Annotated in this window: 51 protein-coding genes and 1 riboswitch (2 of these 52 only partly in view); of the genes, 21 read left to right on the top strand and 30 right to left on the bottom strand. The window is 68.2% G+C overall.

The genetic code is table 11. The features are described from left to right. Nucleotides 1-576, bottom strand: the 5' portion of a protein-coding gene (gene tgt / locus PI246_RS01305) for a tRNA guanosine(34) transglycosylase Tgt (RefSeq protein ID WP_320549481.1). It extends 552 nt beyond the left edge of the window; 576 of the gene's 1,128 nt are visible here — the first part of the coding sequence; it begins with the start codon at nt 574-576; its stop codon lies beyond the left edge, outside the window. 410 nt (nt 577-986) lie between these two features. On the opposite strand from tgt, the gene fliK reads away from it, so the two are divergent. Then, on the top strand, nt 987-2,144 hold the full coding sequence (gene fliK, locus PI246_RS01300) for a flagellar hook-length control protein FliK (protein WP_320549480.1): 1,158 nt from the start codon (nt 987-989) through the stop codon (nt 2,142-2,144). Continuing rightward, nucleotides 2,141-2,404, top strand: a complete 264-nt coding sequence (locus PI246_RS01295) for a flagellar biosynthesis protein (RefSeq protein WP_320549479.1) — start codon at nt 2,141-2,143, stop codon at nt 2,402-2,404. The genes fliK and PI246_RS01295 overlap by 4 nt, the downstream gene beginning before the upstream one ends. A gap of 109 nt (nt 2,405-2,513) precedes the next feature. On the opposite strand, the gene murD is transcribed toward PI246_RS01295, so the two are convergent. From murD to PI246_RS01280, 3 genes are read right to left on the bottom strand one after another with little or no spacing between them, the layout of a single operon-like run. Beyond that, complete coding sequence (gene murD, locus PI246_RS01290; RefSeq protein WP_320549478.1) at nt 2,514-3,866, bottom strand: UDP-N-acetylmuramoyl-L-alanine--D-glutamate ligase; 1,353 nt, start codon at nt 3,864-3,866, stop codon at nt 2,514-2,516. Next, nucleotides 3,853-5,202, bottom strand: coding sequence for a UDP-N-acetyl-alpha-D-muramoyl-L-alanyl-L-glutamate epimerase (gene murL / locus PI246_RS01285; RefSeq protein ID WP_320549477.1), 1,350 nt, complete (start codon nt 5,200-5,202; stop codon nt 3,853-3,855). Before murL ends, murD begins: the two co-directional genes overlap by 14 nt. Continuing rightward, nucleotides 5,199-7,760 (bottom strand): bifunctional aspartate kinase/diaminopimelate decarboxylase, encoded by a 2,562-nt coding sequence (locus tag PI246_RS01280; protein ID WP_407069774.1) that lies wholly within the window; start codon nt 7,758-7,760, stop codon nt 5,199-5,201. The genes murL and PI246_RS01280 overlap by 4 nt, the downstream gene beginning before the upstream one ends. Nucleotides 7,761-7,974: 214 nt before the next feature. Between PI246_RS01280 and PI246_RS01275 the strand changes: the two genes are divergently transcribed. The 5 genes from PI246_RS01275 to PI246_RS01255 all read left to right on the top strand — a co-directional run bounded on the left by PI246_RS01275 (nt 7,975) and on the right by PI246_RS01255 (nt 14,324). Next, nucleotides 7,975-9,288: an APC family permease gene (locus PI246_RS01275; RefSeq protein WP_320549475.1), complete on the top strand. Its 1,314-nt coding sequence runs from the start codon at nt 7,975-7,977 to the stop codon at nt 9,286-9,288. 47 nt (nt 9,289-9,335) lie between these two features. Continuing rightward, nucleotides 9,336-9,887, top strand: coding sequence for a (2Fe-2S)-binding protein (locus PI246_RS01270; protein WP_320549474.1), 552 nt, complete (start codon nt 9,336-9,338; stop codon nt 9,885-9,887). Next, a complete protein-coding gene (locus PI246_RS01265; protein WP_320549473.1) occupies nt 9,884-12,160 on the top strand; it encodes a xanthine dehydrogenase family protein molybdopterin-binding subunit in 2,277 nt (758 codons plus the stop codon). Before PI246_RS01270 ends, PI246_RS01265 begins: the two co-directional genes overlap by 4 nt. 35 nt (nt 12,161-12,195) lie before the next feature. Continuing rightward, nucleotides 12,196-12,960, top strand: coding sequence for a class I SAM-dependent methyltransferase (locus tag PI246_RS01260; RefSeq protein ID WP_320549472.1), 765 nt, complete (start codon nt 12,196-12,198; stop codon nt 12,958-12,960). Between the two features lie 80 nt (nt 12,961-13,040). Continuing rightward, a complete protein-coding gene (locus PI246_RS01255) occupies nt 13,041-14,324 on the top strand; it encodes a polyhydroxyalkanoate depolymerase (protein WP_320549471.1) in 1,284 nt (427 codons plus the stop codon). A 38-nt stretch (nt 14,325-14,362) separates the two neighbouring features. Here PI246_RS01255 and PI246_RS01250 read toward each other — a convergent pair whose 3' ends face one another. Further along, the gene (locus PI246_RS01250) at nt 14,363-15,466 is read right to left on the bottom strand and encodes an SLC13 family permease (RefSeq protein ID WP_320549470.1); all 1,104 of its coding nucleotides are present in this window, start codon (nt 15,464-15,466) and stop codon (nt 14,363-14,365) included. Nucleotides 15,467-15,525: 59 nt separating this feature from the next. Beyond that, nucleotides 15,526-16,293, bottom strand: coding sequence for a DUF4097 family beta strand repeat-containing protein (locus PI246_RS01245; protein WP_320549469.1), 768 nt, complete (start codon nt 16,291-16,293; stop codon nt 15,526-15,528). A gap of 170 nt (nt 16,294-16,463) precedes the next feature. Here PI246_RS01245 and PI246_RS01240 point away from each other — a divergent pair, with 170 nt between their 5' ends. Next, nucleotides 16,464-16,958 carry a hypothetical protein gene (locus tag PI246_RS01240; RefSeq protein ID WP_320549468.1) on the top strand — a complete coding sequence of 165 codons (495 nt, stop codon included), beginning with the start codon at nt 16,464-16,466 and terminating at the stop codon, nt 16,956-16,958. A 56-nt stretch (nt 16,959-17,014) separates the two neighbouring features. Here the strand turns inward: PI246_RS01240 and mazG are convergent, their stop codons facing one another. Genes mazG through gspN form a run of 5 tightly spaced genes read right to left on the bottom strand, consistent with a single transcriptional unit; the run spans nt 17,015 to nt 20,739 of the window. Then, nucleotides 17,015-17,812, bottom strand: a complete 798-nt coding sequence (mazG, locus tag PI246_RS01235; RefSeq protein ID WP_320549467.1) for a nucleoside triphosphate pyrophosphohydrolase — start codon at nt 17,810-17,812, stop codon at nt 17,015-17,017. Next, a complete protein-coding gene (cysQ, locus tag PI246_RS01230) occupies nt 17,809-18,630 on the bottom strand; it encodes a 3'(2'),5'-bisphosphate nucleotidase CysQ (protein WP_320549466.1) in 822 nt (273 codons plus the stop codon). Before cysQ ends, mazG begins: the two co-directional genes overlap by 4 nt. Next, complete coding sequence (gene nudE / locus PI246_RS01225; RefSeq protein WP_320549465.1) at nt 18,627-19,184, bottom strand: ADP compounds hydrolase NudE; 558 nt, start codon at nt 19,182-19,184, stop codon at nt 18,627-18,629. Before nudE ends, cysQ begins: the two co-directional genes overlap by 4 nt. Continuing rightward, nucleotides 19,181-19,969 carry an inositol monophosphatase family protein gene (locus PI246_RS01220; RefSeq protein ID WP_320549464.1) on the bottom strand — a complete coding sequence of 263 codons (789 nt, stop codon included), beginning with the start codon at nt 19,967-19,969 and terminating at the stop codon, nt 19,181-19,183. The genes nudE and PI246_RS01220 overlap by 4 nt, the downstream gene beginning before the upstream one ends. After that, the gene (gspN, locus tag PI246_RS01215; RefSeq protein ID WP_320549463.1) at nt 19,966-20,739 is read right to left on the bottom strand and encodes a type II secretion system protein N; all 774 of its coding nucleotides are present in this window, start codon (nt 20,737-20,739) and stop codon (nt 19,966-19,968) included. Before gspN ends, PI246_RS01220 begins: the two co-directional genes overlap by 4 nt. 47 nt (nt 20,740-20,786) lie before the next feature. On the opposite strand from gspN, the gene PI246_RS01210 reads away from it, so the two are divergent. Next, nucleotides 20,787-22,157 (top strand): adenosylmethionine--8-amino-7-oxononanoate transaminase, encoded by a 1,371-nt coding sequence (locus PI246_RS01210; protein ID WP_320549462.1) that lies wholly within the window; start codon nt 20,787-20,789, stop codon nt 22,155-22,157. Between the two features lie 22 nt (nt 22,158-22,179). Then, on the top strand, nt 22,180-22,914 hold the full coding sequence (locus PI246_RS01205; RefSeq protein ID WP_320549461.1) for a 16S rRNA (uracil(1498)-N(3))-methyltransferase: 735 nt from the start codon (nt 22,180-22,182) through the stop codon (nt 22,912-22,914). An 84-nt stretch (nt 22,915-22,998) separates the two neighbouring features. Here the strand turns inward: PI246_RS01205 and PI246_RS01200 are convergent, their stop codons facing one another. The 12 genes from PI246_RS01200 to glyA form a co-directional block, all read right to left on the bottom strand. Continuing rightward, on the bottom strand, nt 22,999-23,964 hold the full coding sequence (locus PI246_RS01200; RefSeq protein ID WP_320549460.1) for a potassium channel beta subunit family protein: 966 nt from the start codon (nt 23,962-23,964) through the stop codon (nt 22,999-23,001). Between the two features lie 10 nt (nt 23,965-23,974). Next, complete coding sequence (locus tag PI246_RS01195; RefSeq protein ID WP_320549459.1) at nt 23,975-24,472, bottom strand: phosphatidylglycerophosphatase A family protein; 498 nt, start codon at nt 24,470-24,472, stop codon at nt 23,975-23,977. Continuing rightward, complete coding sequence (thiL, locus tag PI246_RS01190) at nt 24,469-25,422, bottom strand: thiamine-phosphate kinase (protein ID WP_320549458.1); 954 nt, start codon at nt 25,420-25,422, stop codon at nt 24,469-24,471. Before thiL ends, PI246_RS01195 begins: the two co-directional genes overlap by 4 nt. A 37-nt stretch (nt 25,423-25,459) precedes the next feature. Continuing rightward, nucleotides 25,460-25,909: a transcription antitermination factor NusB gene (gene nusB / locus PI246_RS01185; protein WP_320549457.1), complete on the bottom strand. Its 450-nt coding sequence runs from the start codon at nt 25,907-25,909 to the stop codon at nt 25,460-25,462. Then, entirely contained in the window at nt 25,906-26,373 is a 468-nt protein-coding gene (gene ribH, locus PI246_RS01180; RefSeq protein ID WP_320549456.1) for a 6,7-dimethyl-8-ribityllumazine synthase, read from the bottom strand. Before ribH ends, nusB begins: the two co-directional genes overlap by 4 nt. 44 nt (nt 26,374-26,417) lie before the next feature. Beyond that, nucleotides 26,418-27,335 (bottom strand): muramoyltetrapeptide carboxypeptidase, encoded by a 918-nt coding sequence (ldcA, locus tag PI246_RS01175; RefSeq protein WP_320549455.1) that lies wholly within the window; start codon nt 27,333-27,335, stop codon nt 26,418-26,420. Between the two features lie 76 nt (nt 27,336-27,411). After that, nucleotides 27,412-28,494: a 3,4-dihydroxy-2-butanone-4-phosphate synthase gene (ribB, locus tag PI246_RS01170; protein ID WP_320549454.1), complete on the bottom strand. Its 1,083-nt coding sequence runs from the start codon at nt 28,492-28,494 to the stop codon at nt 27,412-27,414. 16 nt (nt 28,495-28,510) lie between these two features. Next, entirely contained in the window at nt 28,511-29,152 is a 642-nt protein-coding gene (locus PI246_RS01165; protein WP_320549453.1) for a riboflavin synthase, read from the bottom strand. 121 nt (nt 29,153-29,273) lie between these two features. Then, nucleotides 29,274-29,424: riboswitch (FMN riboswitch) on the bottom strand. Between the two features lie 116 nt (nt 29,425-29,540). Further along, nucleotides 29,541-30,530, bottom strand: coding sequence for a Gfo/Idh/MocA family protein (locus PI246_RS01160; RefSeq protein ID WP_320549452.1), 990 nt, complete (start codon nt 30,528-30,530; stop codon nt 29,541-29,543). Beyond that, nucleotides 30,527-31,600: a bifunctional diaminohydroxyphosphoribosylaminopyrimidine deaminase/5-amino-6-(5-phosphoribosylamino)uracil reductase RibD gene (gene ribD / locus PI246_RS01155; protein WP_320550225.1), complete on the bottom strand. Its 1,074-nt coding sequence runs from the start codon at nt 31,598-31,600 to the stop codon at nt 30,527-30,529. The genes PI246_RS01160 and ribD overlap by 4 nt, the downstream gene beginning before the upstream one ends. Before the next feature lie 55 nt (nt 31,601-31,655). Next, nucleotides 31,656-32,174 carry a transcriptional regulator NrdR gene (gene nrdR / locus PI246_RS01150; RefSeq protein WP_320549451.1) on the bottom strand — a complete coding sequence of 173 codons (519 nt, stop codon included), beginning with the start codon at nt 32,172-32,174 and terminating at the stop codon, nt 31,656-31,658. Between the two features lie 3 nt (nt 32,175-32,177). Then, the gene (gene glyA, locus PI246_RS01145) at nt 32,178-33,434 is read right to left on the bottom strand and encodes a serine hydroxymethyltransferase (RefSeq protein ID WP_320549450.1); all 1,257 of its coding nucleotides are present in this window, start codon (nt 33,432-33,434) and stop codon (nt 32,178-32,180) included. Between the two features lie 235 nt (nt 33,435-33,669). On the opposite strand from glyA, the gene PI246_RS01140 reads away from it, so the two are divergent. The 4 genes from PI246_RS01140 (at nt 33,670) to PI246_RS01125 (ending at nt 37,925) form a co-directional block, all read left to right on the top strand. Continuing rightward, complete coding sequence (locus PI246_RS01140; protein ID WP_320549449.1) at nt 33,670-34,740, top strand: hypothetical protein; 1,071 nt, start codon at nt 33,670-33,672, stop codon at nt 34,738-34,740. A 100-nt stretch (nt 34,741-34,840) separates the two neighbouring features. Beyond that, nucleotides 34,841-36,499: an energy-dependent translational throttle protein EttA gene (gene ettA / locus PI246_RS01135; RefSeq protein ID WP_320549448.1), complete on the top strand. Its 1,659-nt coding sequence runs from the start codon at nt 34,841-34,843 to the stop codon at nt 36,497-36,499. 106 nt (nt 36,500-36,605) lie between these two features. After that, a complete protein-coding gene (gene pyrF, locus PI246_RS01130) occupies nt 36,606-37,433 on the top strand; it encodes an orotidine-5'-phosphate decarboxylase (protein ID WP_320549447.1) in 828 nt (275 codons plus the stop codon). Between the two features lie 108 nt (nt 37,434-37,541). Continuing rightward, a complete protein-coding gene (locus PI246_RS01125) occupies nt 37,542-37,925 on the top strand; it encodes a DNA-binding protein (RefSeq protein WP_320549446.1) in 384 nt (127 codons plus the stop codon). Nucleotides 37,926-38,092: 167 nt separating this feature from the next. On the opposite strand, the gene def is transcribed toward PI246_RS01125, so the two are convergent. Next, complete coding sequence (gene def / locus PI246_RS01120; protein ID WP_320549445.1) at nt 38,093-38,629, bottom strand: peptide deformylase; 537 nt, start codon at nt 38,627-38,629, stop codon at nt 38,093-38,095. Between the two features lie 168 nt (nt 38,630-38,797). Here def and PI246_RS01115 point away from each other — a divergent pair, with 168 nt between their 5' ends. Next, on the top strand, nt 38,798-40,873 hold the full coding sequence (locus PI246_RS01115) for a carbon starvation CstA family protein (RefSeq protein WP_320549444.1): 2,076 nt from the start codon (nt 38,798-38,800) through the stop codon (nt 40,871-40,873). Nucleotides 40,874-40,883: 10 nt separating this feature from the next. After that, nucleotides 40,884-41,069: a YbdD/YjiX family protein gene (locus PI246_RS01110; protein ID WP_320549443.1), complete on the top strand. Its 186-nt coding sequence runs from the start codon at nt 40,884-40,886 to the stop codon at nt 41,067-41,069. Between the two features lie 78 nt (nt 41,070-41,147). Here the strand turns inward: PI246_RS01110 and PI246_RS01105 are convergent, their stop codons facing one another. Further along, nucleotides 41,148-42,416: a multidrug effflux MFS transporter gene (locus PI246_RS01105; protein ID WP_320549442.1), complete on the bottom strand. Its 1,269-nt coding sequence runs from the start codon at nt 42,414-42,416 to the stop codon at nt 41,148-41,150. Nucleotides 42,417-42,531: 115 nt separating this feature from the next. Here PI246_RS01105 and crcB point away from each other — a divergent pair, with 115 nt between their 5' ends. From crcB to PI246_RS01085, 4 genes are all read left to right on the top strand, one after another. Then, nucleotides 42,532-42,918 (top strand): fluoride efflux transporter CrcB, encoded by a 387-nt coding sequence (crcB, locus tag PI246_RS01100; RefSeq protein WP_320549441.1) that lies wholly within the window; start codon nt 42,532-42,534, stop codon nt 42,916-42,918. A gap of 6 nt (nt 42,919-42,924) precedes the next feature. After that, a complete protein-coding gene (gene cfa, locus PI246_RS01095; protein ID WP_320549440.1) occupies nt 42,925-44,046 on the top strand; it encodes a cyclopropane fatty acyl phospholipid synthase in 1,122 nt (373 codons plus the stop codon). Between the two features lie 35 nt (nt 44,047-44,081). Beyond that, nucleotides 44,082-45,515: an MFS transporter gene (locus PI246_RS01090; RefSeq protein WP_320549439.1), complete on the top strand. Its 1,434-nt coding sequence runs from the start codon at nt 44,082-44,084 to the stop codon at nt 45,513-45,515. A 104-nt stretch (nt 45,516-45,619) separates the two neighbouring features. Further along, nucleotides 45,620-45,829, top strand: a complete 210-nt coding sequence (locus PI246_RS01085; protein WP_320549438.1) for a hypothetical protein — start codon at nt 45,620-45,622, stop codon at nt 45,827-45,829. Here PI246_RS01085 and PI246_RS01080 read toward each other — a convergent pair. From PI246_RS01080 to PI246_RS01060, 5 genes are all read right to left on the bottom strand, one after another. Next, a complete protein-coding gene (locus PI246_RS01080) occupies nt 45,804-46,223 on the bottom strand; it encodes a hypothetical protein (protein ID WP_320549437.1) in 420 nt (139 codons plus the stop codon). The two genes, PI246_RS01085 and PI246_RS01080, sit on opposite strands and share 26 nt — an antisense overlap. A 255-nt stretch (nt 46,224-46,478) precedes the next feature. Further along, a complete protein-coding gene (locus tag PI246_RS01075; protein WP_320549436.1) occupies nt 46,479-48,917 on the bottom strand; it encodes a GH92 family glycosyl hydrolase in 2,439 nt (812 codons plus the stop codon). Between the two features lie 23 nt (nt 48,918-48,940). Further along, nucleotides 48,941-50,374, bottom strand: a complete 1,434-nt coding sequence (locus PI246_RS01070; protein WP_407069760.1) for a glycoside hydrolase family 125 protein — start codon at nt 50,372-50,374, stop codon at nt 48,941-48,943. Then, nucleotides 50,371-52,995, bottom strand: a complete 2,625-nt coding sequence (locus PI246_RS01065; protein WP_320549435.1) for a beta-mannosidase — start codon at nt 52,993-52,995, stop codon at nt 50,371-50,373. Before PI246_RS01065 ends, PI246_RS01070 begins: the two co-directional genes overlap by 4 nt. Beyond that, on the bottom strand, nt 52,995-55,640 hold the full coding sequence (locus PI246_RS01060) for a TonB-dependent receptor (RefSeq protein WP_320549434.1): 2,646 nt from the start codon (nt 55,638-55,640) through the stop codon (nt 52,995-52,997). Before PI246_RS01060 ends, PI246_RS01065 begins: the two co-directional genes overlap by 1 nt. Nucleotides 55,641-56,508: 868 nt before the next feature. On the opposite strand from PI246_RS01060, the gene PI246_RS01055 reads away from it, so the two are divergent. Continuing rightward, nucleotides 56,509-56,752, top strand: the 5' portion of a protein-coding gene (locus tag PI246_RS01055; RefSeq protein ID WP_320549433.1) for a DUF3300 domain-containing protein. Its footprint extends 1,559 nt past the window's final position; 244 of the gene's 1,803 nt are visible here — the first part of the coding sequence; the start codon lies at nt 56,509-56,511; the stop codon falls past the right edge of the window.

Below are 56,752 nucleotides of genomic sequence, written 5' to 3'. Positions count from 1 at the left end.
CGTGCTGCCCTGGACGATGCCGAACAGGGCGTTCGGGTTCTTCAGGTCGTCGAACGACCGGCGCGAGCGCTCGGCCCAGCGCAGGCTGAGCTCCATGGAATCGGAGGCCACCTTTTCGGTGGCCGGGTACGGCGTGCACTCGTCGAAGATCATCGCGACGTCCGAGTCGAGCACTTTCTGGATGCGCATCGATTCCTCCGGCGAGAGGAACACTTTCGAGCCGTCCACGGGCGACGCGAACGTCACGCCTTCTTCGGTGATCTTGCGCTTGTGCGCCAGCGAAAACACCTGGAACCCACCCGAATCGGTGAGGATCGGCTTGTCCCACCCGATGAATCGGTGCAGCCCACCGAACTCCCCGACGATGTCCAGTCCCGGCCGCAGGAACAAGTGGAAGGTGTTGCCGAGGATGATTTCCGCGCCGATGTCGAGCACGTCGCGGGGCGTCATGGCTTTCACTGAGCCATAGGTCCCCACGGGCATGAACGCGGGGGTTTCCACGGTGCCACGGCCGAAACGGAGACGGCCGCGCCGTGCCGCGCCGTCGGTGGCGAGGAGATCGAAGGGGAGGGTCATGGGGAAGATTGTAGCAGTGCGGGAGGTGGCGGTTGGGAAGCGGGGGCGTGGTTCGGCGGGAGGCTGAGGGGGTGGGTGGATGGGCGGTTGGGCGCTTTGGGGGCTTGATGGTTTGGGTGCTTGGGAGGTGCTTGAGAGATGGGGGGCGGGAAGTGGGGGCGTGGTCCGGCAGGCGCGCGAGGGAACCGAATGCGTGACGGACGCGCGCCCCCGCGTGACGTGTCCAGTACCCTCAGGCGCACGCCGGGGTGGCGCCCCCACTTCCCGCCCCCCATCTCCTGACCCCCACCTCCCAAGCGCCCACCCACACGTCCCATCCCCCTAAAGTTCCCGCGTCCCCCGCCGATTCTCCTAACCACAGGAGCGGCCCCATGGGGGTGCCGCCCAGGCCCCCCCGGAGGACCTGCGCCTTGAACATCCTGCCGACGAGTTTCGCTGCCCAGCTTTGGGCCGGCGCGGCTGCGGGCACCACGGCCGCCGTCGACGCATGGCGGGTGGGCACGTTGCTGTCGGCGCGGGTGATGGGCCAGACCGACGTGGGCAAGGTGTTGCTCGATATCGGCGGCATGACGGTCGAAGCCGATCCGGCGGGCACCTCGTTGCCGCAACAGTTCCAGGTGCGCGTGCTGACGCAAGGGCCGCAACCGCAGCTGGAGGTGATCGCCGCGCCGCCGGAAGAGCGGTTCGCGATGCAGGGACTACGCGAGCGACTTCCCCAGCAGAACGGCTACGCGTCGTTGCTGGGCACGCTCGCGACGCTGGCGCGCCGCCCGTTGGCGCGTGCCCTGCCCGCCCCTTTACGCGCAGCGCTGGCCACGCTCGAAAGCGCCATCGTCAAACCCGAAACACTCGCCTCGCCCGAAGGCATGAAGGAAGCGATCGCCAAGAGTGGCGCGTTCCTGGAGGCCAACCTCGCCCAGCCCGAGGAACCGATGCCAGCGGATGACGACTTTAAGGCGGCCTTGCTCGTCCTGCGCCGGGCGCTGGCGGATGTGCCGACGTCGCGACCGGGTACCGTTCCCGGCCGCCCGGCGACCGACACCCCACCCCCGCTCGCCCAGCGCGCGCTCGTCGCGCAACCGCGCGCCGCCGAACTGCCCCTCACCGAGAACGACATCGAGTCGCTGGTGAGCCAGTTGCGCACGGACGTACGCGCGGCGATTTCCCGGGTGGAGATCGGCCAGCTCGAATCCCAGCCACAGGCGGGGCTATGGATGCTCGAGATTCCCCTGGCCGGTGTGCGCGGGGGCTACGACGTGCTCCAGTTGCGCATCGAAGAAGGCAAGCCGTCCGCCGGTGAGGTGGATGGCGCCTGGACCGTCGGTTTCGCCATCGATCCGCCGACGCTGGGACCGGTGCAGGGCGAAATCCAGCTGCGTATGCCCCGCGTCACCGTGCGCCTGTGGGCGCAGCACGTGGAGACGGTGTCGCACCTGGAGGCGTCGTTCGTGTCGCTGCGTCGCCAATTGGAAAAAAGCGGGCTTCAACTCGACCAGTTCTCGTGCCTGCATGGCATACCCGTGCCCACGGGCGCGTACAGCGCGGTGCTGCTCGAGGCCCGCGCATGACGACGTCGCTTCCTTCGCCGCGCCGCAGCGTGCGGCTGCGACTGGCCACGCCTACCAGCAACGGCAGCACGCAGCGGATCGACGCCGACGGCGTGCGTTCGATGCTCGAACGCGCCCAGGCCATGGGCCTGGCGCCGCACCTGGATCCCCAGATCGCCACCCTGCTCGCTGCCGTACGGTTGCGCGAGGACGTGCCGCCGGAACTGTATGCCGCGCTGGCCGCGGTCGTGGGGACATTGCTGGCGGCGGCAAACGATTGACGTCGTGTGAACGTTGCTCGGCGATGCGATCGGCTCCCCACCGTCGGTCGACGGTTTGACGAACGTCAAATGCCGAAGGGTGTGAGCCGAAGGTATCGGCGATTCGGCATCAGGCGATGCCGAGACCCTGGATCGATGCCACGCCCGGCTCGAAGCCCGCGAGCGCCGCGAACCGCTGGCCGCGCTCGGCGTAATCCTTGAACTGGTCGAAGCTCGGCGCACCGGGCGACAGCACGACCACGCCATCGCCACCGAGCGCGTGGCGCGCGGCGGCCACGGCGGCCGCGAGGTCGAGCGCGCGATGCACGCCCGCCACCCCCGCGGCCTCCAGCGCATCGGCGACGCGTGGTCCGTTGGCACCCTGGCAGACGATGGCCAACGGCGCCTGGCGCCCCATCGCGTCGACGAAGGACATCCAGTCGAGGCCACGATCGTGGCCGCCGACAATCAGGGCAACGCGCCGCTCCCCCAAGCTCTCCAACGCGGCGAGGCTCGCCAGGGGCGTGGTGCTGATGGAGTCATTCACCCAGTGCAAGCCCTCGTGCTGGCCCAGCGGTTGGAGGCGATGCGGCAACGGTACGAAGGTGGACACGGCGGGTGCCGCCGCGCGCGCGTCCAGGCCCATCTGTTCGAGGGCGGCCAGCGCCGCGCAGGCATTCAGCGCGTTGTGCAGGCCAGGGGCCGCCACGGCCGACGCGGGCACCACGTCCTGCGTGCCGCGGCGAATCCATCCCTCGGCGACGTGCCATCCCGCCGTATCGCCGAAGGTGATGAGTCCCGGATGGGCCACCGCACGCGCGAGCAGCGCGGGCTGCGTCGCGTTCACCAGCACGCGCGCCGACGCGGCGAGCAGCTTGAGCTTGTCGTCGACGTAGCGTTCGCGCGACCCATGCCAGTCGAGGTGTTCTTCGTAAAGACTGGTCACGACGCCCAGATCGACGCCCAGGGCGTCACCGGTCTGGAAGCTCGACAGTTCGATCACCCAGAGCGCGGCCGACGCGCCGTCGAGTTCGAGCAAAGGAAGGCCGATGTTGCCCGCCAGGGCCGTGCGCACGCCCAGCGAGCGCGCCAGGTGCGCCAGCAACGCCGACGTGGTGCTCTTGCCCTTGGTACCGGTCACGGCGATGGTGCGTTCGCCCGGATGCGTGCCGAACCACAGCGCGGTGCCCGAGGTAAAGCGCGTGCCGCGCGCCTGCGCGCCCAGCAGTTCGGGCTTGTACGCGGAAATGCCCGGCGACTTGATCACGACGTCGTAGCCGGACAGCAGCGCCTCGTCGGGCGTCTGGGTGCGCACGCGAACCGAGGTGAACGCATCCCCGGCCACGCGCGCCTCGGCGGGGGCGCAGAGCAGGTCCACCGCCTGGCCGGGCAGGTGTCGCGCCAGCGCGTTCAGCGCCGCGCGCCCCTCGCGACCGAAACCCCAGACGGCGACACGCCGCCCCTCCAGATCAGCCCAGCGCATCCAGCGCTCCCCGCAGGCGTTCGGGCACCAGGTGCGACGCGCCCGGCATCAGCCACGGCGCCAACGCGAGGTCCGCGCGATCGATCTGCGGAAGGATCTCAGTGCGGAAACGCGCCACCAGGGCGTCTTCGCGCCACTCCGGCCGCTCGGCGAGCGCGGCCAGCGCGGCGCGCGCTTCGTCGCCCTCGCCCACGCACTCGAACGGCTTGTGGTCCTTGTATTCGAGCAACGCGTCGAACGCCCCGGCGAGCGCGTCGTCGTCGAGCAGGTTGCGCCCGAAGATCGACAACAGGCGCGGCTTGGCCATGAAGGGGGCCAGCGCGAGGAACACGAAGTGGCACTTCGGGCACTGCCCGCACCAGCGGTCCGCGGGCTTGGGGCCGAGGATCTTGAAGTTGCGGTTACAGCTGGAGAATACGTCGAAGTAATGCCCGCCCAGGCGGGCGAAGGCGCTGGTCACCGCCAGCTCCGACCACGGCCGCAGCAAGGAGCAGTAATCGAGATCGGCCGCCACGTGCGAATGCAGGTAGTCGTGGAAGGTCTTCTCGAAACCGAAGCCCTTGCTCCACTGGTGGTTCACTTCCTGGCCGTCGTACTCGAGCGTGGCGACCGAGGCCGAGCGCTCGTTGGCAAACACGATCGAGTCATAGCCGTAGAGGATGGCCGCCAGGGTGAGGATCGCCGAATTGATCGCGGTGACCGGGATGTGGCCGTTCCACGCGCCCAGGCGGTTGAGTTCGAACAGGCCGGGCGCGAGTTCGCGGCCGATGTTCAGCGTCGGCAACCCCGTGCGCGCGGCGCAGGCGGCGATAAGCGGCGAATTGCCGACCCACACCGCGGTGGCGTCGGCACCGATGGATTTGACCGCCTCGACGGCGACGACGGAGTCCTTGCCGCCGCCGATCGGCAGCAGCGATCGCTTCGGCAGCCCCACGGCCGGCGCCTTGCCGCCGCCCTTGGCCGCGAACGGAAAGCGGATGCGGCCGCGCAGGTCGAGCCGGTTGCGATAGGCGAACTCGGCCAGGCCGTGCAGGTAGAGCGCATCGGCCAGCGAGGCGCTGTCTTCGTCGAGCGGTTCGCCCTCCACGACGAGGGTGCCGGGGATGCCCGCCTTGTAATAGCTGACGCCGGCGACCAGGTGCAGCAGGCGCAGGGCAGCCGCAAAGGCCGTCTCGCGCCCCGCAGGCACGGCGGGCGCACCGGGAAAGCTCACCCGCTCGACCAGCTCCGGGCCGTCGTCGAACGCATAGGCCAGCTCGGCGACGCCATCGACGTAGGCATGACGCACGAAACGGAAGCGCTGGCTCGCGCGGGGATCGGTGTACACGGAAGTCACGGGATCAGCACCTCGTCGGCCTCGTCGCGCAGGTTGTATCGGGATGCCATCACCGCGCCGTACGCGCCACCCTGCGCGATGAGGATGACATCGTCCTCGCGCGATTCAGGCAGGCGCCGGTCGGAACCGAGCGTATCGCCGGACTCGCAGATGGGGCCGACGACCTGGTACATCGTCGTCGCCGGCTCGCCGTGCCGCGTGAGGTTGGCGATCTCGTGCCACGCGTCGTACAGCGCGGGCCGGATCAGGCTGTTCATGCCGGTGTCGATGCCGAGGTAGCGCACGTTGGCGCCCTTCTCTTTCTCCTGGGTGACCCGGGCCAGCAACACGCCCGCATCGGCGACGAGGAACCGCCCCGGCTCCATCCATAGCTGGAATTGCGGATACGCCTGGCGCACCGCGGTCAACACGCGGTCCAGCGCGGCCATGTCCAGCGGCGACTCGCCCGGATGCGAGGGCACGCCCAGGCCACCGCCGATGTTGAGCACCGACAGCGTGCCGATGCGTTCGGCCAGCGCGGCCAGCTGCGAATACACCTCGCCCCAGTGCGCGGCATCAAGAATCCCCGAGCCCAGGTGCGCGTGCAGGCCGATCACGCGCGCGCCGGCATCGCCCGCCAGGCGCAGGAACCGATCGATGTGTTCGATCGGCACGCCGAACTTGCTGCCGACGCCGCCGGTCTTCACCTTGTCGTGGTGGCCGAGCCCGCGACCGAGGTCGACGCGCAGCACGATGTCGCGGCCGGCGAAGAGGTCGCCCCAGTGTTCCATCGGATGCAGCGCATCGATGGTGACGGTGGCGCGGGTGGACAACGCCGCGGCGAAGTCACGGCGCGACGCGAAGTTGGGCGTGAACAGCAGCGGCACGTCGTCCGGCACGGCCGCGGACACCGCGGCCAGTTCGCCTGGCGAGACGCATTCGAACGCGAAGCCTTCCTCGGCCAGCACCTTGAGGATGCCCGGATGCGTATTGGCCTTGACCGCGTAATGCACGCGGTCGACGGCACGCAGGCCTTTGACCTGGCGCGCCTGCGCGCGCACGGTCGGCAAGTGATAGACGTAGCGCGGCGTGCGCTGCCTTGCCAGTTCGATGAGACGCGGGCGCTCGGCCTGCCACCACGCGGCCGACGGCAGGGCCGGGTCGCCGCTGCCGTAGAGCGACTGCCAGCTCGGACCAAAGACCAGGCTGTCGTCGGTGCGCAGCGCACCGGCGCCGATGAGCAACTCGTGCAGGCGCGGCAGCATCTGGTCGACGACGTCCTCGTCCACCACGAAGGTGAGGTTGAGGTTGTTCGACGACTGCGAAATCAGGTGCACGCGCATCTGGCCGAACTCCGCGAGCACGCCTGACAGCTTGTGCAGCATCGAACGCATGCCACGGCCGACCAGCGTGATCGCCGCGCAGGGCGCGATCACCTTGACCCGGCACACCCGCGCCAGGTCGGCGGCGAGCGCGGCGATGGCATCCGAATCGAGCAGGTTTTCGGTCGGATCGAGCGACACGGTGACGTTGGTCTCCGCCGAGCCGATGAGGTCGACCGAAAGGCCATGGCGCTTGAACGCATCGAACACGTCGGCGAGGAAACCCACCTGCTGCCACATGCCGACCGATTCCATCGAGACCAGCGTGATGCCCTTGCGCGCGCTGATCGCCTTGATGCTCGGCGCATGCTCGCGCACCTCGGGACCGATCACGGTGCCTTCGAGTTCGGGACGGTTGGTGTCCTTCACCAGCAGGGGCACGCGGGGCTCGCGCAACGGCGACAGGCAGCGTGGATGCAGCACCTTGGCCCCGGTGGAGGCGATTTCCTGGGCCTCTTCGTAATCCAGCCGCCGGAGCAGTCGCGCGCCGCTTACCTGGCGCGGATTCGCACTGAACATGCCCGCGACGTCGGTCCATATCTCCACCCGCGCGGCGCCCAGCAGGGCGCCGAAGTAGGCCGCCGAGGTGTCGGAGCCGCCACGGCCGAGCAACACCGTGCGGCCGGTCTCGTCGCAGGCGATGAAGCCCTGCGTGATGAAAACGTCGCCACGCGTCGCCAGCGACGCGGCAAGCGCGGCGTCGTGATGCGGCTCGACCATCGCCGAGAGCAGGCGGGTACGCTCGTTCTGGTTGGGTAGGGCCACCGAATGCAGGCACTCGCGCGCATCGACCCAGGTGGTGGGCAGGCCGTTGGCGCTGAGGAAGGCCGCACCGAGCGCGCTCGACATCAGTTCGCCGTGCGCCTGCACGGCGGCCTGCCAGGCCAGTTCGCCGAGATCCCCCGCACCGTTGCCGGCCAGACCGGCGAGGTCGGCCAGGCGCGCACCGAGCGTCCGGGGCATGGCCAGCGACATCTCGGCGAGCAGGGCGTGGTGGCGATCGGCCAGTGCGGAGGCCGCGTCCGAGCGGCGTTTGGGTTCGGAGTGAGTGCAAAGCTGTTTCAGGCCATCGGTGACGCCGGACAGGGCCGATACCACGATCAGCACGCGGGCGCCTTCGGCGCGGCGGCTGGCGGCCAGTTCAAGGATGTTGCGCCAGCGTGCGGCGGTGGCCACGGAGGTGCCGCCGAACTTCATGACGATCCAGGGCGCGTTGGCGGGCAACGGCGCGTTTGCGTTCTCGCTCACGGGACTCTTTGGGTGGTGGGGAAAGTAGTCGCCGGGATGGGCCGGCAAATCGGTCGAAGTGTTGCGCTGCAACGGGAAAAAGGCAAACACGAGCCCGTCCCCTTCCCATCTCCCCCCGCCCACGCCATCCTCCACCCTTGCCCCGCCAACAGACCCGCACCGCATGGACCATCCCGGCTACGCCCGCCGCCTTACCCTCCTGGACGCCGCGCTCATCGTCGTGGGCGGCATCATCGGCGGCGGCATCTTCCTCAACCCGGGCATCGTGGCCCAGCGCACCGAGTCGGGCCTGGTGCTGCTCGGCCTGTGGGTGGCCGCCGGCCTGCTGACCCTGGTGGGATGCCTGTGTTACGCCGAACTGGGCGCCCGCCGGCCCGAGGCCGGGGGTAGTTACGTCTACCTGCGCGAAGCCTTCGGACGGCTGGCCGGGTTCCTGTTCGGCTGGACCATGTTGCTGGTGATCTACAGCGGCAGCAGCGCCGCGGTGGCGACGATCTTCGGCAGCTACGCCACCTCGGTCTTCGGGCTGTCGCCCCGCCTGGTCAAGCCGCTGGCGGTGGGAGCGATGTGTTTCGTGACGGGCATCAACCTGTTCGGCATCCGGCTGGGCGCGCAGGTGCAGAACGTTTTCGCCATCCTCAAGCTCGCGGCCATCACCGTGCTCGTGGTCACCGGCCTCGCGTTCGCCGGCGCGGGCACCACGCAGGCCTTGGCACCCTCGACGATTCCGCCCTCGGGCAATCTCGCCGGCGCCCTGCTTCCGGTGCTGTTCGCGTTTTCCGGATTCAGCTACCTCAACAACCTCGCCGGCGAAGTGCGCGACCCGCAACGCACGCTGCCCCGCGCGCTCGTGGTCGGCATGCTCGTGGTGATCGGCGCCTATGTGCTCACCAACTACGCTTACCTTGCCGTGCTCGGCCACGCGGGCCTCGCCGCGAGCCAGGCGCCGGCGGCGGATGTCATGAGCCGCGTGTTCGGCGATGCGGGCGCGAAGATCATCGCCATCGGCATCGCGATCTCCACCCTGGGCTTCTGCAACATCACGCTGGTGGCCGGCGCGCGCGTGCTGCAGGTGATGGGCGAGGATGGCCTGTTCTTCTCCAGCGTGGCGCGCCTGCATCCGCGCTATCGCACGCCGAACGTGGCACTGGTGATGCTGGCGGGCTGGGCCATGGTGCTCGTACTGGCGGCCAATTATGGTCAGTTGCTCGATTTCGCCGCCTTCGGCGACTGGGCCGCCTACGCGGTGACGATCGCGACCTTGTTCTGGTATCGCCGCAAGGCCGGCGACCGCCCGAGCTTCGTCACGCCTGCGTACCCACTCCTGCCGCTCGTCTTCCTCGCCACCGTGATCGCGGTGGTGGTGGCCTATGCGTGGTCCAAGCCGATGAGCGCGGCGGTGGTCTGCCTCGTGGTGCTCGCCGGGCTGCCCGTGTATGCCGTGTGGCGGCGCCTGTTCAGTAAAGTCGCTCGCTGAACCCGGGCACGGATGCCACAATGCCCGGGTTCAGCCGAGGAAAACAGATGGCACAGCAAGGCCCGACGTCGCCCGTACCCGTTCCCGCCGCCCAGGATCCCAACCAGCCGGCGCCCAAGCCCGTACGCGAAGGCATCGACCTCATCGTCAACGAGGAGCGCTTCCGGCACACGGGCGACCCGGCGATGCCGCTGCTGTGGTACCTGCGCGACGTGCTCCGCCTGACCGGCGCCAAATACGGCTGCGACCAGGGCGAATGCGGTTTCTGCACGGTGATCGTCGACGGCAAGGCCGTGCCGTCGTGCCAGATGAAGATGGCGAAGATGTCCGGCAAGCGGGTCACCACCGTCGAAGGGCTTGCCGGCAAGGACGGCACGCTGCATCCGGTGCAGCAGGCGTGGATCGACGAAGACGCCATCCTGTGCGGTTTCTGCCAGCCGGGCCAGATCATGGCCGCGGTCGACCTGCTTTCGCGCCAGAAGAACCCGTCCGACGCCGACATCGACAAGATCGGCAACCTCTGCCGCTGCGGCAGCTACGGCCGCATCCGCAAGGCGATCAAGCGAGCCGCCGCGACCCTGAAGGATCCCAAGGCATGAGCGGCGAGGTCCGTCTGTCGCGCCGCCGTTTCCTGAAGTACGCCGCGACCACCGCCGGCGCCCTGGTGATCGGCATCGGCACCGTCCAGGCCGCCGAGCAGCCCGTGCCGCTCGCGCTGCTGGGCGACACCTGGAAGCAACTCGGCCCCTACCTGCGCGTAGCCGCCGACGGGCGCATCTTCATCGGCGTGCGCGACCCCGATAACGGCGAAGGTACCGCCACCTCGCTCGCGCGGATCATCGCCGACGAGATGGACGCCGACTGGCAGCGCGTGGTCGTCGAATCGCTTGGCCTGGGCGTCGACGACGACAACGGCCAGCCGACGTTTACCTACGGTCGCCAGCGCAGCGGCGACGCCACGAGCATTCCGGCCGCCTGGGCCGACCTGCGCCAGGCCGGCGCCCTGGCCCGCTGGCTGATGCTGCAGGCCGCCGCGCGCCGACTCGGCGTGCCGGCCGACCAGCTCCGCGTCGCGTCAGGCATGGTGACGGCCTCCGATGGCCGTCGCGTGTCCTACGCCGACCTCGCCGCCACCGCCGCTGGCATCGACGCCCCCGCGACGGCGCCGCCCCTGAAGCAGCCGGACGCCTACCGCCTCATCGGCCAGCCCGCGGGCGACGTGGACGCACGCGCCGTCGTGACCGGCACGCTGGCCTATACCTTCGACGAGACCATCGGCGAGCCGCTCGTGGTGGTGCTGGCGCGTTGCCCCTATCCCGGCGGCAGCCTCGACCAGGCCGACCGCCAGGCCGCCTCGGCGATCAAGGGCGTGCGCGCCGTGATCGACATCGCGCCCGACGCGGGCCAGGTACCGGGCATGGCCGCGCAGGCGCCGGCGGTGGCCGTGCTCGCCGAGGACACCTGGTCGGCGCTGGCCGGCCGCGCCGCGCTCAAGGCCACCTGGAAGCCCGGCGCGACCGCCGAGCCGTCGGCCGCCACGCTGGAGCAGCAGGCGCTCGATCTGTTCGGCAACGACGACGCGACGCCGTCCACGGTGCGCAACGACGGTGACGTGACCACGGCACGCAAGAAGGCCGCACGCACGCTCGATGCCACCTACGTTCAGCCCTGGATGGCTCACGCCACGGCCGAGACGCCCGCCTGCATCGTCCGGCTCGATCCGGACACCAGCGTCACCGTGATCGCCGCCACCCAGTCACCCCGCGACGTCTACGCGGTGGTGCAGCGGATGACCGGCATGAAGCCCGGCCAGATCGATATCCGCGTGCCACGCGGCGGCGGTGCCTTCGGACGGCGCCTGGCCTCGGATTACGTCGCCGAAGCGCTCGCCGTGGCGCTGGCGAAAAAGCCCGACGATATCCGCAACCGGCCTGTCAAACTCCTCTGGACGCGCGCCGACGACCTCGCGCACGACTACTATCGGCCGCTGGCGGTGCATCGCATCAGCGCCTCGCTCGACCGCAAGAAAAACCTCGTGGGCTGGCACCAGCGCATGGCCAGCCCCTCCGCACTGGTGGGCCATCAGGTGCCCGACGATCGCCTGTGGCAGTCCGAGCTGGTCGCCGACGCGCTGCCGGCCGGTGTCGTGCCGAACTACCGCAGCGACTGGTATCCCCTCGCGTCGCAGCTGCCACGCGGCGACTGGCGCGGCTCGCCGAACGTCACTCCGACATTTGCCAGCGAAAGCTTCATCGACGAACTCGCCCACGCGCTCAACGCGAACCCGCTCGACTTCCGCCTCCACCTGCTGGGCGAGCCTCGCCAGCTGGCTTACGGCGGTCGCGGTGGTCCCATCGACACCGCACGGCTGGCCAACGTGCTGAAACTGGCGGCCGACAAGCTCGACTGGAGCCGTTGGCTGCGCAGCGAAAACGGCCTGGGCATCGCCTGCGCCTATGTGTTCGGTGCGTACGTGGCCCACGCGGTCGAGGTTGCGCCCACGCAGGACGGCATCGACATCGTGCGCGCCGTCTGCGTGGCCGACGTCGGTCGGGTGGTGAATCCGCTCGGCCTGGAGGCGCAGCTGCAGGGCGCCACGATGGATGCCTTGTCCACCGCCCTCAATCTCGCCATCACGGTCAGGGACGGCAAGGTGCAGCAGACCGGGCTGCGCGACTATCCCCTGTCGCCGGCCCAGGCGATGCCGAACGAGGTGGAGACCGTCATCGTGTCGTCCACGGCGGCGCCGACCGGCGCCAGCGTCATGGGCGTCCCGTCAGCGGCGCCCGCCCTGGCCAACGCCGTGTTCCGGGCCACCGCGGTTCGCATTCGCCGGCTTCCGCTGCTGCGCGAGCTGGCGCGCCTGCGCTGACACCACCACGCCGCTCCCTTCCCCCGAGGTTTCGCATGACACACGCATCGCTTTCCTCGGGGACGCCCGCCCCGCGCACCGACGCCGATCTCATTGGCAGCAACCGGCGCTTTTACGACGCCCTGTGGTCGGAGGCGAAGCTGTTCGCGCCGCAGCGCTTCAACACCTGGCCACTGGTGGCCGAACTGGTGGGGCGCAGCACGCGCCGGCTGGAGATCGCGCCCGGCCTGCGTCCGCGCCTGCCGCTGACCGACACCCAGTTCGCCGACCTCAGCCGCCCCGCGCTCGCCGAACTGGCCCGGCACGGCGCCCGCGTCGCCAACGCCATGATCGGTGCGCTGCCCTTCCGCGACGGCAGCTTCGACTTCGTCTGCGCCTTCGACATCCTCGAACATGTGGTGGACGATGACGGCGCCCTCGCCGAACTGGCCCGCGTCGCCGAACCCGGCGCCAGCCTGCTGATCTCCGTGCCGCTTCACCCGGCGGCGTGGACGGCGTTCGACGACTTCGTGGGCCATTACCGGCGCTACGAGCCCGAGGCAATCCGCGCCCTGCTCGCCCGCCACGACTTCCACATCGAGCGCAGCGCGGTCTATGGCATGCAGCCGAAATCCTCGAAGCTGCTCGATCTGGGGCAGTGGTTCCTCACCCACCAACGCGCCCGCGCCATGTGGTGGTACAACCGCGTCTTCATGCCGCTGGGCGTGCGCTTCCAGAAGCCGCTGCGCCTCGAACCCGGCTTCTCGCCCGCCCCGGGCGTCGATGAAATCCTGCTGGTCTGCCGCAAGGGTGATCTTTAAATCGAGCTAAAACAGGGGCTTTACACATGACGCGGCGCAACTGGTTATGATGCGCCCACTTTCCCGCCCCCGGAACCTGCATGCTCTACCTCATGCACGAATGGCAACGCTCGATGCTCAGCCCGCTCACCTATTGGGCGGAGGCGAGCGCGAAGATGTTCGGCGACGCCGCCAGCCCCTTCGCCCGCATGCCGGGAGCCGACCGCGCCGCGGCGGGTTATGAGTTGATGTTCCGCCTGGGCAAGGCCTACGAGAAGCCCGAGTTCGGCATCCACAGCGTGCATGCGCACGGCCACGACGTGGCTATCGTCGAGCAGGTGGCCATGAGCAAGCCCTTCTGCACGCTCAAGCGCTTCAAGCGCTTCTCCGACGACCAGGCCACGGTCGACACGATGAAGCACGATCCGGCCGTGCTCGTGGTGGCGCCGCTCTCGGGACATCACTCCACGTTGTTGCGCGACACCGTGCGTACGCTGCTGCGCGACCACAAGGTCTACATCACCGACTGGGTCGACGCACGCATGATCCCGGCGAGCGAGGGCTCGTTCTCGCTCGCCGACTACGTGTCGTACATCGAGGAATTCATCCGCCACGTGGGCGTGCATCGCGCCCACGTGGTGTCGGTCTGCCAGCCCACGGTGCCGGTGCTCGCCGCCGTGTCGCTCATGGCGGCCCGGGGCGAGGCCACGCCGGCCACGCTTACCCTGATGGGTGGCCCCATCGACACGCGCAAAAGCCCGACCAGCGTCGACAACCTCGCCACCACGCGACCGCTGTCGTGGTTTCGCAGCCAACTCATCCACAAGGTGCCCTATCAGTATCCGGGCGCGGGCCGCGAGGTGTATCCGGGCTTCCTGCAGCACGCCGGCTTTATCGCGATGAACCCCAGCCGCCACCTGATGTCGCACTGGGACTTCTACGAAAACCTGCGCAAGGGCGACCTCGACGACGCCGAGGCGCATCGCAAGTTCTATGACGAATACAACGCCGTGCTCGACATGCCGGCGGAGTATTACCTCGACACCATCGAGACGGTGTTCCAGGAACACCGCCTGCCCAAGGGCACGTGGGACGTGCACGGCGAGCGGGTCAAACCGGCGGCGATCAAGCACACGGCCCTGCTCACCATCGAAGGCGAGCTCGACGACATCTCCGGGCTCGGCCAGACGGAGGCCGCGCACGGCCTGTGCAAGGGCATCCCGAAAAAGCGCAAGAAGCACATCACCGTGGCCGGCGCCGGCCATTACGGCATCTTCAGCGGCCGCCGCTGGCGCGAGGTGGTGTACCCCGACGTACGTGACTTCATCAAGGCGCACGACAAGGGCAACAGCAACACCGGCGAAAAGGGCACGCGCCGGGCCTGAGCGATCGGGGCCGCCTCCGCCGCGCGCAACGCGCGCTCCTACAGCAGGAGGAGGCCGAGCAGGCCCACCACCACGAAGAAGGGCAGCGACCATGCGTGGAAGCTGATCCAGGCCCTCTTGTCGCCCAGCAGACGCAGCGCGATCAGGTTCGCGAGCGAACCGAGCACGAAGCCGAAACCACCCGCGTTGACGGCCCAGGCCAGCGTGCGCCAGTCGTGGGAATACGCCGCCAGGAGGATCGCCGCCGGCACGTTGCTGACGACCTGCGAGGCGAAAGCGCCCGTCACATAGAGATGGGCCGGATGCGACAGGCCCAGCGAGCCGACGAACCCACGCACGGCATCGAGCGATGCCAGGGAGCGCAGGTCGATGAACATCAGCACGAAGGTCAGCAGCAGGCCCCAGTCGATCGCGCCCACGATACGGCGGCGGAACACGAGGAACACCCCCAGCACGGCCACCAGGCCCCACGCCGCATGGCCCATGTCGGCCAGCACCAGAAACGGTACGTAAAGCGCGGCAGCCACGATCAGCAAAGCATGATCGGCACCTCGTGAACCGCGCTCGTGCACCTGGAGCGTGTCGGCGGGAAACGCCAGTGCCGTCACGATCAGCAGCAAGGCCAGGGCCAGGCCCGCCAACGGCAGCATCGCCTCGACGAAGCCACCGAAGCCGATGCCCCATTGCTGCCACAGGAAGAGGTTCTGCGGGTTGCCGATCGGCGTCAGCATCGAGCCGGCGTTGACGGCGAGCGCTTCGAACACCACCAGTCGCGTGGCCGGCATGCGCGCGATGCGGCACACGCTCAGCGTCAGGGGCACCATGACGAACAGCGAGACATCGTTGGTGAGCAGCATCGACAGCACGGCTGTCGCGGCGACAAGCACCAGCGCCGCCATGCGGCGGGTCGCCGTGCGGTCGATGAGCCAGTGCCCCGCCACGTCCAGCGCGCCGCTGGCTTCGACCGCCTTGGTCAGCAGCAGCAGGCCGCAAAGGGCGGCGATCGTCGGCCAGTCGACGAGCGACGGCCACGCCGGGACGCGCGACGGCACGGCGATCGCGAAAGCGACCGCCACGAGCAGCAACACGATAAACAGCACGTCGCGCCGGAGGGCGCGAAGCGATTCAGGCAACCAGGTCATCCAGGGATCGTTCCGTTCGGGGCGAACGGATCATATCCGGCCGACCGGCCCGCGTGGCATCATCGATCGTCGTCGCGCGGTACGTCGACCTTGCCACCGACGCCATGGTAATTGACGTCGCCGCTGCCGCGGGAATGCACGGTCAGGTTGCCGCGGACGTTGTCGACCTCCACGTCGCCCGATCCGACCGAACGCACCTCCACGTCACCCTGGATGTCGTTGAGCTTCGCATCACCGGAGCCCACCGAACCGATGCCGACGCTGGCCGCCTCACGAACGGTGAGGTCGCCCGAACCCAGCGACTTCACGCTGAGCTTGCCGACGCGCGCGATCTTCATGTCGCCCGATCCGCCGGTGACCGCCACATCGCCACGGATGTCGCTGGCGTCGAGGTTGCCGGAGCCGACCGACGCCTCGAGCGAAGCGACGCCATGCACCTTCGCGTCGCCGGAGCCGACCTCGACGGTCACCGGCAGGTTGGCCGGCAGGCTGACGTCGACGCGGAAGTCGGTGTAGCTGTGCCCGAACGACCACGTGTGGTTGTCCGGGCTCAGCTCCACCGTGAGCGTGTCGCCCTGCCTGGACTGCGCGATGGTGAGGGCGTCGAGCAAAGCCTGGCTGGAAGCGCAGGCCCGGCCGTGCGCGGTGCCCTTGCCGCCGGATGCACCCTCCACGTTGATGTCGAAGGCGTTCGTCTTCAACAGCACATGGCGTACCCCGGTCAGGTCGAGATCGAGCTGGCGGTCGGCACGGAACGCGCACTGGGCATCGTCGGCCATGGCCGCGACGGGAGCGAGCAGCAACAGGACAAGCAGGGTACGGCGCATGGGTTTTCCTCCTGGGCGATGGGATCGACGAGGGATGGATGCGCGCCGGACGCAAAAGGTTGCACGACCCGATTTCACGCGAAACTGATCGGACGGCAACATCGCGGTCAACCGGCACCCGGGCGGCACGTTTTTTCCCGTGCAAGACCCACCGAATCCGGAGAACCTCCATGCAGCGCAAGACCCTCATCGCCAGCGTCGCCTCCCTCCTCCTCGCCGGCTCGGCCGCCTTCGCGTTCGCGCAGGATGCCGCTCCGACGCCGCCGGCGCCCGCCGCCGCCCCGCACGCGCCGCAGGGCCCCCGTCCCGCCGGCGGTCCGGCCGACCATGGCCACTGGGGCCACCACGGTCGCGGCCAGATGATGGGCCGCAACGGCGTCATCGGCGACCTGCGCAGTCTCGAACGCCTCTACGTGATGTCGGGCCGCCAGAAGGAACTGCCGGCGCTCTACAACGAGGTGTTGGCCAAGTCGCAGAACCCGATGGTGCGCGACTACGCGTATCGCCACCTCGCCCGCGCGCAGATGCAGCCGCAGAACACGGACGCGGCGATCGCCACGATGCGCAAGAGCCTCGACGAGAGCCTCGCCCAGGACCAGAAGCGCCACGCCGAGATGGAAGCCTTCAAGGCGCGCATGTCGTCACAGGGGCCGGCGGCGAAGTAATCGGTGGTGCCCGCCCTGTGCGCGAACGGATACCCGGTCGCGCGCAGGGCGCGCTACTACGGCGGGGTCTCGTCGCGTTTGACGCGGGCCCAGAGGTGCTCCTGTTCGTCCAGCGGATACGACGACAGCGTGCGGCCTTCCTGCGCCGCCAGCGATTCCATCGCACGGAAGCGCCGCTCGAACTTCGCATTCGCACCGCGCAAGGCGTGGGAGACATCCACTCCCGCATGACGCGCGAGGTTGGTGGCGACGAAGAGCACGTCGCCGATCTCGTCGGCCAGGCGCGCCGGGTCGGCGCCATGCTCGAACTCGTGTCGCACTTCGTCGATTTCTTCGGCCAGCTTGGTGAGCACGGGTCGGTAGTCGGGCCAGTCGAAACCGGTGTTCGCGGCACGCTTGTGCAATTTCACCGCGCGCTGCCACTCGGGGAGGCCGCGTGAGATGCCGGCGAGCGCGCTGGTGTCGTCCGTGCCCTTGGCCTTGCGTTCTTCCGCCTTGAGGCGATCCCAGTCGCGCGAACGCTCGGCGTCGCTGTCGTGCGTGACGTCGCCGAACACGTGCGGGTGTCGGCGCCGCATCTTGTCGCAGATCGACGCGACCACGTCGCCGAACGCGAAGTGACCGTCTTCTTCGGCCATGCGCGCATGGAACACCACCTGGAGCAGCAGGTCGCCCAGTTCGTCGCGCAGGTCGTGCATGTCGCGGCGATCGATGGCATCGGCCACTTCGTAAGCCTCTTCGATCGTATACGGCGCGATCGTGGCGAAGCTCTGCTTGATGTCCCAGGGACATCCCGTGTCGGGGTCGCGCAGCCGGGCCATGATGGCGAGCAGGTCGTCGATGGGGCGGGTCATGCGCGCCGGTCCGGATCGATGAGTCGCGCCGCCCAGTCGACGGTGGTGTCGCCACAGGCGATGAATTCGGGATTGATGAGCGAATCGCGCGTGTTGTAGCGGAACGGCCGGCCGGCCAGGTCGAGCACGGCACCGCCGGCTTCCTCGAGCACGCACTGCGCGGCCGCCGTGTCCCATTCGGACGTGGCGCCCAGGCGCAGGTAGAGGTCGGCATCGCCACGCGCGATCACGCAGAACTTCAGCGAAGAGCCCAGTGGCACCCGCTCGTGCGGGCCCAGGCGTTCGAGCAGCGTCCGGGTGATCGCGCCCGGGTTCGAGTGGCTGCCGATGATGCCCAGGGTGTCGGCCACCGGACGGGAGCGGATGCGAACCGGAGTGTCCCCGGCGCTGGCCTGGCGCCATGCGCCGGCGCCCTGCGCGGCGTAGTAGGTGTCGCCGCTGACCGGGGCGAGGACGACGCCCGCCACCGCCCGGTGGTGTTCGATGAGCGCGATGTTCACGGTGAACTCGCCGTTGCGCTTGACGAACTCACGGGTGCCGTCGAGCGGATCGACCAGCCAATGACGGCGCCACGTGCGGCGCTCGGCCCACGACGCGGCCGCGGCCTCTTCGGAAATCACCGGTACGTCGGGTGTAAGGGCGGCAAGGCCCTCGGCGATCACCCGCTGTGCCGCGAGGTCCGCGGCGGTGACGGGGGAGTCGTCCGCCTTGCAGACCACGTCGAAATCCTGCGCATAGACCTCGAGGATGGCGTCCGCGGCGCGGCGTGCGATGTCGCGCAGGGCCTCCAGGTAGGCCGAGGGATCTCCCACGCTCATGCGGGGCGATACCGACCCGCGAGGTATTCGCGCGCCATGAACAGCGCGGCGATCGAGCGTCCCTCCGTGACATCGTCGCGGGCGATCAGGCCGTGCAGGTCGTCGAGGCGCCAGGGCACCACGTCGAGTTCTTCGGGTTCGTCGCCCTGGAGGCGCTCGGGGTAGAGGTCTTCGGCCAACACCACGTGGGCCATATGGGTCATGTACGACGGGGAAAGCGACAGCGCCCCGAGCACCGTGAGCTTGCGGGCGCCGAAGCCGACTTCTTCTTTCAGCTCACGATCGGCGCCCTGCTCCACCGTCTCGTCGCGGTCCAGGCGCCCCTTGGGCACCCCCAGTTCGTAGCGTTCGAGGCCCACGCCGTATTCGCGCACCAGCAGCACGGTGTGCTCGTCGCGCAGGGCCACGATGAACACCGCGCCGTGGCCACCGCTCTTGAGGCGCTGGTAGGTGCGACGCTCGCCGTTGGAAAACTCCAGGTCGACTTCCTCGACGCGGCGGAGGTGGCTGTCGGTCGCGTCGCGCGTGGCGAGGATGGTGGGGCTCTTGTTCATCGGGCGATTGTAGCGTCCCGCAGCCGCGCCAGCGCCGCGTCGTGGATGGCCGGCACGCCAGCGAGCACGCTGGTGGTCGCCAGGCCCGGTGGACGCCCGTCGAGGTCGGTGAACACGCCGCCGGCTTCGCTGACGATGACCGCCAGCGCCGCGACGTCGAGGATACCCACGTCGGATTCGATCACCAGGTCGACGCCGCCGCGGGCCAGCAGGTGGTAGTGGCAGAAGTCGCCGTAGCCGCGGATCCGGTTGCTGTCGCGGATGAGGCCGCCCAGGGCATCCCAGCGGGCGTCGCGGGTGAGCGTCTTGACGTTGCCCGTGGACAGTACGGCATCGGCAAGGCGGGCGGTGGGGGCCACGCGCACCGGGCTACCGTCCAGGAACGCACCGCGGCCACGCACCGCCCACATGCGCTCGCCGTACACCGGCGCCGACGAGACGCCGAGCACCGTCTCGCCCCTGTGCATCAAGGCGATCTGGGTCGAGAAGAACGGCGTGCGCCGCACGAAGCTCTTCGTGCCGTCGAGCGGATCGACCAGCCACAACCACTCGCGCGAGGTGTCGTCGGCGCCGTATTCCTCGCCATAGATGCCCGCTTCGGGCAGCGCGGCGGCGAGGATGCGGCGGATGGCCAGCTCCGCCTCGCGGTCGGCGACGGTGACCGGCGTGTCATCGCCCTTCAGGTCGACGTCGGTGCCGGTGCGCCAGTAGTGGAGGATGATCTCGGCGGCCGCACCGGCGGCATCGCGGGCGGCGGCGAGCGCCTTGTCGAGGAGGTCGGTCATGGCGTGTCCGCGGGCGCGAGGCCCGCCTTGCGGTGGAAAACGACAGTGCCGTCGCGCCCCACGGGGCCGAAACGGGCGATGAGATGGGTGAGCGCGGTATCGGCGATGCGCGGCGCCAGCACGCCGTCCATGCGCCAGCCCAGCGGCGAGCCGGCCACGCCGAGGTCCACCCGCAACGAACCGTCGCCGTCGTCCTTGAGGGCGGCACGCAGCACGCCGGCGCGACTGTTCGCCTTGAAAGCCATGCCGCCAAGGGCGACGACGCCCTCGGGCGTGCGCACCGCCGCGTCACGCCAGCGCGCGTCGGCGTCGAGCGTCATCGGCCAGTTGTCCTGCAGGTCGGCCCGGGGCACCGTGCCCTCGATCATGCCCTGGGGCACCAGTTCGCGTGGCAGCGCGGGCCCGGCCAGCGCGCCGGCGTCGAGCCGGAACGCGACGCCGCTCAAGCGCGTGAGCCCGGGCTGCGTGCGCTCGACGTGGGCGTCGACGCGCCCTGCCGCGCCTTGCAGGTGGATGTCCAGGTGGATGCGTCCCAGGATGGCGTCGCGGCCGAGCCGCCATTCGAGCACGCCGAGGTCACGACCGCCGGCCGAAACCACCCGGGCGGCGTGGCCGTCCCAGGCCGTGCCGGACACCCCGTCGAGCGTGAGACCATGGGCACGCTGCTCGATGAGCGCCGCCACCACCCGCGCGGGCAGGAAAACGTAGAACAGCCCGGCACCGAGGGCCAGGAGTGCGATCGCGATGACGATCCGGCGGAACCACTTCAACAGCCACCTCACTTGAGAGAGAGCCGCCTGGCGGCGATCATGGGCGGATGAACGACGCCCTTTTCGCCGCCCCGCGGCCCGACGCGCTGGCAGCGCGCGATCTTTCCGTGCTCTGGCACCCGTGTACCCAGATGCACGACCACGAAACCCTCCCGATGGTACCCGTCCTGCGTGGCGAAGGGGCATGGTTGGTCGGTGCCGACGGCAAGCGGTACCTCGACGCCGTCAGCTCGTGGTGGACCAACCTCTTCGGTCATGCCGAGCCCCGGATCGGCGCGGCCCTGAAAGACCAGCTCGACCGCCTGGAGCACGTCATCTTCGCCGGGTTCACCCATCCGCCGGCGGTCGAACTGGCGGAAGAACTCGTGCGCATCACCCCGCCCGGGCTCGAGCGGGTGTTTCTCGCCGACAACGGCTCGGCGGCCATCGAAGTGGCGCTGAAGATGAGCTTCCACTATTGGCTCAATCGCGGCCACGGCGAGAAAACACGGTTCATCGCGCTTACCGGCAGCTACCACGGCGAAACCCTCGGCGCGCTGTCCGTCAGCGACGTGGCGCTGTATCGCACCACCTACGCGCCCCTGCTGCTCACCCCGGAACTCGCACCCTCGCCCGACACCTACGAAGGCGAGCCCGGCGAGACGCCGCGCGAGGTCGCCACCCGCCGCCTGGGCGACATGCGTGCGCTGCTCGAGCGACACGCGCACGAGACCTGCGCGGTCATCGTCGAGCCGCTGGTGCAGTGCGCCGGTGGCATGCGCATGTACGACGCCTCCTACCTCACCGGGCTGCGCGCACTGTGCGACGAGTTCCACGTGCACTTCATCGCCGACGAGATCGCTGTCGGTTTCGGCCGCACGGGCACGCTGTTCGCCTGCGAACAGGCCGGTGTATCGCCCGACTTCATGTGCCTGTCCAAAGGCCTGACCGGGGGGTTCCTGCCGTTGTCCGCGGTGGTCACCACCGATGACGTCTACCAGGCGTTCTACGCGGAATACGCGGCGGGCAAGGCGTTCCTGCATTCGCACAGCTACACCGGCAATCCGCTGGCCTGCCGGGCCGCCACCGCCACGTTGCAGATTTTCCGCGACGATCCGGTGCTGGAGCGTAACCGCGAACTCGCCGCGCACCTCGCGCGGCGCATCGCGCCGCTGGCGGACCATCCCCACGTCGGCGACGTGCGCCAGACCGGCATGATCGCGGCCGTGGAACTGGTCGCCGACAAGGCCACGCGCGCGCCGTTTCCCGCCACCGACCGGCGCGGCCTGCGGGTGTACCGCCATGGCCTCGCGCACGGCGCGTTGCTGCGCCCGCTGGGCAACATCGTGTACTTCATGCCGCCTTACGTGATCACCCCGCAGGAGATCGACTTCATGGTCGACACGGCCATCGCGGGTATCGAGACCGCCGTCGCCTGATCCTCCCGACGAGAATCCCTCCATGCGCACGATCCGAATTCATGCCGACATGCCTTTGTCCAGCGGCGCCGACATCGCCCTGCCCGCGCAGGCCGGCGAACACCTGGCCCGTGTCCTTCGCCTGGAGGTGGGCGCGCCGGTGGTGCTGTTCGCCGGGCACGACGGCATCGAATACGACGCCGTGCTGAGCGCGGTAGGCAAGCGCGAAGTGCGCGCGACGCTGGGCGAGGGCCGCGTCGTGCGCAACGAGTCGCCGCTGTCGCTGACGCTCGCCCAGGGCGTGGCGCGTGGCGAAAAGATGGACCTCATCGTGCAGAAGGCCACCGAACTGGGCATCACGCGGATCGTCCCGCTGATCACCGAGCGCTCGGAAGTGAAGCTCGACGCCGCGCGCGCCGAGAAGCGCCTGCTGCACTGGCGGGCGGTCGCCGCGAGCGCGTGCGAGCAGTCGGGGCGCGCGCGGTTGCCGGTCATCGAGGCCGCGCTGCCGTTGTCGGCGTGGTTAGGGGCGCTGGACGCCGAGGCGCCGGTGCGACTGGCTCTGTTGCCGGAGGGCACGGTGCGGCCGGCGGAACTGGGCTTGACCGGCTCCTCCGTGCTGGCGATCGGCCCCGAAGGCGGCTTCGGCGAACGCGATCGCGCGGCGCTGGCGACAGCTGGGTTCACCGGACTGCGCCTCGGCCCCCGCATCCTGCGCACGGAAACCGCCGGGCTGGCGGCCATCGCCGCGTTGCAGGCGCTTTACGGCGACGTGTAGCTCCGAAGGCGCCCCTGAGCGATCGCATCGGCGATCCGGCGCCAGCCGGCATGGCTGCGACGACGTGCGCAGTCCCCGTGGCCGTCAGAGCGCCGCGGCGATCCTGGCCATCACGGTGTCGTCAAGCCGGTCCACGACGTCCAGGGCTTTGAGGTTGTCTTCCAATTGGGCCTGCTTGCTCGCACCGAGGATCACCGTCGACACGTGCGGATTTTTCAGGCACCACGCCAACGCCATCCTCGACATCGGCACGCCCAGATCCTGCGCGATCGGGGCCAGGGCACGCACGGTCTTCAACGCCGCGCCGTCGTCGGCCAGCAGGGCATCGCGCAACCACGCGTAATCCGGGTGGCCCAGGCGCGAATCGTCCGGCACGCCGTCGTTGTACTTGCCGGTCAGCAGGCCCGACGCCAGCGGCGACCAGACGGTGGTGCCCATGCCATGGGCGGCATACAGCGGCGCGTAATCGCGCTCGACCCGCTCCCGGTGCAGCAGGTTGTATTGCGGCTGCTCCATCGACGGCGGCACCAGGCCGTACTGGTTCGCCACGCGATGCGCCTCACCGATGAGCGCCGCCGGCCATTCGCTGGTGCCCCAGTAAAGCACCTTGCCCTGCCGCACCAGGGTATCCATCGCGAACACGGTTTCGAGCACCGGCGTGTCCGGGTCGGGACGATGGCAGAAATACAGGTCGAGATAATCCACGCGCAGACGTTGCAGTGCCTGGTGGCAGGCATCGAACACGTGCTTGCGCGAAAGCCCTTTCTGCGTCGGCTTCGGATCGGTCACCGCACCGAAATACACCTTGCTCGACACGCAATACGCATCGCGCGGCAGGCGCAGGTCGGCGATGACGTCGCCCATCAGCGTTTCGGCCTCGCCCGCGTTGTAGGTCTCGGCGTTATCGAAGAAATTCACGCCATGGTCGTAGGCCAGCGCGATCAACTCGCGGGCGTCGGAACGGCCCACCTGCCGGCCAAACGTGACCCACGCGCCGTAAGACAGCGCGGACAGTTGCAGGCCGGTGGCGCCGAGTCGGCGATATTGCATGGCGATTTCCTCAGACGAACGACAGGACAATCCAGAGCACGACCGCGGCGATGAGGCCAGCGATCACGTCATCGAGCATGACACCCAGGCCGCCTTTCACGCGCCGGTCGAACCAGCCGATCGGCGGCGGCTTGGCGACGTCGAACACGCGAAAGAGCACGAAGCCCAGCGGCACCGCCCACCAGGGCGCCCAGAGCGCGGGCAGCAACGCAATCCACTGACCGACGAATTCATCCCAGACCAGGCTGCGATGATCGTCGACGCCGATGCGCCGACCCGCCACGTCGCACGCCCACACACCGACGGCGAACGACGCCACGATCAGCGCGATCCACGCCGGCCATGGCAGGTCGCGCAGCACTAGCCACGGTACGAGCGCCGCGAGCGATCCCGCCGTGCCCTGGGCCCGGGGCACCAGGCCCGACCCGAAGCCGCAGGCGATCCAGCCCGCGGGGGATGCGAGCAGGCGGCGACGATCGGCCGGGTCGAGGACATACTTCGTGCTCATGCGGCGAAGTGGTTCCAGCCGGTGCGGGCCAGCATCACCGATTCGCCCGAGGTGCCGGTGACGCGCACGCCCGAGCCTTCGACGACGCGGCCGATACGCGCCGCGCCACAGCCCAGGCGGGCAAGGTCGGCGGCCACGTCGCCGGCACGGTCGGCGGGCACGGTGAAGCAGAGTTCGTAATCGTCGCCGCCGCCCAAAGCGAACTGCAGCGCATCGGCGTCGTGGAAATGCGCCAGCATCGCCGCCGAGCGCGGCAGCATCGCCGCGTCGATGTCTGCGCCCACGCCGCTCTCCGCGCAGATATGGCCCAGATCCGCCACGAGGCCATCGGAGATGTCGATGCAGGCGGTGGCCACGCCACGCAAGGCCTGCCCCGCGGCCACCCGTGGCGTAGGCCGGTTGAGCCGGTCGACGAGGGCCGCGTAGGGCGAGGCATCGGCTTCCGCCAGGCAACGCAGGCCTGCGGCGGCGTCGCCGAGCGTGCCGGTGACCATCACGACGTCGCCCGGCCGGGCTCCCGAGCGCAGGAGCGCGCCGTCGGGCGCGGTGAAGCCGTGGACGGCCACGGTGACGGTGAGCGGGCCGCGCGTCGTATCGCCCCCGATCAGCGCCAGCCGGAACGGCGTGGCCAACTCGGCGAAGCCGCGCGCGAGACCATCGACGAAAGCCTCGTCCGGGGTTGGCAGGGTCAGCGCGAGCAGCGCCCACGCGGGCGTGGCGCCCATCGCGGCAAGGTCGGAGAGATTGACCGCCAGGGCTTTCCAGCCGATGTCGGCGGGCGCGGTGCCTACCGGAAAATGCACGCCCTCGACGAGGGTATCCACGGCGATGGCCAGTTCGCGTCCCGTCGGAACGGCGACGACGGCCGCGTCGTCACCGATGCCGGTCAGCACGTCGTCTCGGTGGACGTCGGTGTGCCGGCGAATGCGGTCGATCAGGTCGAATTCCATGCGTACTCCATCGACGCGCGGGGATCGCGCGGGTACGTCAGGATCGCTTCTCGGCCGTACGCCAATGCGTCGCGAGTTTGTCGAGCACGCCGTTCACATAGCTGTGGCCGTGGTCGGCGCCGAAGCGCTTGGTAGCCTCCACCGCCTCGTTGATCACGACGCGGTAGGGCACGTCCGGGCGGTATTTCAGCTCGTAGGCACCCATGCGCAGGGCTGCGCGCTCGATGGGGTCGATCTGGCCGACTTCGCGGTCGACGAAGGGCTTGATGCCGTCGTCGAGTTCGGCCACGTGCTGCTCGACGCCACGCAGGATGTCTTCGAAGTATTCGAGGTCGGCCACTTCCATGTCCTGCTCATGGCGGAACTGCGCGATGACCTGGCCCATCTTCGAGCCGCCGACCTGCCAGGCGTAGAGCGCCTGGAGCGCGCGACGGCGGGCGCGCGAGCGGGCCTGGAGATCGATACCGTGGGGAGGCGTGGGCGTCATTGGCCGAGCTTCGCGTAGAGGTTGGTCATCTCGATCGCGACCATCGCCGCGTCGACACCCTTGTTGCCCGCCTTCGTACCCGCGCGCTCGATGGCCTGCTCGATGCTGTCGGTGGTGAGCACGCCGAAGCACACCGGCACGCCGTGGGCATAGGCGGCCTGGCCCAGGCCCTTGGCCGCCTCACCGGCCACGTAGTCGAAATGCGGGGTGGAACCGCGGATGACCGCGCCCAGGCCGATCACGGCGGCGTACTGGCCCGAACCGGCGACTTTGTAGGCGGCCTGGGCGATCTCCCACGCGCCGGGTACGCGGATGAGGTCGATCGCGTCGTCTTTCACGCCATGGCGCACCAGCGCGTCGCGCGCGCCGTCGACCAGGGGTTCGACGACGAACGCGTTGAAGCGGCCCGCGACGATGGCGAAACGGCCCTTGGGAGTGGCGAAATCGCCTTCGATGATTTTCATGTGGGTGTCCTGATGACGGATCGGCCGCCGGGCGGCCGGCTATTTTACGGGGTTTTGGGTCGCGGGTGCCCGGCGAAGACGAGCCGGGCGCGACCGCCACTTACTTCCAGGCGCCCCGCCGACCCGAACGGCAGGGTGACCTTGGTCGGCCCGTGGCCGAACGGCAGCCCGGCGACGAAGGGGATGCCGGCTGCGGCCGCCACTCGATCGAAGGCGAGCGGAAGGTCGTAGCCGTTGTCGTATTCGGCCACGCGGTAACTGGTGAAATCGCCCAGGACCAGGGCCTTCTGCCGGGTGAGCACCCCGGCGTGGATCAGGTGGTAGAGCATGCGCTCCACCCGGTACGGTGGCTCGGCCACGTCTTCGATGTAAAGGATGCCCCCGTCGACCTCCGGGAAATACGGCGAACCGGCGAGGCTGGTGAGCATCGCGAGGTTGCCGCCCCAGATCGTGCCTTCGACGGCGACGGCGGGCGTACCCGGCGATTCCCAGGCTACCTCGGCCTGATCGCTGGCAAGTACGTGCCACACGTGGTCCCAGGTCAGGGCATCGAGCCGGGACGCCCCGAAATCGGACGCCAGCATCGGACCGCCGAGGGTGACGACGCCGCTGCGCGCCAGCAGGGCGCATTGCAGCGCGGTGAAGTCGCTATGCCCGATGAGCGCCACGGGCGCCGTCGCCAGGCGACGCAGCCCCTCGTAGTCGAGCAGGGGCAGCAGCGGATGCACGCCGTAGCCGCCGCGGATCGCCAGCACCACGTCGGGCAACGGACCGTCGACCAGCGCGTTGAGATCGCCGGCACGCTCCGCGTCGGTGCCGGCGAACCGCAGCTGGCGGCGATCAAGCACGTCCAGGCCGGACAGGCGGTGACCGGCCGCTTCGAGCCGTTCGACGCCGCGGCGTACGGCCGGCACGTCGTGCGGGTAACCGGAAGGGGCGATCAGGCGGATGTCGTAGGTCATCGGGTCCGGGCTATCGGGGCGTCAGGGGCTACTAGATACGGAGTGCGCGAGGCCTTGGCAACCTCGCGCCGGTGGGCTAGTCGACCACTTCGAGGCCGAAGCCCGCGATGCCGACGAACTTGCGCTGGGTGCCGAGCACGCGCAGGCGCTTCACCCCGAGGTCGGCGAGGATCTGCGCACCGAGCCCGAGCTGACGCCATTCCTGGTCGTCCTTCGGCGCCACCAGGGGCGCGCGTTCGCCCTTGAGCCGGGCGAGCAGGGCGTCGGGGGTGTCCTCGCCGGACAGCACCAACAAGACGCCGCGGTCGGCCTCGCCGATGCGCCGCAGCGCCTCGGTGACGGTCAGGCCCAGGTCGTCGCGGCGCAGGTGGAGCACGTCCGACAGCGTGTTGCGCACGTGCACGCGGGTGAGCACGGGCTCGCCATCCTCCACCGCGCCACGGCTCAGCGCGAAGTGCAGCCCGCGACGGATGCCGTCGCGATATGCCACGAGGCGGAACGGTCCGAACTCCGTATCGACGTGATCCTCGTGCACGCGCTCGATCGTCTTTTCGGTCTCGAGCCGGTAACGGATGAGGTCGGCGATGGTGCCGATCTTCAGGCCATGCTTCGCGGCGAAGGCTTCCAGCTCGGGGCGACGCGCCATCGAGCCGTCGTCGTGGAGGATCTCGATCAGCACCGAGGCCGGCTCCAGGCCCGCCATCGCCGCGAGGTCGCATCCGGCTTCGGTGTGGCCCGCGCGCGTGAGCACGCCGCCCGGCTGTGCCGTGAGCGGAAAGATGTGGCCTGGCATCGTGATGTCCGAAGGCGTCGCGTCGGGCGCGGCGGCAACCTGGATGGTCCGCGCGCGATCGTGCGCGGAGATGCCGGTGGTGACGCCCTCGGCAGCTTCGATGGACACCGTGAAGTTGGTATGGAACGGCGAATTGTTGTCGCTGACCATGGGCTTGAGACCGAGCTGGCGGGTGCGCTGCTCGGTCAGCGTGAGGCAGAGCAGGCCGCGGGCTTCCCGGACCATAAAGTTCACGTCTTCGGGCCGCACCTTTTCGGCGGCCATCACGATATCGCCCTCGTTCTCGCGGTCTTCGTCGTCGAGGATCACGACCATGCGGCCGTTGCGAAAATCCTCAAGGATCTCGGGGATGGTGTTGAAAGCCATGCGATGGGACGTCCGGTCAGGCGAAGCCGTGCTGCTTCAGGAAAGCCTCGTCGAGGCGTGGCGTACCGCCTGCGGAAAGCAGGCGTTCGATATAGCGCGCCACGACGTCGACCTCGATGTTCACCGCGTCGCCGGGGCGGCGCGCCGAGAACGTCGTGTGTTCCACCGTGTGGGGGATAAGGTTCACGCCGAAGCGCTGGCCGTCGACCTCGTTCACGGTGAGGCTGGTGCCGTCGATGCACACCGAACCCTTGTGCGCGATGTAGCGGGCGAGGTCGCGCGGCACCTCGAACGTCCAGCGCTGCGAGCGCCCGTCGGGCGCCACGGACACCACCTTGCCCAACCCGTCGACATGGCCGGACACGAGATGACCGCCAAGGCGATCGGCGAGGCGCAGGGCCTTTTCGAGGTTGACCGGGTCGCCGGGACGGCGAGCGCCGAGCGACGTCAGCGAGAGCGTTTCGTTGGAGACGTCGGCGGCGAAATGCGCGGCGCCGTAGTCGACGACCGTCAGGCACACGCCGGACACCGCGATGCTGTCGCCCAGGGCGACGTCGCCCATGTCGAGGGAGGTCGTATCGACCACGAGGCGCACGTCGCCGCCGCGCGGCTCGAGGCGCGCGATGCGTCCGACGGCCTGGATGATGCCGGTGAACATGTCAGACGCCTCCCTGCGGGGAGACGATGGAGCGATGGGTTTTCATGAACGTTTCCCGCGGTGGTGAGCGAAAAACGCCCCAAGGCGCATGGCGGCACGCGCCCCGTGGAGGAGCGCACGACACCGTCTTCTTTCATCCGGACTGTGACCGTCGGCTCCGGCATCGGACCGGATCTGCTGACCTCCCGGCGCGAGGCCGGGAGCGCTCGCGGGCTCGTTTCGCAGGGAAACCTACCGCCGGTGGGGAGTTTCGCCCCGCCCTGAAGACGCTTGTATCCGCACAGGATACCACGCGGCACCGAACCGCCCGCAGCGCGGGGAGCATGCAGGCGTGCACCCTGGCCGCGCGCCCAACCACTTGCCGGGGCCGCCGCCGCAGGATCGGCGCCTACCGCACCGGTGGATGGAGCACCTGATCCATGACCCAACTCGTGCGCGCCGCCGTGTCGCCGGTCGAGGGGCACTCGCCCCGCCCCAGCAAGGCATCGACCACCGTCGCGATCAACGGCTGCTGGATATGCTCTGGATTGGCGACGCGGATGTCTTGCACCCGCCCCTCGGCGTCGAGCTGGATGGGGCCGTCGCCAAAGGTCGCGAACACGAGGCGACCGCGGTCACCGACGATCTCGACGCGGTCCTCGCGCCGGTCGGCACCGAAATTCCACACGCCGGTGCCGAGCACGCCGCTTCTGAACGCGAAGGCCATCGCCACGGCGTCTTCGGCGGGATACGCCTTGAGCTGGTTCGTGGCCATCCCGCGCGCGTCGGCGATCGGTCCAAGCAGGAAGTCGAGGATGTCGAGCGTGTGGCAACCGATGTCGACGAAGATGCCGCCCCCCGAAATCTCCGGACGCACCGTCCACGGCAGGTTCGCCCGATCGCGATAGCGGTCCTCCAAGGGATGGTGCAGCACCACGTTCACCAGCCGCGGCGAACCGATGGCACCCTCGCGCAGCAGGCGGGCGATGGCGCCAAAACGGGGCAACGCGCGACGGTAATACGCGACGAACACCGGCACGCCCGCCGCCCTCCCCGCCTCGACGATCTCCAGGCACTGGCGATGGTTCATCGCCATGGGCTTTTCGAGGTAGAGCGGCTTGCCCGCCGCGATCACCGCGAGCGCCAGGTCGCGATGGCTGGACGGTGGCGTGGCGACGTAGACCGCATCCACCGTCGCATCGTGGATGAGCGCATCCGCATCGTCATACCAGCGCGGTACCCCGTGGCGTCGCGCGTAATCGCGTGCCTTGTCGCCATCGCGACGCATGACCGCAACCAGCGACGCGTCGGGCACCTTCGAAAAGGCCGGCCCGCTCTTGACCTCGGTTACCGCACCGCAGCCGACGATGCCCCAGCGAACGGTAGACAGACCCGTCATCCTTGGGGGTCCGTGTCCGGCCGCATCACCAACCGCATGTCTTCGCCCACCTGCCGCCGGTCGATCGCTTTCAGCTTCCAGCGCGAGGCCATGTCGTCGAGCGGCGGAAGCGTGAGCATCGGCCGCGCGGTGTGCCCCAGCAAGACCGGAGCGACATAGATCAGCAATTCATCGGCCAGGCCCTGCGCGAACAGGGCGCCGCAAAGCACGGGACCCGCCTCCACGTGCACTTCGTTAACCTCGTGCTGCGCCAGCCAGTGAAGCGCCGCGCGCAGGTCGAGGCCACCCTCGTCGCGACGGATGGCGACGCATCGCGCCTGGCGCAGATGCGTGGGCACCACCGCGTCCGGCGCGTGCATGAGCACCGTCGGCGCGTCGACGTCGAGCACGTGCGCGCCATCCGGCGTGCGCAGGGTCGTATCCAGCACGACGCGCCACGGCGGCACGAAGCGTTCCCCCGCCGGCAGGCGAACGGTCAGGCGAGGATCATCGGCCAGCACGGTGCCGCTCGCGGTGAGAATCGCCGAGGATCGCCCGCGCCAGCGCTGCACGTCGGCCCGCGCGGCTTCGCCGGTGATCCATTGGGACGCGCCATCGGCGAGCGCGGTGCGTCCGTCGAGGCTCATCGCGAGCTTCACGCGCACCCAGGGGCGGCCACGCCGCACGCGGCTGAAGAATCCCGCATTGAGTTCGTGCGCCGCCTCCCGCATCAGCCCCACCTGCACGCCGATACCGGCGGCGCGCAGTTGCTCGATGCCCTTGCCGTCGACCTGGGCGAAGGGATCCTCATGCGCAATCACCACGCGACCGACGCCGGCGGCGATCAGCGCCTGCGCGCATGGCGGCGTGCGCCCATGATGAGCGCACGGTTCAAGGGTGACGTAGGCGGTGGCACCACGGGCGGACTCCCCCGCCTCGCGCAGGGCGAACACCTCGGCGTGCGGCTGGCCGGCCTCGGGATGCCAGCCGGTGCCCAGCACGGTATCGCCCCGCGCGATGACGCAACCGACGCGCGGATTGGGCTGGGTGGTGTACAGGCCGCGTTCGGCGAGCCGCAACGCGTGCGCCATGTGAACGTGGTCCATGGCGGGAAAGAAGGGACGCGACATGCGATGTCCTGGGCGGTCAGCTGCTCTTGCGCCCGCGTCGCGCAGCCTCCAGCAAGGGAAGCTGCAGGCCCTCGAGCGACGGCAGGTCACGTTCGAGCTTTTCGATTTCTTCGCGGAAGGCGTGTACGTCTTCGAAGCGGCGGTATACCGACGCGAAACGCACGTAGGCGACCTGGTCGAGCGCCTTGAGTTCGCGCATCACCAGTTCGCCGACCTGGCGCGACGGCACCTCGCGCTCGCCGCTGCGACGCAGGTCGTTGGTGACGGCGCGCATGGCGACGTCTACCGCGTCGCTGGCGACGGGACGCTTTTGCAGGGCGCGCTCGAAACTCACGCGCAGCTTGTGCTCGTCGAACGGCTCGCGACGATCGCCCGACTTGACGATCGCCGGGAGCTTGAGCTCCGCCGTCTCGAACGTGTTGAACCGTTCGCCGCATTGCGGACACTCGCGCCGCCGGCGCACGGTGCCACCGTCCTCGGTGAGCCGGGAGTCGATGACGCGGGTGTCTTCATGCTGGCAGAAGGGACAGTGCATCGATCAGCCGTAGACGGGGAACGTCTGGCACTGCGCCGTCACCTTCTCGCGCACCGCGGCGATGACCGCGTCGTCGCCCGGGGCGTCGAGCACGTCGCAGATCCAGTTCGCCAGGGCCACGGTGTCGGCTTCCTTGTAGCCACGCGTGGTGATGGCGGGCGTGCCCACGCGCAGGCCCGACGTGACGAACGGCGAGCGCGGGTCGTTCGGGACGGCGTTCTTGTTGACCGTGATGTGGGCCTTGCCCAGCGCGGCTTCCGCATCCTTGCCCGTTACCTCGCGACCGATCAGGTCGATCAGCATCAGGTGATTTTCGGTGCCGCCGGAGACGACCTTGTAGCCGCGTTCGATCAGCGTGCGCGCCATCGCCTTGGCATTGACCACCACCTGCTTCTGGTATTCGGTGAACGCCGGCTCGAGGGCTTCCTTGAAGGCGACGGCCTTGGCGGCGATCACGTGCATCAGAGGGCCGCCCTGGATCCCCGGGAACACCACCGACTGCAGCTTCTTCTCGAGCTCTTCGCCCAGGCCCTTGGCCACGATGATGCCGCCGCGCGGACCGCGCAGGGTCTTGTGCGTGGTGGAGGTCACGACATGGGCGTGGTCGATCGGGCTCGGGTAAACGCCGGCGGCGACCAGGCCCGCGATGTGGGCCATGTCGACGAACAGGTAGGCGCCGACCTTGTCGGCGATGGCGCGGAAGCGGGCCCAGTCGAGCACCTGCGAGTAGGCGGAGAAGCCGGCCACGATCATCCTGGGCTTGTGTTCGAGGGCGAGGCGCTCGACCTCGTCGTAGTTCACCAGGCCAGTGTCGGGGTCGATGCCGTACTGCACGGCGTTGAAGATCTTGCCCGAGAGGTTGACCTTGGCGCCGTGGGTCAGGTGGCCGCCATGGGCCAGGCTCATGCCCAGGATGGTGTCGCCGGGGGTCAGCAGGGCGAAATACACGGCCTGGTTGGCCTGCGATCCCGAATGCGGCTGCACGTTGGCGTAGTCGGCGCCGAAGAGCTTCTTCAGGCGCTCGATCGCGAGCTTCTCGGCCACATCGACGAACTCGCAGCCACCGTAATAGCGCTTGCCCGGGTAGCCTTCGGCGTATTTGTTGGTGAGCGTCGAGCCCTGGGCCTCCATGACGCGGGGGCTGGCGTAGTTCTCCGAGGCGATCAGTTCGACGTGATCCTCCTGGCGGCGGGATTCATCGGCGATGGCCTTGGCGAGCTCGTCGTCATAGCCGGCGATCGTGGCATCCTTCGGGAACATCTCGACCTCGTTCGAAGTGCGTGGGGAAAGGCGAAAAGTGTAGCCGAGCGGGCAAGTTGCAACCAGCGCCCGGATTTCACGCCCCTCGCGACCGGCCCGTCGTGTAAGCGAACCGCCCCATGGCGCGTAGGAAATCGGCCCGGCGATGGCCAGCGGCCACCCGGCCGCCGCGTAGCGGTCTATGCTTGCCGGCGTCGGGCCATGACGGCCCGCCCTGCCCGATCAAGGACGATCCATGCGCTCGACATCCCCTGCATCCTCGTGCCGCCCCCGTTGGCTGGCGGCCTGCGCGTTCGCCGCGCTCATTCTCGCGGCCCCCGCCCCCGCCCACGATGCCGTCGCACGATTCGACGACGCCGTCGCGCGCGGCCTTCCGGCCGACGTCGTGACCGGCGAGGGAATGCTCCGGATCGACGAACGCCTTCGCGCGGACGTCACCTACGCGGATAACCGGCGCGAACCCCTTTTCCACGTCACCTGGCAGGGCGAGCCCGGCGTGGCCGTACGCCACGGCGATGTCCTGCGGGTCGTTCTCGGGGGACCGGGCGAGCGGCGTGTCGTCGTCGTCGACGACCGGGGCGTTCGGGCAGCGACCCGATCGACGTCCGCCCACCGGCCGCTTCCGTCGAACCGCATCGATCCCGACCCCACACCGGCCCTCCGGCGCAGCGGCGCCGACGGCAGCGGGGCCGCGTACACCGACATGTATTTATACGTCTACGTGGAGGACGGTCTCGAAAACGACGAGACGACCGAGGGTGGCGAGTGGAGCGAGGGATGGACCGACGACGACCTGGTGTCGACGTTCTTCGCCGCCTGGATCGAGCAGGCGACCCGTGACCACTTCGACGGGCTCACCGTGCACCTGTACCTGCGTCGGCACGTGCCCGGGGTCACCACGCGCTTCGCGCCCACGGCCACCTCCCTGGACGACTGGAAAAGCCGCCTGACCTACCTCTACCCACCGGATGACGAAACGCCTCGCCATGACGCGCCGAACCGGCTGAACCTGTTCCTGGTGCGCGGCTATGCCCAACTACCCGGCTATGTGGGCAGGGTCGACAGGCTGGAAGGCCACTACGGCATGGCGTCGGTATCCAGTCATCCGACCGTGCCCTCCCATGAGATCGGACACCTGCTCGGCGAGCGCCATGAGCTGGCCCGGGCGGGGAAAGACACCAACGGACGGCGATGCGTCACCACCATGTGGCCAAACGCGGACAGTCTGTTCTGCGGGCATTTCAGTGCCGAAAACATCGGCGCGGCGCGGGAGACCGAGGCACGGCTGGGCCGCTTCGGCCCGTGAAGGCGACCTCCGGCGGCCCGCCGCGAGGCGCTATAATGGCGTTTTTGCCCTCCCGCAGGTCGCCTTGCGGGAGGGCGCCGGCCTTCCCCACGGAGCGTCCATGCAATACATCTACACCATGAACCGGGTGAGCAAGATCGTTCCCCCGAAGCGCGAGATCATCAAGGACATCTCGCTGTCCTTCTTCCCCGGCGCGAAAATCGGCCTGCTCGGCATCAACGGCGCCGGCAAGTCGACCGTGCTCAAGATCATGGCCGGCGTGGATACCGATTTCCAGGGCGAAGCCCGTGCCAACCCCGGGACCAAGATCGGCTACCTTGCCCAGGAGCCCGACCTCAATCCGGAGAAGACGGTCCGCGAAGCCGTCGAAGAAGGCGTTTCCGAAGTTCTCGATGCGCAGAAACGCCTCGAGGAGGTCTACGCCGCCTACGCCGAAGAAGGCGCCGACTTCGACAAGCTTGCCAAGGAGCAGGAGGCCCTCGAAGGCATCCTCGCCGCCAACGACGCGCACGCGCTTGAGCGCCAGCTCGAAGTGGCCGCCGACGCGCTGCGCCTGCCGCCGTGGGATGCCAAGATCGGCCCGCTGTCCGGTGGCGAGAAGCGCCGCGTGGCCCTGTGCCGCCTGCTGCTTTCCAAGCCCGACATGCTGCTGCTCGACGAGCCCACCAACCATCTCGACGCCGAATCGGTCGACTGGCTCGAAACCTTCCTGCACGACTATCCCGGCACGGTGGTGGCGGTCACCCATGATCGCTACTTCCTCGACAACGCCGCCGAGTGGATCCTCGAACTCGACCGCGGTCGCGGCATCCCCTGGAAGGGCAACTACACCGAGTGGCTCGAGCAGAAGGACCAGCGCCTCGCCCAGGAAGCCAACCAGGAGAAGTCGCGCCAGAAAGCCATCAAGAAAGAACTGGAATGGGTCCGTTCCGCCGCGAAGGGCCGCCAGTCGAAGGGCAAGGCGCGCCTTAACCGCTTCGAAGAACTCAACTCGGTCGAGTACCAGCGCCGCAACGAGACCAACGAAATCTTCATCCCGCCGGGTGAGCGCCTGGGCAACGAGGTGATCGAGTTCAAGAACGTCACCAAGTCGTTCGGCGACCGCGTCCTTATCGAAGATCTCTCGTTCAAGATCCCCGCCGGCGCCATCGTCGGCGTGATCGGTCCGAACGGTGCGGGCAAGTCCACGCTGATGAAGATGATCATCGGCAAGGAGCAGCCGGATACCGGTGAGGTGAAGCTCGGCCACACGGTGAAGCTCGCCTACGTCGACCAGTCGCGCGACGCGCTCGATGCCAAGAAAAACGTGTGGCAAGAGGTGTCCGGCGGTTCGGACATCCTCACCATCGGCACCTTCGAGATCCAGTCGCGCGCCTACATCGGCCGCTTCAACTTCAAGGGCACCGACCAGCAGAAGATCGTCGGCCAGTTGTCGGGCGGTGAGCGCGGCCGCTTGCACATGGCCAAGACCCTGCTCCAGGGCGGCAACGTGCTGCTGCTCGACGAACCGTCCAACGACCTCGACGTCGAGACGCTGCGCGCGCTCGAAGACGCGCTGCTCGAGTTCCCGGGCTGCGCGATCGTGATCTCGCATGACCGCTGGTTCCTCGACCGCATCGCCACCCACATCATCGCGTTCGAAGGCGATTCGCACGTCGAGTTCTTCCCCGGCAACTACAACGAATATGAAGCCGACAAGAAGCGCCGTCTCGGCGACGACGCCGGCCCGAAGCGGGTGAAGTACAAGAAGCTGGTCTGACCGGCCGGACATGAACCGGCAGGCGCGCGCCTTGCGCGATGGATGACGCTGATCATCCACCGCGAGGTGCGCGCGCCTGCCCTGCACGATTGACGGCGAGGCACCCATGAGTTTCATGACCACCCTGTCGGACGCCTGGCGTCGCAACGATTCACTGCTCTGCGTCGGGCTCGATCCCGAACCGGGCCGCCTGCCCGCCGGGCTCGACGGCGAGGAAGGCATCTTCACGTTCTGCCGCGACATCGTCGACGCGACCGCCGGCGTGGTCTGCGCGTTCAAGCCGCAGATCGCCCACTTCGCCGCCCAACGGGCAGAAGGCGCCCTCGAACGCCTGATCCGCCATATCCATGAGCGGCACCCCGGTATCCCGGTCATCCTCGACGCCAAGCGCGGCGACATCGGTTCCACGGCGACGCATTACGCCGCGGAGGCATTCGACCGCTACGAAGCCGACGCGGTCACCCTCAACCCGTATCTCGGGCGCGACTCGATTGAGCCGTTCCTCAACCGGGCGGACAAAGGGGTCATCCTGTTGTGCCGGACGTCCAATCCGGGCGGCGCCGATTTCCAGGCCATGGACTGCGGCGGACGACCGCTTTACCTGCGCGTGGCCGAGACCATCGCCCGTGAGTGGAACGAAAACGGCAACTGCGCCCTGGTGACCGGGGCGACCTGGCCGGAAGAGCTTGGCCGGGTGCGCGAGGTAGTCGGCGACATGCCCCTGCTCGTGCCGGGCATCGGTGCACAAGGCGGCGACGTGAAGGCCGTGATGGCCCACGGCGGCACACGCGACGGTCACGGTCTGATGATTTCTTCCTCGCGCGCCATCATCTACGCTAGCGCCGAATCGGACTTCGCCGAAGTAGCACATCGCGCGGCCGACGACATGAGAAAATTGGTCAATTCTTTCCGAGAAAAGCGGCTAGACCCATAGCAGTCGCAAATTGCACGATTTGGCAACTGCAAAAGGCTTACGCTGCCGCTCCGGGGTATCGAACAATACCGGCCTTCCAAGGGCGCCACGCGTTACACCGGAGTTGCCATGCCACCTACCAACCGAGGTTTTTCACAGCGCCTGCATGTCGCGCTCGACATGGCCGGCGTCAAGAAAGGCCGCGGCCGCATAACCCAGCTGGCGGATCTTTTCGACGTCAGCCGCGAGACCGCGAGAAAATGGCTTAGCGACCTGGGCCTGCCCGAACTGGAACGCCAGATCGACATGGCGACGCGTTTCGGCGTGAACTTCGAGTGGCTGGCCACCGGCCGGGGTGCCCCGAACGGCGCCACCGGGGTGCGCGAAAGCCCCGCTCTGTATCGTGCCGATTCCCGCGAGCAGCTACGGCTCGTGGGCCTGGTCAGCCGGTTGCCCAAGGAACGCCGCAAGGCCCTGCTGGTGATCGTCGAAGCACTGGCCGAGGCCGAATAACGCGCGCTCGTCGCGCAGGAGCCCACCCCGGCGTCGACTCGGACGCTGAGGCGTTGAGGCGTTGAGGCGTTGAGGCGTCCAGGCCAGAGGCTTCGGTGTCCACCTTCGAGGCGAGTTCCGCACAAGGGAGCGGGGTTACCGCGATGAAAATAACGCCGCGCCCCGCCTCAGTCGTCCCCGATGTCCATGCCCGGAAACAGCACGTCGGTGTATCCGAACTTTGTAAAGTCGGTGATACGCGACGGATACAGTCGCCCGATCAGGTGATCGCATTCGTGCTGCACCACGCGGGCGTGAAACCCCTCCGCGGTACGGTCGATCACCGCGCCCAGGGGATCGATCCCCTGGTACCGGATCAACGAGTAACGATTCACCGCCCCGCGCAGGCCCGGCACCGACAGGCATCCCTCCCAGCCTTCTTCCATGTCCAGCGACAACGGCGTGATCACCGGGTTGAGCAGGATCGTCCGCGGCACCGGCGGCGCGTCGGGGTAGCGGTCGGCCCGGTCGAACCCGAAGATCACCAGTTGCAGGTCGATGCCGATCTGCGGCGCGGCCAGGCCGACGCCGCCGGCGTCGTGCATCGTGTCGAACATGTCGGCGATGAGCGCGTCCAGTTCCGCCGAGCCGATCATCCGGGCCGGCACGGGAGGGGCGATGCGCAGAAGGCGCTCGTCACCCATCTTGAGGATCTCGCGAATCATCGGACGTCCGGGGAAAGGGGGTTCGAGCCGCCAGCATGGCGGGGGAACGCCTCCGGCTCAAGCCTCCTATTCGACCAATGGCTAATACGCCGGGCGCCCGCCACGCATTGACCCCCGGCCCCACGGGGGACGACCCTTGTCGTATCCGCAAGGGGAGCTCCAAACACCATGCATAGCGCCATTCCCAAACCCAGCCCCGCTGGCAAGATCCTCTGGGCCGCCATCGCGCTCGTCGGCGCCTGGTGCCTCGGCGTCGTCGCCCTTCGCCGCGGCGAACCGATCAACGCCATCTGGCTGGTCACCGCGTCGATGGCCGTCTTCGTCATCGGCTACCGCTTCTACGGCCAGTTCGTCGCGCGCCGCGTGCTCGTGCTGGATCCGTCCCGGGCCACGCCGGCCGTGCTGCGCAACGACGGCCTGGACTACGTGCCCACCGACCGCTGGGTCGTGTTCGGCCACCACTTCGCCGCCATCGCCGGCGCCGGTCCGCTCGTGGGCCCGGTGCTCGCTGCGCAGATGGGTTACCTGCCCGGCACGTTGTGGATCCTCGTCGGCGTGGTCTTCGCCGGCGCGGTGCAGGATTTCATGATCCTCGGCCTTTCGCTGCGCCGGGACGGACGGTCGCTCGGCCACATGCTGCGCGAGGAGCTGGGCCAGGTACCCGGCGTGATCGCGATGGTCGGCGTGCTGGTGCTGATGATGATCGTGCTGGCGGTGCTCGCGCTCGTGGTCGTCAAGGCGCTCACGCACAGCCCCTGGGGCACCTTCACCGTGGCGGCCACGATTCCCATCGCGTTGCTGATGGGCGTCTACCTGCGCTATATCCGGCCGGGGCGCATCCTCGAGGTGTCGCTCGTCGGCCTCGTGCTCTTGCTGCTGTCGATCTGGTACGGCAAGACGGTGAACGACACGCCCGCCCTCGCCGCGCTGTTCGACTTCGACGCGAAATCGCTGGCCTGGCTGCTGATCGGCTACGGCTTCTTCGCCTCGGTGCTGCCGGTGTGGTTGCTGCTGGCGCCGCGCGATTACCTTTCCACCTTCCTGAAGATCGGTACGATCGCCCTGCTAGCACTGGCGATCTTCCTCGCCGCGCCGACCCTTCGCATGCCGGCGCTGACGCAGTTCGTCAACGGCACCGGCCCGGTCTTCGCAGGCAACCTGTTCCCGTTCCTGTTCATCACGATCGCCTGCGGCGCCGTGTCGGGCTGGCATTCGATCATCGCCTCCGGTACCACGCCGAAGCTGCTCGCCAACGAGCGCGAAGCGACCATGGTCGGCTACGGCGGCATGCTGATGGAGGCCTTTGTCGCGATCATGGCCCTGATCGCCGCGGCGTCGCTCCACCCGGGCGTGTATTTCGCGATGAATTCGCCCGGGGCCATCGTGGGCACCACGGTCGAGCAGGCCGCGCGCACGATCAGCGACTGGGGCTTCATGGTCACGCCCGGCGAACTGACCGAGACCGCGCGTAACATCGGCGAGAGCACCATCCTCGGTCGCGCGGGCGGCGCGCCCACCCTCGCGGTGGGCATGGCCCAGCTGCTTCACGGCATCCTCCCCGGCGAGGGCATGATGGCGCTGTGGTATCACTACGCCATCCTGTTCGAAGCGTTGTTCATCCTCACCACCGTCGACGCGGGCACGCGCGTGGGCCGCTTCATGATCCAGGAACTGGCCGGCATGGCCTGGGCCCCGCTGAAGAAGACCGACTCGTGGCTCGGCAACGTGGTGGCCACGCTCATCTGCGTCGGCCTGTGGGGCTACTTCCTCTACCAGGGTGCGGTCGATCCGCTGGGCGGCATCAACACCCTGTGGCCGCTGTTCGGCATCGCCAACCAGATGCTCGCCGCGATCGCCCTCATGCTCGCCACCGTGGTGACGGTGAAGCTCAAGCGCGAACGGTACGTGCTGGTGCCGGCGGTGCCGGCCGCGTGGCTGGTGATCTGCACGCTCACCGCCGGATGGCAGAAGCTTTTCGACGCGAAGGTGAGCTTCACGGCGGTGGTGGACAAATACACCGCCGCCCTGGCCGAAGGCCGTCTGCTGGCGCCGGCGAAAAACGCCGACGAGATGCAGCGCATCATCGCCAACAACCGCGTGGACATGATCCTCACCGGCCTGTTCATGCTTCTGGTGCTGACGATGCTCGCGTTCTCGCTGCGGGTGATCGTGAAGGCATGGCGCGCCAACCGGCCCACCGCGCAGGAAGAACCCTATGTCGCGCTGTCCAGCGTGACGCCGTGAGGTGATCGTCATGATCGCTCGAGTCTGGAAATGGGCGGTACAGACCGCCCGCCTCTGCTGTGGCGTGCCCGATTACGACGCGTACGTGAGGCATCTGCGCGCACACCATCCCGAACGCCAGGTGCCGTCGTACAAGGCGTTTTTCCGCGAACGCCAGGAGGCGAGGTATCGCGGCACCGGCGGTCGCTGCTGCTAGCCCTCGGGGCAGGGACGTAAGCGCCTCTCGCATCCGTGCGCGAGGCGCCGCCCCGTGCGGCACGGCGCGGGGCCGGCGTCACATCGGCTCGTCGGCCTCGATCTGGCCGGCGACACGCGAGGCCGCCGCGGCGCGAGCCCGAGTGACGCCGCGGCGCTCCATCGCCACATACCACACCCAGCCCGACAGGCCCGCGAGGCACAGGCCCAGCGAACCGACCGCCAGCAACCGCATGTTCACCGACAGCACGGGCGACAGCACGCCCGCGACGAACGCCGTGAAAAGCAGGCTGCCGAAGGTCTGCACCGAGGACACCGCGCCGCGCTGATCGGGGAACCGATCCAGCATGAGGATCGTGATGGTGGGAAACGCCAGTTGCACGCCGCAGCCGTAGAAGGCCAGCGGCAGCGTGCTCCAAGGCACGCGCGGCACGGGCAGCAGCCACGCCAGCGCCAGGCTGATCGCGCACGAGGACAACATCAGCACGTAGCCCCAGCCCACCGTGCGAATGGCGCTCACGCGTCCGGCCACGCGACCTGACACGAAGGCACCGATCACCATGCCGGCCACCACCGGCACGAAGAGCCACGGAAAACCGTTGGCGTCCAGATGCAACAGATCGCGGATGAGGTGTGGCGCGGACGCGATGTAAAGGAACAGGCCTGAGAAATTGATCGAAGCGGCGATCGCCAACGGCCAGAACGGCAGGTCGCGCAGGATGCTCAGATAGCTGCGCAGCAGGGGGCGCGGACGGAAGACCGAGCGCCGGGATGGCGGGTGCGATTCGTCGAGGAAACGCGCCGTGGCGAGGGTGAGCAGCACCGTAAAGCCCGACAACGCCCAGAAGATACCGCGCCAGCCGTCGATGCCGAGCAGCCACGCGCCCACGATCGGCGCGATGGCCGGCGCCACGCCGAAGATCATCATCACCTTCGACATCATGCGCTGGGCTTCTTCGCCCTGCATGGTGTCGCGCACCACGGCACGACCCACCACGATGCCCGCGCCGCCACTCACCCCCTGCAGCACGCGGCAGGCGAGCAACATGCCGAAACTGGTGGCCAGTGCCGCACCCAGGGTGGCCAGCGTGTACACCGCCATCGCCACGACGATCACCGGCTTACGCCCGTAGGCGTCGGAGATGGCGCCATGGAACAGGCTCATCACCGCGTAGGACAGCAGGTAGACGCTCAGCAACTGCTGCAGCGCCACCTCGCCCACCGAGAAATGGCGACCGATGTCGGGGAAGCCGGGAAAGATCGCGTCGATCGAAAACGGCCCGATCATCGTCAGGGCCGCGAGCAGAAACGGCAGGTAGCGCCGCATGTCGCGCTTGGCGGTCGTCATGGGGCGGCGTCTGCACCGGAAGGGGTGCGGCCAGTATACCCGCCGGGCCCGGTGGCTTGGTCCGGCGGTGCAGATGCGCCCATAATCGCTTCAACGTGGCGTGGCGGAGTTCGTCGTGGGTTACACCGGATTCCTGGCGGTAGGCGTGGGTGGCATGCTCGGCTGCTGGCTGCGCTGGTGGCTGGCCGCGGCATTCAATCCGCTATTCACCGACGTCCCGCTGGGCACGCTCGCCGCGAACCTCGCCGGCGGCCTGTTGATGGGCGTGGCGCTGGCCGTGTTCGATCACTACCAGGCGCTGCCGGTGGAAGTGCGCCTGCTTGTCGCCACCGGATTCCTCGGCGGCCTCACCACGTTTTCCACCTTTTCGGCCGAGGCCACCGGGTTGCTGTTGCGCCAGCACTACGGATGGTTCGTCGCCCATGTCTGCCTCAACCTCTTCGGGTCGCTGCTGATGACCATCGGCGGCCTCATCGCCACACGGGCCATCCTAGCGAGGTAACCGCTCATGAGCGCCGATGCCGCACTGAAAGCCCGGGCCCAGGCCCTGCTCGCACAGGCCGGCATCACCCTCGGCGGAAAGCGCGCCACCGACATGGTGGTGCACGACGAGCGCACCTACGCGCGCGTGTTCGCGCACGGCTCGCTGGGCCTGGGCGAGTCCTACATGGACGGCTGGTGGGAAGCCGCCGACCTGCCGGGTTTTTTCAGCCGCGTGCTCTCGTCGCGCATGGACGAGTCGTTGCGCACGTTCGATACGCTGCGCATGAGCCTGCGCGCACGGCTGCTGAACATGCAGCGCGGCGCCCATGCGTGGGACGTGGGTCGGCAGCATTACGACCTGGGGCACGACCTGTTCGAGGCCATGCTCGGCAAGCGGATGGTGTATTCGTGCGCTTACTGGGCCCAGGCCGACACCCTCGACGACGCGCAGGAGGCCAAGCTCGACCTGATCTGCCGCAAGCTGCGACTGCAACCGGGCCAGCGCGTCCTCGACATCGGTTGCGGTTGGGGCGAGGCGTTGAAGTACGCGGCCGAACGCTACGGGGTGAGCGGCGTCGGCGTCACGATCTCGGCCGAGCAGGCCGCCGACGCGCGAGAACGCTGCCGGGGCCTGCCCATCGACATCCACCTGCGCGACTACCACGAACTCGACGAACGCTTCGACGCCATCCTTTCCGTGGGCATGTTCGAGCACGTCGGCCACAAGAACTATCGCGCGTGGTTCGACGTGGCCCACCGCTGCCTCGCCCCGGCGGGGCTCGCCCTGCTCCACTGCATCGGCAGCAACAGCCGCCCTGGCCGGCCGGATCCGTGGATCGAAAAATACATCTTCCCCAACTCGGTGATCCCGGCGATGAGCCAGGTCGCCGCCGCCCTGGAAGACCGTTTCGTGGTGGAGGACTGGCACAACTTCGGCGCGGACTACGACCGCACCCTCATGGCGTGGCTGGCCAACGTCGACGCCGCATGGCCTCGGCTGGGCAAACGCTACGACGAGCGCTTCCGGCGCATGTGGCGTTTCTACCTGGCCTGCTCCGCGGGGGTATTCCGCAGCCGTCGCGATCAGCTGTGGCAGGTCACCCTGTCCCCACGCGGCGTACCCGGCGGCCTGCGCGTGCCGCGCTGACGCGGTGCCCACGACGCACGGCGTAGGGTGCCGGCATGAACCCGACCGCGACCCACGACGCCCCGCTCGAGACCGATGTGCCCGCACGGCTCGACCGCCTGCGCTGGGGGCGCTTCCACACCCTGGTGGCCGTGGGACTGGGCATCACATGGCTGCTCGACGGCCTGGAAGTCACGATCACCGGCTCGATCGCCGGGGCGCTCAAATCCAGCCCGGTGCTCCACCTCACCGACGCGCAGGTGGGACTGGCCGGCAGCCTCTACCTCGTCGGCGCGGTGGTGGGGGCGCTGTTTTTCGGCTGGCTCACCGACCGGCTCGGTCGCAAAAAGCTTTTCACCCTCACGCTGGGCCTGTACCTCGCCGCCACCGCGGCCACGGCCTTCGCGCCGGGCTTGGTCACCTTCGTCATCTTCCGCATGCTCACCGGGGCCGGCATCGGCGGGGAATATGCCGCGATCAACTCGGCCATCCAGGAACTGATCCCCGCCCGCTACCGAGGGCATACGGACCTGGTCATCAACGGCAGCTTCTGGCTCGGCGCCGCCCTCGGTGCGCTGGGTGCGGTGCTGCTGCTCGACATGGGCTGGGTATCGGCGGAACTCGGCTGGCGACTCACCTTCGGTCTCGGCGCGCTGCTGGGCCTGGGCATCCTCGTGCTGCGTCGCTGGATCCCGGAAAGCCCGCGCTGGCTGATGCTGCACGGGCGGATCGACGAGGCCGAGGCCGTGGTCGCCGACATCGAGCGGCGCCTCGGCGCGGCGCCACCGACCGGGCCCCTGCCCCGGCTTCGCCTGCGTCCGCATGCGTTGACGCTGGCGGACGTGGCCCGGACGCTGTTTCGCGACTACCCCCGGCGCACGGTGCTTGGCCTCGTGCTGATGGCGACCCAGGCCTTCTTCTACAACGCCATCTTCTTCACCTACGCCCTGGTGCTTGGCCGCTTCTACGGCGTGGCCGACGCCGACGTCGGGCTTTACCTGTTGCCTTTCGCGGCCGGCAATTTCCTGGGCCCCCTGTTGCTGGGCCGATGGTTCGACACCTGGGGCCGGCGGCCGATGATCGTCACCACCTACCTGCTTTCGGGCGGACTGCTGTTCGCCACGGCCTGGCTTTTCGTTCAGGGATGGCTCGACGCGCGCACGCAGACGGTGGCATGGAGCGTGGTGTTCTTCTTCGCGTCGGCCGCCGCCAGCTCGGCCTACCTCACGGTCAGCGAGAGCTTTCCGCTGGAGCTGCGCGCGTTGGCGATCGCTCTGTTCTACGCGTTCGGCACAGCACTGGGAGGCGTCGTCGGTCCGTGGCTGTTCGGTTCGCTCATCGGCACGGGCGAGCGGTCGTCGATCGGCTGGGGCTATGCGCTCGGCGCGGCGCTGATGGTGATCGGCGCCCTGGCCGCCGCCTGCCTGGGCATCGCCGCCGAGCGGCGCTCGCTGGAAGACGTGGCCGCGCCGCTGGGAAGCCGCACGTAGGACCAGGCGCCCTTCACATATCCGCGCTGCACCGAGCGCGCGCGACGTACCGGACCGGTAAAATGGGGCCATCCCATCTCGACCACGCACAGGGGAGCGGTCACGTGCAGTCACGCAATTTCGCGGTATCCGTCGTCCAGCCCGGCGGCAAGGCCGCCATCGAAATCGAATTCAACGAGAAGGTCCATGGCCTGTCCGGGGATACGCTCTGGCTGTCGCTGGAGGAATCCGCCAGCCGGGAGGACGCCGAGGCACTGCGCGCCCTGCTCGAGCGCATCGGTCACCGCATCACGGTGACGAACGTACGCTCGTAGCCACGGGCGCGGGTTCGTCCACCGCCCTGGCAAGGGGCCGCAGGTGCGGCGCGAGCCGGTGGTTCACCCCGTGCACCTTGCCGCAGCCCAGGCAGCGTCGGGTGCGGCCAAGCCCACCCCGTGCAGTGCGCTCCGCGCCGAGCAGGCAGCCGCAGACGTAGCAGTCGCGGTCGCGGAAACGCAGGCGCCCTACCTGCACCATGCCCAGCAACAGCGCAGCCGTCGCACCGGTGACGAACAGCCAGGCGGGCAGGTTCGAATACAGCGAGGTCATGCCGAACGAACCGGGCATGGACTGGGCCGCGCGCGCGACGGCGGCCGCGACCGATCCACCCGCCAGCCACACGCCGCAAGGCAGGAACATGCGCACGTACATGCGTCCGGTGTAAGACATGCTGGCCCCCTTTCGTCGTTCAGGCGACAGCAGCATGTGGCGCGACCGGTCGATTGGCCGTGAAGGGATGCCCCCTCAACGGCAGCCAGTCCCCCACCATGGTGTCGCCCGCCTCTCCGGCTCCGCTGGCGTCCTGGGGGTTCGAGGACGCGGTCCGCTCCCACCGGGCCGGGGCGACCGGAGGACGTGAGCCGACCGCATCGGCGATCCGGTGCCGACGGCGTCATCCGCTCGACGGCCGCCGGCACGGGGGCCTCACGCGGCCGGCGCGGGGGCACCGTAGGACGGCGGGCGGTCGGCCCGTGCCTTGCCGAAGTCCTTGTTGGGGGTCTCCCCCATCGTGAAGCTGAGCGTGCCGCCGGCCACGAGTTCGGCGTGGGAGATCCAGCTCTTCGTCCAGGGCTGGCCGTTCCACGTGACCGACTGGATGTACGGCCGGCCTTCGCCGTTGTTCTTCGTCTCGATAGTCAGCGTACGCCCCCCGCCCACGTCGATCTGCGCGCGGTCGACGATCGGGCTGCCGAACACATAGTTCGTGCTGACCGGATCGACCGAATACAGGCCCATGGCGCTCATGATGTACCACGCGCTCATCTGGCCGCAGTCCTCGTTGCCGGGCAGGCCGTCCGGCTCGGGAAGGTACATCGTGTCGAGCAGCATCCGTACGCGGGCCTGCGCCTTGTAGTGCGAGCCGGAATACGCGTAGAGGTAAGGCATATGGTGGCCTGGCTCGTTGCCGAAGGCGTACTGCCCGACCATGCCGGCGATGTCCGGCGGCGCGTTGTCCGGCAGGGTAGGATCGGCGTTGAACAGCCCGTCGAGCTTTTTCTCGAACGCGTCCTCGCCACCGAACAACGCCATGTAGTTGTACACGTCGTGCTGGTTGAGGAAGGTGGCCTGCCAGGCATTGGACTCGGTGAAGTCGCGCCAGCGCGAGGAATGGCCGATGGCGATCGGGTCGAACGGCTCGATCCACTGGCCCGCGGCATCGCGCGGACGCGAGAACTGGGTGGTCTTGTCGAACACGTTGGCATAGTTCTGCGAACGCTTGCGCAGTGCGGCGGCCTCCTCGGCATGGCCCAGCGCATCGGCCATGGACGCGACGGCCCAATCGTCGTAGGCGTATTCGAGCGTCTTGCTGACCGCTTCGCCTTCCTTGTCGCTGGGGATGTAACCGAGCTGGCGGTAGTAGCCCAGGCCGAAGTAGTCGTCCTGCATGGCTCGACGGCGGAACACCGGCCAGCCCTTGGCGTAGTCGATACCCTTGAAACCCTTCGCCTGCGCCTCGGCCACGACCACGGCCGAGTGATAGCCGATCATGCACACCGTCTCGATGCCCTGCAGCGGCCACACGGGCGCGCCACTGGGGCTTTCGACGGCGAGACGGACGAGGCCGTCGACGATGTCGGGCACGCGATCGGACTGGTACAGCGTGTAGAGCGGATGCGCGGCGCGATAGGTGTCCCACAGCGAATACGTGCTGTAGTTGTGCCGGCCGGCCGGCAACGTGTGCACGGCCTTGTCCATGCCGCGGTAGCGACCGTCGATGTCGCTGAACACCGTGGGCGCGAGCATGGTGTGATAGAGCGAGCTGTAGAAAAGACGATTGACCTTGTCCGACGAGGACTCCATGCGGATCTTCGACAGCTCGGCGACCCACTCGGCTTCGGCCGCCGCGCGCACGCCATCGAAGTCCCAGCCAGGGATTTCGCCGTCGAGGTTGCGCATCGCACCGTCGATGTCTACGCCGGAGATGCCGACCTTGACCAGCAGCGGCGCCTTCGACGCATGGTCGAAATGCAACGCGGCCTTGAGGTTGTCGCCCTTGACCTCGGTACTGCCGGCCGGCAGCGCCTTGTCGTCGGAGTACAGGGTGACCGAAGTCGGCGCGCGAGAGAGCTTCATCGCGAAGTAGATCACGCGACCGCTCGCCCACTGCCACACGCGGCGACCGCCCACCAGGGTGTCGTTGCCGACCAGGCGCATTTCGACGTCGCTCAGTCGCGTGGGCTCACGCGGGTCGTCCTGGTAGCCATGGGCGAAGTCGACGAGCAGGTGGGCGTCGCCGTCCTTGTCGAAGGTGTAGCGGTGAATGCCGGCCCGCAGCGTGGCGGTGAGCTCGGCGAGGATATCGTGCTTGGTCAGCTTCACCCGGTAGTAGCCCGGATGCGCCTGCTCGCCGGTGTAGTGCGAGCGGTAGCCCTTCACGCCGGTCTTGTAGCCCTTTTCCGGCTTTTCGCCACCGGCCTTCTTCGCGTCGAAACGCGACACATAGTTCACGCCGTCGAAGTCGCGATCGCCGGGCTGGAGCAACACCGGTCCCATCGCGGGCATCACCAGCACGTCGAGCATATCCGACGCACCGGTACCGGACAGGTGCGTGTGGGAGAAGCCCATGATCGATCCGTCGCCCTGGTGATAGCCGGAGCAGCCGTCCCATTGCGCGTTGTTGGTGTCCGGGCTCAGCTGCACCATGCCGAACGGACGCGTGGCACCGGGATAGGTGTGTCCGTGGCCGCCCGAGCCAACGAAGACGTCGACGTAGCCGAGCACGCGATTCGCGGCGGCGCCTGGGCCAGCGGACGCCGGTTCCATGGCCTGCTGCACGCCATGGGCCAGCGCGGAAAGGGAACCGAACTGGCCGACGGCCGTCGCCGCGGCCATGCCCTGGAGAAAACGTCGACGGGTAACCATGAATCGCTCCAACGAAGGCGGCGTCAGACGCGCCGCAGGGTATCGGGGTGTTTGTCCGCGAGGTGAACCACCAGTTCGCCGAAGAGCGTGTTAGCCCAGGCGAACCAGCTTCGCGTGAACTTGGACGGATCGTCCTGATCGAAGGCCTCGTGCATGAAACCCGTGCCGGCGTGCGTGGTCTTGAGCCACTGCAGGCACTGGCGTATCTCCGCCGTGTCGTCGGTGGTGAAGGCCTTCATCATGATCGACATCGGCCAGATCAGGCGCAGGCCTTCATGCGGGCCGCCGATGCCTTCGGCGGCGCTGCCTTTGAAGAAGTACGGGTTACGCGGCCCCCATACCACCGCGCGGGTGCGGGCGTAGCGCGCATCGCGCCCGGTGCATTCCAGGTACGGCAGCCCGAGCAGGCTGGGCACGTTGGCGTCATCCATCACCAACTGGTCGCCATAACCGTCGACCTCGTAGGCCCAGAAATCGCCCTGCGGGTCCTTGACCACGCCGTACTGTTCGATCGCCGCATGCACCTCGTCGGCCAGCGCATTGCACTCGGCCGCGAACGCCGAATCACCGTAGAGCGTGCCGTGCATCTGCGCCAACCGACGCAGCGTGACCACCGCGAACAGGTTGCCCGGGATGTTGAACGGATACAGCGTCGCGTCGTCCGACGGACGGAACATCGCATGGATCAGGCCCACCGGACGCGTCGGATTACCGTACCCCTTGAGGAACTGGCTCTCGGTCGGATGCGGCGACGTGCGCTGGAAATGGTAAGGACCCGGGCCGTCCTTGCGCTGCTGCTCGCGAAACGTATGCAGGATGCGCCGGGTCGCCTCGCGCCACGCGTCGTCGAACGGCCCGCGATCGCCCGTGGTCTGCCAGTAACCGTGCGCGAGGCGCACGGGATAACACAGCGAATCGATTTCCCATTTGCGCTCGCCCACGCCGGGAAGCATGTCGGTGTCATCGGACTGCGCCCAGTCCAGCGTACTCTTGCCGCGCGGATCGGGCATGAAGGCGTTGGCGTAGGGATCGATCGCGATGCAGCGCGCCTGGCGGCGGATCAGCCCGCGGAACAGCTTGCGCAGGGCTTCGTCCTTCGGCGTAAGCGGCAGGTAGGGCCATACCTGGGCGGACGAATCGCGAAGCCACATCGCGTCGATGTCGCCGGTGACGACGAAGGTATCTTCGTGGCCGTCCAGCCGGCCGAGTTCCACCGTGGTATCGAGCGTGTTGGGGAAGCAGTTCTCGAACAGCCAGGCCAGTTCGGGATCGCCGATCTTCTTTTTCGTGGCGACGATCAAGGCCTCGACCGCGGGGCTGGTGAACTTTCGCCTGGCCAGCGGTGGCCGCTTGCTGGGAAAGCGCGAGGCGGCGGACGCGACGCCCACGCCGCCGGCCACGGCGAGGCCGGGGGCGAGCGAGAGCCACTTGAGCAGGTTGCGGCGACTGGGGTTCACGGGGTGTGCTCCTTCAGGGCGTCGACCAGCGACATCGCGGATACGGCGTGGCGCAGCGTGTCGACATCGACGTCGCCCTGCACCTGGATGCGACGGCTTTCGCCCGGCAGCAGGTCGAAGGCGTTGTCGGCCAAGCGAACATTCAGGTCGCCGGTATCGATCCACACGGCACGCGCGAGGCGCTTGGCGCTGACGGTGATGACCGGATGATGGGCATCGCCGCCCACGCTCCACGATAGTTCCGGCTTGGGCAGCGCGAGATCGCGTGCCGCGTCGAAATAAAGCAGGTGATGCGCGAGTGTCTCGCCCTGCTCGATGAGATCGAAGGCGACCACGGTGCGCTTGGGATCGGCGCCCTTGAGCAACGCGGCATCGGTGAGCTTGAGCACGTTCGTGCTGGCCAGCGCCGCGGCATGCACCGGCTGGCTCGTTTCGCGCAACAGCTTGCCGCCCATGTCGTAGACGCGCAGGCGCAGGGTCGCGTCGAAACCGGTCGTGCGATCGGACACGGCGAAGACGTCGGTCACGCCCTCGCGGCGCAACGGCACCACGTCCACCGGCGCGTAGAAGCGCCGTGCGTGGTATTGCAGCGCCTTCCAGCGGTTGAAGTAATCCACGCTGGCCCAGGACGCGCCTGGCCACACGTCGTTGAGCTGCCAGTAGAGCGTGCCCATGTTGCGCGGGCGGGCGCTGCGCAGGTGCTCCGCGGCCAGTTCGATGCCTTCGGCCTGCATCACCTGGCTCAGGTAGACGAACGACGGGAAGTCCTTCGGTTCGCCGTAACCCTGGCGGATGTAAAGCAGCAGGCGCTGGTTGCCGTCACCGTTGGCGAACTTCTGGTGCGCGCGCATCACCTTCGACTCGGGCTGCATGTCGTCGGGCGCGGCGAACGCCTTGATCGTCGCCATCACGGGGAACGACTGCAGGCCATACTCCGACTGGAAACGCGGCGTCATGTCGAGGTAATGCGATATCGGCTCCGACCCGGACCACACTTTCCAGTAGTGGTAGTCGCCGTCGCTTTCGACATTGGCCGGGCCGTCGTAATCCGTGCTCGGCGAGCTCGCCCAGTAAGGCGTACCCGGTGACAGGTCGGCGACGACCTTGCGCAACGTCTTGCCGAACAGCTCGCGCATGCCGTCGTCGATGCGCTTGACTTCATCGGCGTTGATGAACTTGCGGAAGTCCTGGCGATCCGGCCAGTCGTCCCAGCCGGTCTGCACTTCGTTGTTGCCGGCCCACAGTACGATCGACGGATGGTCGCGCAGGCGCGTGACCTGCTCTACCGCTTCGATGCGCGCGTTCTCGCGGAATGCGTCGTCGTACGGGGTGATCGCGCCGCCGTACATGAAGTCCTGCCAGATCATGATGCCCAGGCGGTCGGCCGCCGCGTAGAAGGCGTCGTCCTGGTAGGTGCCGCCGCCCCACATGCGCAGCATGTTCATGTTGGCGTCGCGGGCCGAATGCAGCAACGCCTCCAGGCGCTCGGGCGTGACGCGCGAGGGAAAGCTGTCGTACGGAATCAGGTTGGCGCCCTTGGCGAACACCGGCACGCCGTTGACCACGAAAGCGAAGCTGCGGCCCCAGGTGTCCTTCTCCCGGCGCAGTTCGACGCTGCGCAGGCCGGTCTCGCGATCGACACTGGCCAAGGCCTGGCCGTCAGCAACCACCTCGGCGTGGAACCGGTAAAGGCTGGGATCGCCATAGCCGACCGGCCACCAGCGCTGCGGGTGGGCGATGGTCAGCGGCAGCGCCACGTGGTTTTCGCCCTTGCTCAGAGCCACGTCGCGCGCTTGGTGACCGTGCGTGCCGTCCGGCGCCGTCCAGTCGAGCGTGAGCGTCACCGGACCGCTCTTGTCCGCGCGCACGTCGAACTGGCCTTCGAGCTGGGCCGTGTCGGCATCCACGTGCTTCTGGGCGACGTGGAAATCGGCCAGGCGCAGGGTGTCCCAGCTCTCCAGCCGCACCGGTTGCCAGATGCCGAGCGTGACGTAGCGCGGACCCCAGTCCCAGCCGTACTGGTAGTTCGCCTTGCGCACGTAATTGGACGTCTGCTTGCCCTTGGGCTCGTCGCCGAACGACGAATCGAATTCACCGGGCAGGGAGTACGGCTGCTTCATCAGCCACGGCAACAGGCGGCCGATGGGTGACTGCAAATGCACCACGAGCGTGTTGGCGCCCTTGTGCAGGATGTCTTTCACGGGCAGGCGCCAGCGCCGGAACATGTTGTCCGCGCTGAGCACCTTCTTTCCGTTGAGCGAGACGTCGGCGTAGGTGTCGAGCCCTTCGAACACGAGATCGACGTGGCCGCGGGCAAGGGTGGCCGCGTCCACGTCGACATCGAGCTGGTAGTCCCAGTCGGACAGGCCGATCCATTGCAGATTCGCCTCGTTGTCGCGCCAGAAGGGATCGTCGATCTTCTTCAGGGCGAGCAGGTCGGTCTGGACGGCTCCCGGCACGTGCGCCGGGAGCCAGTCCTTCAGGTCGGGGTGCGCGTCCGCTTGCGTCCCTTGGGCGAGACGAAAGCGCCAGCCGGCGGAGAGGTCCTTCTCCGTCGGCGGGGTGGCGCCGGCCGCTCCGGCGGCCAGCCAGAGCGCCAGGGCCAGCGACGCGCGCCGCATCACAGCTTCAGGCCCAGGGTAAGCGTGTAGGTGCGTCCGTTCTTGTACGAGTACAGCGGCTGGCTCGGGCGATCGTCATACACCTGGTAGGTCTCGTCCAGAAGGTTGGTGCCATCCAGCGAGATACGCATGTGGTCGTTGATCTGGTAGCCGACCGACGCATCGAGCTGGCGGAAGATGCCGGTGATCTGCTGGGTCTGCAGCGCGGCGATGGACGTAAAGTACGACGAACGCCAGCTGTACGTCACCCGCGCGCTCCACGGGCCCTGCTCGAAGAACGGCGACAGGTTGAACGAGTTCTTCGAGTTGTACGGCAGCGGGAAGTCGTTGCTGGTGTCCGCGTCGGAGTAGGTGTAGTTGGCCATCATGCCGAAGCCGAGGCCGAAGTTCTGCTGGTAGGTGAGCGAGGCGCCCTTGACCTTGGCGACGCCGGCGTTGATCGGCACCTGCATCTGGTAAAGATCGTCGCGCTGGTTGGTCAGGTTGTAGTGCGTCTCGAGCACCTGAGTATTGAGGATGTAGCCCGAGATGCGGCGGAAGAACAGCTCCGCGGCCAGTACGCTGTTCTCGGAGAAATACCACTCGGCCGAGAAGTCGTAGTTGGTTGCCTTGTAGGGACCCAGGTCGGTGTTGCCGCGCGAGCCGGTGAGGCTGCGGTCGTCGAGGGCGACGTACGGCGTCATCTGCTGGTAGCGCGGACGGGCGATCGTCTGCGCGTAGGCGAAGCGCAGGGTCACATCCGAGGCCACGTCGTAGGCGATGTTCAGCGACGGCAACCAGTTGTGGTATGCGCTGCGCTTGTTCACCGGCGCATACGTATCGTTGCCGGCGGCGTTGTAGCCGTCCACCGTGTCGCGGGTGCGGAAGTAGCGCACGCCGAGGTTGCCGCGATAGTCGTCGCCGGCGAAGTCGCCCTGGATGTAGAACGCGCGGTTCTGTTCCTGGATCGCGTAGGTCGCCTTCGGATCGATCGGCGCGCCGTAGATATCCACGAGTCCGTTGACGCTGTCCTTGAGCTGGCCCTTGCTGAGGGTGGTCCAGTTTTCCATGCTCGGGGTAGCGTTCAGGCCGCCGAGGTAGCCGTCCGGGGTCTGGCCGCCGGCCCAGTCGGCCAGCGTGAGACCGCCGACGCCCATGCTGGCGAGCGACGGGAAGCGCGAGGCGTAGGCATCCTGACCGTTGTAGTGGTTGGTCGCCTTGACGCCCACCTCGATCTGGTTAAGCGGGCCCCAGCTCACGTCATGCGCGAAGTCGGCCTGGAAGTAACGCTCGCGGTCGTAGGTCGGCGCGCGGCTGAAGCCGAGGCCGTTGATCGTCGCCGCCGACGGATTGTCGGGGAAGTTGTAATTGATCTGCGGGTGCTCGCCCGCGAGGTTCCAGTTGTAGCCGCCCAGCGACTTGAACTGCGCGTTCCAGATGCCTTCCGAACCGCCGGTCGAACCGGTGTAGCCGATCTGGCTCGACGCGGTCCAGCCGTCGCCGTACCAGTCGGCGCGCAACTGCGCGGCGCCGGTGTTGACCTTCGACTCGCGCTCGTAGCCGTCGAGGTAGGTCGGGGCGAGCGGGCCGTAGTTGGCGTTGGTGATCACGCCATGGTTCACCGAGGCCGAGGTGGCGTACGGGGCCGAACTCGACCAGTCGCCGTAGCGGCTCTGGTTGTAGTTGTCGAACTTCTCGGTGACGTACAGGCCGGTGAAGTTGAGTTCGAACGCGTCGTTCGGCTTCCACTGCAGGCCGGTCGACACGCCGTCGCGCTTGCGCTTCTGCTGGAACCACGCGGTGTTGATCGCGGTGGGGTACGTCGGCTGCTGGTCGGCCGGCACCACCCCCGGGGCGAACTGGTGGTTGGGGTTGGTGTCGGTCGGATCGTTCGCGCGCTGGTAGCCGAAGATCTCGGTGCCCTGGCGGTCGATGATGCGATCGGAGTGCATGAGCGAACCGAGCACGCCGAAGGTGTTGTCCTGGTTCTTCCAGCTGTAGAAGACCGACGCGTTCGGCTTGCCGGTGTCCGCGCGGTCGTTGTAGCTGTAGCTGACGTTGCCGGTGAGCGTGTTCGCCTTGAGGTCCAGCGGACGGCGGGTGTTCACGATCACCGTGCCGCCGATGGAGCCTTCGTCGATCTTCGCCTGCGGGGTCTTGTAGACCTGGGCGTTGCCGATGATTTCGGAGGTCAGCAGGCTGTAGTCAAACGAGCGGCTGTCCGGGTTGTTCGGGTCGGACGTCCAGTTGGTCGAAGCCAGCGTCTGGCCGTTGAGCAGCAGGCGGTTCAGTGCCGGGTCGGTGCCCAGGATGCTGACCTTGTCGCCTTCGCCGAAGTTGCGATCGACGCTGATGCCCGGCAGGTGCGACAGCGATTCGGCGACGTTGGTGTCCGGAAACTTGCCCACGTCTTCGGCCGAGATGGCGTCGACGATCGAATCGGCATTGCGCTTGAGGTCGAGCGATTTCTGCAGGCTCGCGCGGATACCGGTGACGGTGATGCCGCTGAGGTCGGCCGCGTTCTGGGGAGTGGACTGGCCGGCGGGGGCGGTCGTCCCGGCGTCGTTCGCGGACGGGGCGGCGTTGGCGTCCTGCGCCATCGCACTGCCTGTCGCGAGCAGACCGGCCAGGATGGCCATGGAAAGTACGCTGATACGGTGGGTCACATCGATCTCCTGGAAAGGGAAAGGAAGCCGGTCCCGATCGCTGTCGGGTCCCCGCTCCCGCGTCTGCTTTTTTCCGAGCGCACGGGACCGCGCCGGCTGAAAACCGGCGTCGGGAACATGCGCTGCGTGAGGGTCTTTTTTTGTCGCCCTTTTTCACTTGCGCGCCGCCGGTCTGCGGGTTCTGGCGCGAAAGCCCGGTCTTGCCGTGGCAAGGCCGTGTTATCGCTGGATTCTTAATTCCCCCGACAGTGAAGTCAACTGATTTTTAACTCGATCCAAGGATGGTCAAGTGCGCACATCACCATGATTTCATTGGATAAATCGAGAAGACCAAAATAGTGCAGTGCGGAATGCGCATTGGTCTTTTGGATCGATCCAGCTTGATGGGGGCATGGTGTGCTTTTCGGGCAAGTGGCTGTTTTCGCGTGGAAAGGGGTTGGTGGTTACGAGAGAGGTGCGTTGGAGGGGTTTGGACGGGGCTGCTTGTTGCAATGCAGCGTGGAAAAGCGGGGGTTGGGGGGGGAAGTGGGGACGCGGTCCGGCGTGCGGTCGAGGGCCCGGCCGACGCTGCTTTGGGTGTCGAGGGGTATCCACCGCCACCAAAGGGTCGCGTAACGCACACGCGAGCCTTCCAACTCCCCAACGTGCGGGGCAGGCGCCCCCACTTCCCACCTCCCACCCCCAACAACCCGCTTCGCCCTCGCCACGAAGCCGAGCGCCCCACCCTACGGCCACCCCCACCCAAACCCCCGCTAAACCCGACTGCAAAACCGCAAGCCCTTGCGCCGCCAGACAGCGCCCAGTCACGCGCCGAAAACGACATTGGCGCCACGCCGGGTCCACAGGCGATCCGGGACGAGAGGGCACCATGAGACACACTACGAAGGACGTCGTACTGATGACCGCGCTGTCGGTCGCTATCGTCGGCATGCTTGCCGGTTGCCAGCGCCAGGCGCCCGCGGATGACACCGCGGCCGCGCCACCGCCGGCCACCACGGGAGCGCCAGACAACGCGGCACCGCCGGCACCCGCTTACCAGCCGCCGACGGCGGAACAGCTCTACGCGCTGGTCTCGCCGATCGCGTTGTTCCCGGACAAGCTGGTCGCGCTCA

Source organism: Luteibacter sahnii, from assembly GCF_034063545.1.
Taxonomy (GTDB): Bacteria; Pseudomonadota; Gammaproteobacteria; order Xanthomonadales; family Rhodanobacteraceae; genus Luteibacter; species Luteibacter sahnii.
The sequence above is the reverse complement of the archived record's forward strand: the minus strand, read 5'-3'. Positions and strand labels throughout refer to the sequence as shown.

Excerpts from the sequence above, each read along its gene's own strand:
- thiL (WP_320549458.1), bottom strand. The coding sequence starts at position 25,422 with ATGGAATTCGACCTGATCGACCGCATTCGCCGGCACACCGACGTCCAC.
- ribH (WP_320549456.1), bottom strand. The coding sequence starts at position 26,373 with ATGAAAATCATCGAAGGCGATTTCGCCACTCCCAAGGGCCGTTTCGCC.
- PI246_RS01195 (WP_320549459.1), bottom strand. The coding sequence starts at position 24,472 with ATGAGCACGAAGTATGTCCTCGACCCGGCCGATCGTCGCCGCCTGCTC.
- PI246_RS01160 (WP_320549452.1), bottom strand. The coding sequence starts at position 30,530 with ATGACGGGTCTGTCTACCGTTCGCTGGGGCATCGTCGGCTGCGGTGCG.
- PI246_RS01245 (WP_320549469.1), bottom strand. The coding sequence starts at position 16,293 with ATGCGCCGTACCCTGCTTGTCCTGTTGCTGCTCGCTCCCGTCGCGGCC.
- PI246_RS01265 (WP_320549473.1), top strand. The coding sequence starts at position 9,884 with ATGAGCGGCGAGGTCCGTCTGTCGCGCCGCCGTTTCCTGAAGTACGCC.
- PI246_RS01255 (WP_320549471.1), top strand. The coding sequence starts at position 13,041 with ATGCTCTACCTCATGCACGAATGGCAACGCTCGATGCTCAGCCCGCTC.
- PI246_RS01250 (WP_320549470.1), bottom strand. The coding sequence starts at position 15,466 with ATGACCTGGTTGCCTGAATCGCTTCGCGCCCTCCGGCGCGACGTGCTG.
- glyA (WP_320549450.1), bottom strand. The coding sequence starts at position 33,434 with ATGTTCCCGAAGGATGCCACGATCGCCGGCTATGACGACGAGCTCGCC.
- cfa (WP_320549440.1), top strand. The coding sequence starts at position 42,925 with ATGAGCGCCGATGCCGCACTGAAAGCCCGGGCCCAGGCCCTGCTCGCA.
- ribD (WP_320550225.1), bottom strand. The coding sequence starts at position 31,600 with ATGGCGCACGCGTTGCGGCTCGCCGAACGCGGCCTGTACACCACCCAG.
- def (WP_320549445.1), bottom strand. The coding sequence starts at position 38,629 with ATGATTCGCGAGATCCTCAAGATGGGTGACGAGCGCCTTCTGCGCATC.
- pyrF (WP_320549447.1), top strand. The coding sequence starts at position 36,606 with ATGAGTTTCATGACCACCCTGTCGGACGCCTGGCGTCGCAACGATTCA.
- PI246_RS01205 (WP_320549461.1), top strand. The coding sequence starts at position 22,180 with ATGCGCACGATCCGAATTCATGCCGACATGCCTTTGTCCAGCGGCGCC.
- PI246_RS01240 (WP_320549468.1), top strand. The coding sequence starts at position 16,464 with ATGCAGCGCAAGACCCTCATCGCCAGCGTCGCCTCCCTCCTCCTCGCC.
- PI246_RS01220 (WP_320549464.1), bottom strand. The coding sequence starts at position 19,969 with ATGACCGACCTCCTCGACAAGGCGCTCGCCGCCGCCCGCGATGCCGCC.
- PI246_RS01105 (WP_320549442.1), bottom strand. The coding sequence starts at position 42,416 with ATGACGACCGCCAAGCGCGACATGCGGCGCTACCTGCCGTTTCTGCTC.
- ribB (WP_320549454.1), bottom strand. The coding sequence starts at position 28,494 with ATGGCTTTCAACACCATCCCCGAGATCCTTGAGGATTTTCGCAACGGC.
- PI246_RS01200 (WP_320549460.1), bottom strand. The coding sequence starts at position 23,964 with ATGCAATATCGCCGACTCGGCGCCACCGGCCTGCAACTGTCCGCGCTG.
- PI246_RS01065 (WP_320549435.1), bottom strand. The coding sequence starts at position 52,995 with ATGCGGCGCGCGTCGCTGGCCCTGGCGCTCTGGCTGGCCGCCGGAGCG.
- PI246_RS01090 (WP_320549439.1), top strand. The coding sequence starts at position 44,082 with ATGAACCCGACCGCGACCCACGACGCCCCGCTCGAGACCGATGTGCCC.
- PI246_RS01075 (WP_320549436.1), bottom strand. The coding sequence starts at position 48,917 with ATGGTTACCCGTCGACGTTTTCTCCAGGGCATGGCCGCGGCGACGGCC.
- PI246_RS01275 (WP_320549475.1), top strand. The coding sequence starts at position 7,975 with ATGGACCATCCCGGCTACGCCCGCCGCCTTACCCTCCTGGACGCCGCG.
- PI246_RS01280 (WP_407069774.1), bottom strand. The coding sequence starts at position 7,760 with ATGAAGTTCGGCGGCACCTCCGTGGCCACCGCCGCACGCTGGCGCAAC.
- PI246_RS01165 (WP_320549453.1), bottom strand. The coding sequence starts at position 29,152 with ATGTTCACCGGCATCATCCAGGCCGTCGGACGCATCGCGCGCCTCGAG.
- murD (WP_320549478.1), bottom strand. The coding sequence starts at position 3,866 with ATGCGCTGGGCTGATCTGGAGGGGCGGCGTGTCGCCGTCTGGGGTTTC.
- PI246_RS01080 (WP_320549437.1), bottom strand. The coding sequence starts at position 46,223 with ATGTCTTACACCGGACGCATGTACGTGCGCATGTTCCTGCCTTGCGGC.
- PI246_RS01295 (WP_320549479.1), top strand. The coding sequence starts at position 2,141 with ATGACGACGTCGCTTCCTTCGCCGCGCCGCAGCGTGCGGCTGCGACTG.
- nrdR (WP_320549451.1), bottom strand. The coding sequence starts at position 32,174 with ATGCACTGTCCCTTCTGCCAGCATGAAGACACCCGCGTCATCGACTCC.
- cysQ (WP_320549466.1), bottom strand. The coding sequence starts at position 18,630 with ATGAGCGTGGGAGATCCCTCGGCCTACCTGGAGGCCCTGCGCGACATC.
- nusB (WP_320549457.1), bottom strand. The coding sequence starts at position 25,909 with ATGACGCCCACGCCTCCCCACGGTATCGATCTCCAGGCCCGCTCGCGC.
- PI246_RS01270 (WP_320549474.1), top strand. The coding sequence starts at position 9,336 with ATGGCACAGCAAGGCCCGACGTCGCCCGTACCCGTTCCCGCCGCCCAG.
- ldcA (WP_320549455.1), bottom strand. The coding sequence starts at position 27,335 with ATGACCTACGACATCCGCCTGATCGCCCCTTCCGGTTACCCGCACGAC.
- PI246_RS01140 (WP_320549449.1), top strand. The coding sequence starts at position 33,670 with ATGCGCTCGACATCCCCTGCATCCTCGTGCCGCCCCCGTTGGCTGGCG.
- PI246_RS01260 (WP_320549472.1), top strand. The coding sequence starts at position 12,196 with ATGACACACGCATCGCTTTCCTCGGGGACGCCCGCCCCGCGCACCGAC.
- ettA (WP_320549448.1), top strand. The coding sequence starts at position 34,841 with ATGCAATACATCTACACCATGAACCGGGTGAGCAAGATCGTTCCCCCG.
- mazG (WP_320549467.1), bottom strand. The coding sequence starts at position 17,812 with ATGACCCGCCCCATCGACGACCTGCTCGCCATCATGGCCCGGCTGCGC.
- nudE (WP_320549465.1), bottom strand. The coding sequence starts at position 19,184 with ATGAACAAGAGCCCCACCATCCTCGCCACGCGCGACGCGACCGACAGC.
- PI246_RS01115 (WP_320549444.1), top strand. The coding sequence starts at position 38,798 with ATGCATAGCGCCATTCCCAAACCCAGCCCCGCTGGCAAGATCCTCTGG.
- PI246_RS01110 (WP_320549443.1), top strand. The coding sequence starts at position 40,884 with ATGATCGCTCGAGTCTGGAAATGGGCGGTACAGACCGCCCGCCTCTGC.
- PI246_RS01125 (WP_320549446.1), top strand. The coding sequence starts at position 37,542 with ATGCCACCTACCAACCGAGGTTTTTCACAGCGCCTGCATGTCGCGCTC.
- PI246_RS01210 (WP_320549462.1), top strand. The coding sequence starts at position 20,787 with ATGAACGACGCCCTTTTCGCCGCCCCGCGGCCCGACGCGCTGGCAGCG.